This window comes from Bacillus sp. GW823-FHT06A11 (assembly GCF_058795355.1).
Genome location: NZ_JBXAHS010000004.1, coordinates 208,710 through 266,380, shown reverse-complemented (window position 1 = coordinate 266,380; position 57,671 = coordinate 208,710). Strand labels below are relative to the sequence as shown.

The window sequence follows — 57,671 nt, the reverse complement described above, 5'->3', positions numbered from 1 at the left end:
ATATAAGAACCACTCTTTTCCCTCTTCTACTATTTCCCCGTCTTTAAATGCAGGTTTATCTTTTGTTAACTTTTGATCTACTGTCTCTTTTTGTAAATAAGACAACAATTGTTTGTTGTAAGAAGGATTCTCTTTTAAATAACGCATGTACGCTTTAATATCCTCCGTCTTAATCTTTAAGCTTGAATCATTTGCTTTCACAAACTCATCAATTGCGTTAATATCTTTCTTTTGGAATGCTTCAATCATTACATTTACTTGCTTTTCTTTTGAAAACTTATATGCTCCAAATTTATATGCCCCAAATAATAAAATAACAATAATAGCTAAACCAATGATTAAAAATACATTTTTCTTACTTTTCACTGGTTTTGTCTCGCTTTGTAATTCTGTATATGAAGCAGCAGTGTTATCAACGATTACTTCTACTTTACTCCCACACTCAGGACAAAAGTTCAAATGGTCTGCAACGTTCTTTTTACATGTTCCACAAAACTTCAACGTGCTCTCCTCCTATTTTTTAGCTAATTTCATTCCAGCAAATGCTGCTACATATGTCACAATCAAGCTAAACAAAGTTAAATATATAAATGAATTTTGCATAGATAATACCGTTCCACTTGTTCCAAATAAACCTGTTACAGTTCCTGAAACATTAATTTGGAACTTAGAAATCATATTCATTACAATCATCATAATTGTGTAAGAACCACTGCATACCGCTAATGTAATATATATATTGGCAGTCGGTAATTTAGCTAACTTTCTTCCCGCTCTAAACATAAAGAACAATGGAATAATAAGCAGTAATAAACCATAATGGAATACGTTATTCACTTTATCAAATTCTGCAAGGCTTTCCTCATTTGCTCCTTTTGAAATCAATATCTCTCTGAGCTCTACGCCATTTACAGAGACGCCTGATATAAATGAAAACGATAGTGTGCTCTCATATGCTTTTGATTTCTTTCCAATTCCAGTAAATTCCTTACTAAGTGCTGGACTTGATACTTCTAACGGCGCAAAATGAGCCATACTCCATAATTGAGGTGTTAACTCTAATGCTAATAATGTACTTTCAGATTTTAAAGTTGTTATTTCTTTTAATGGTTCAATACCATCTTCCTTACTTACTAACGCCATAATACAAACCGCTACTGCTGTTACTAAAAGTCCTTTTATCATAGCTGAAACACCGTAATAAACAGACGCTCCATATGGCATTAACTCTTGAAATGCTGCTGCCATATTGTTTTTGCTTGTATGAGCAATAAATCCTAATAAGGTAAATAATGTCCCACATACAAAACCACTCAATAAACTCTTAATCGCTGAATAGCCAACCGTAATCTTACCTGCTTCTGAGAATGGAATTGCAAAAGATTGTGATGCTATAAAACTTATAATGAATAAAAAGACGCCATAAATAATACCAACTGTTGATGCCATAAAAATTTGATCTTTAATCGTTTTCGCAACATGCTGCTTCCCTAACCAAATTCCTGTACCAGCGAAAATAATAAATGGAATGATTAATAGTAATGTAAATGGAGTATGCCAAGATAAAGAAAATATCAATCCACTATCGTCATTAGCTGTAAAACCAAGTAACTGATAACTTAACATCGTAGAAGTTGCACTCGAATAAAAGTTCGGCAACATTTCTAATTCTTTCGCAAATTTGCTAAACATCTCACTTAACATAGAAGCAAATAATAAACTACCAATCCAACCAGCAATTAACATGAGAATACTTGCAACAGCCCCACCAATAAAACCTTTTTGTAAAACGGCTTTATCTGCTTTAAATTCAACTTTAGGAGCACCATCCATTGTAGGCAATTTTACAGATTGTTCTTTTTTCTTCGCAACAAATAAAGAATACCCACACTTTTGACAATATAAATTTTTTTGAGCATTTTCATTGCCACAACCTTTGCAGTATTTTGCAGTATCTTTTTCTAATGTTATTCCATCTATAGCTCCTGCAATCTCCATACTACCTTCATTTGGACAATAATTTACTTCTTCACCATGTTGTTTTCCACATGTGCGACAATACATTTAATTCACTCCCCACTTTGCTTAATTCCACAAACTGGACAGTAAGTAGAGTTTTTATCGATATGCTCATTACATGAAATACAATTTACCGTTTCACCTTCATTTTCTACTGCTAACATTGGGTTAGGCTTTCCACACGAACCACAAAACTTATCATTTATTGATAAAGGTCCACCACATTCACATGTAGCTTTTTCACCTTGTTGTTTTTGCAATTCAACAATGCGTTTTCTTGCTTGATAAATAGCTACATCAAATTCTTGAACTGGAGCAATCATTTCTTTTAAGCTCGCTTCATTTACTCCATTTCCTCTTAATTGAACGTACACTTGCTGTCCAACCTCTAATAGAACCTCTGCTTTTTTCTGCATTTGCACTTGCATTCCCTTTTTCAATTGAGCAATTTCTTGTGCAACTTGCAACTTCATTTTCCCTTGTTCTATTCCTTCTTGTAACTTATTCATTCCACTACCTAACTTCGTCTGTAAATCTGACAAATCATTTCTCCTCCTATACGTATATATTCATATACGAAATTAACATTTTATATATTACCATGATTTTCAAGTTATGTAATCCAAATTTCATTTTTTCTGTTTTGAGCATTTTTTGTTTATAATGGTAAAGGAAAGAAATATGTGTACGGAGGAATATTATGCTGCAACACTCAATTACGAAAGATGAAATTATGATGATTGCGAATGAGTTCGTTCAAGGACTAGATCCACAGCAAACAGCTGATCAGGAACATGTCGCTACAGCTCGGCACCTATATCGTAGTGGTGTTGTCTACAATGTTGACTTTGATGGTTATACACTATCAGGAACTGTAGATGCGGAAGGCAACGTATATAGCGTTCATATTCCGATTCGTAACGTCGCTGAAAGTTATTGTGATTGCTTCGCACCAACACAATGTGAGCATATGCTTGCTGTATTACTATCTGCAGCGTCTAGTTTCGGGCAAGTAGGAGATGTATTAACTTTATTTAAAAATAATACGAAACCTTCCCTTCCTCCTATTCGAACTGCAAGACAAGTATTGCAATCATCAGCTTTTGAAGAAACCGATTATAAAAGTTGGCAATCGTATTTTGAAAAAGAATATGAATCATTTAAAAAAGAACAAGCTCGGCTTACTTATAAACAAATGTATTTTCTTATGAGTATCTTTACAGATTTCTATACGAAACTTGAGCGGAAAGCTCCGCGTGTCATTGCGATACATGAATTATTCAGGTTACACGCAGCACTTTACTGCTTTCAAAAGTTATTAGAAGAAATTCAGGCATTCGACGCAAACAAAACGTATTCTTATCACCAACCTGTTAATGTCATTCGCCTATTTGTAGACAAAGTGGAATCCATCGTTCGGGACTTACAATCAGAAGCGATTCCTTCAGAGTCTGAAATAATTTTACAAGAAACAGCTCGTCTCGTTCATGAAGTATTCTTCTCTACCGACACTTATACGCAAGAGCGATTTTTCATTTATCGTCACATATGGAGTGAACTTTTAAACAATAAAGAGAAAATACAAGAAGAAGAAAAACGAATCGATACGAAAATCAATCCACTATCCAAAGCGTTAGCGTCTTCCCATCTTCTCTTTTTGAATGACGAAGATCTACTAGCGATGGACTTACTAAAAAAACAGCCTGCTTCTGTTGTGAGTCTATACTTCTATTGGTTAGAAGAACTATTAAGTGCCATGCAGTGGGATCGTGCGAAAAATTGGCTTTCCTTTACGTATAAACAAGTAAAGAAAACAATCCAAGATCACGAAAATACGATTTTCATAAAAGATGTCGTTCGCCTATTTGTAATCATGTATGAAACATATGCAACACATACAAATGAACAAGCTGGTTTCGAAATGATCTTACAAGAACTATTACCGTATAGTTTCACAAACTATGAACAGTACGTACTTGCGAAAAAACAGTATCGCACATGGGCAGAGCTTCACCTCCTATATGGATTTGAAGCAATTGAACTGTTGAAAGAGCCACTGAAAGATATTGAAAAAGAAGCGCCAGAAGCGGCACTTCCTCTTTACCATCTTGCTGCTGTAGAGGCGATTGAAGAACGAAATCGTAAATCATATAAACGCGCAGTTCGTTACTTAAAGAAATTACGCACATTATATAAACGATTAAAACGCACCGATGAATGGGATGCTTTCATTATTCACATCGCCAATCTCCATTCACGTCTGCGTGCACTACAAGAGGAATTACGGAAAGGAAAATTAATCGATGATCAATCAAACTGAAGTAACAATTAGGCTCCAGCATGTTAGTCAAGGTTGGTTCCTTTGGGGAGAAGATGACAGCGGTACTCCATTATCCGTAACAAGTTGGAAACGAAATGCATTCACATGGCACTCCACTTCTTTCTACGGTACTTCTCTAAAAGAAGCAACCTTCGAAGGAAAACAAGGTGTGCTGCTAACAAATGCACAAGCCTTTGAATACATTGCAAACAAACCGATGAATTCATTTGCACATATGCAAATAAACGGACCTATTACAGCCCTTACGAAAGATGCAAATGAATTATGGGATGCCTTTACGAGTGGTAGCTTCGTACCAGCTATGAATCATTGGTCCAAACAACCATCTTGGAAAGTTCAAAATACACCAATTGAAGATGACACATTAGCATCTCTTTTCTCAGCAGCAGTTAATGAAAGCATATTACAAGATAATCGCTCAAATGACGGCTGGGAAGATGCCAAAAGACTATATGAACATTACGACTTTACGAAAAGACAATTGGAAACAGCACTACATGAAGAAGATTGGCTTCGAAAAATTGGTTATATTGAAGATGATCTTCCGTTTACAATCGGACTAAGATTGCAAGAACCACAAGAAGAATTTGAAATGTGGAAGCTTGAAACAATTGTGACACCAAAGCGCGGGGCGCATCGCATATATGTATATGAAAACATCGATTCCTTACCGAAAAGATGGCACGATTACGAAGAACGGATTACAGAGACACAAGAAGGTTTTAGTAAGCTCATACCGTGGTTAAAAGAAGGAGATACGTTCCGAAATGAGCTCTTTGAAACCGAAGCGTGGAACTTCTTAACAGAAGCAAGCAATGAATTACTTGCAGCCGGCATTACAATTTTACTACCATCATGGTGGCAAAATTTAAAAGCAACAAAACCGAAATTACGTGTTCAGTTGAAGCAAAATACAGCACAAACACAATCGTTCTTCGGTATGAATACGCTCGTTAATTTTGACTGGCGCATTTCGACGAACGGCATTGATTTATCGGAAAGCGAATTTTTCGAACTCGTTGAACAAAACAAACGTCTATTTAATATAAACGGTCAATGGATGCGACTAGATCCAGCCTTTATCGAAGAAGTAAGAAAACTCATGAACCGTGCCGATAAATACGGACTAGAGATGAAAGATGTCCTGCAGCAACATTTATCGAATACGGCTGAAACAGAAATTGTAGAAGATAATAGCCCGTTTACTGATATCGAAATCGAACTAGATGGATATTATGAAGAACTCTTCCAGAAGCTGCTTCATATTGGAGATATTCCCAAAGTAGATGTCCCTACTTCACTAAACGCAACACTTCGTCCGTATCAACAACACGGTATTGAATGGTTATTATATTTACGAAAGCTTGGATTTGGAGCATTGCTAGCTGACGATATGGGACTCGGGAAAAGTATTCAAACAATCTCTTACTTACTATATATAAAAGAAAACAATCTCAAAACAGGCCCTGCATTAATCGTAGCACCGACATCTGTTCTTGGAAATTGGCAAAAAGAATTTGAGCGTTTCGCACCGAATTTACGTGTTCAATTACATTACGGAAGTAATAGAAATAAGGGGAATTTATTTGAAGATTTCCTTCAATCGGCAGATGTTGTATTAACATCTTATGCATTGGCTCAGCTCGATGAGGAAGAACTGACTTCATTATGCTGGGATGCTGTTATTTTGGATGAAGCACAAAATATTAAGAACCCACATACGAAACAGTCGAAAGCAGTACGAAACTTGCAAGCAAATCACAAAATCGCTTTAACTGGTACACCGATGGAAAATCGCCTCGCTGAACTTTGGTCCATTTTCGACTTTATTAATCATGGATATCTCGGAAGCTTAGGGCAATTCCAGCGCCGCTTCGTCACACCGATTGAAAAAGATCGTGATGAAGGAAAAATCCAGCAAGTTCAACGGTTTATCTCACCATTTTTACTGCGCCGAACGAAGAAAGATCAAACAGTCGCATTAAATTTACCAGATAAACAAGAACAAAAAGCTTACTGTCCTCTTACTGGTGAACAAGCTTCCTTATATGAACAACTTGTTCAAGATACACTGCAAAATGTCGAAGGATTAAGCGGAATTGAAAGACGCGGCTTTATATTGCTTATGCTGAACAAGCTAAAACAAATTTGTAATCATCCTGCTCTTTATTTAAAAGAAGAAGAGCCACAAAATGTCGTTGAACGCTCCATGAAAACAAAAACGTTAATGGAGCTCATCGAAAATATAAAGGATCAAGATGAAAGTTGCCTCATCTTCACTCAATACATCGGCATGGGGAACATGCTAAAACGTGTGCTAGAAGAAAAATTCGGCCAGCGTGTCCTCTTCTTAAACGGTAGTGTACCGAAAAAAGATCGTGACAAGATGATTGAGGAATTTCAAAATGGAACGTATGACATTTTCATCTTGTCCTTAAAAGCTGGCGGAACAGGACTAAACTTAACCGCTGCCAACCATGTCATTCACTACGATCGTTGGTGGAATCCAGCTGTGGAAAATCAAGCAACAGACCGCGCATATCGCATTGGTCAAAAACGGTTTGTTCATGTTCACAAACTCATTACAACAGGAACATTAGAAGAAAAAATTGATGAAATGCTAGAAAGAAAACAATCTCTAAACAATGCGGTCATCACAAGCGATAGTTGGATGACTGAACTATCAACAGACGAACTAAAAGAATTACTTGGTGTATAAAGTGAAACTTTAATCAGGCCAGTTACGGGAAATTTTACTACCCGCAAAAAAGCGCTAATCTCAAAATGAGATTAGCGCTTTTTTCTATTCCAAAACCAATTACTTATTATAATTCCCGTTAATCCGCCACACGTATCAAGCAATGAATCTTGCCACATTGGTGTACGGTCCCCCGTATACCATTGATGGATTTCATCAAATGTTGCATAACCTGCAACGAAAAGAAGGGCATATATAAAACATCTTTTCCTCGAATGACCTAATCGATGAAAAGCGTAATAAATCAATGAACCTAGCATAAAGAACACCATAAAATGAGCACCTTTACGAAGGAAAAACTCAATAAATCCGCCTACACCTTTATTCGCAATACTAACAGGGGTTCCTCCACCATAATCGATAGATACCCATGAAAAATGCTCTTTCACAAATTCAACATTTACATATTGTTCAATATCTGAACGCATATCCTGCTTTTTATATGGTTGTGCCGAAGAATAGAAAATCAGCCCCATCCATAGTAATACAGGAATCCAAAATAACCATTTACGATTCATTATCCAGAATTCTCCTCTCTTAATCTTTTAAGGGTACCAAAAAAAAGAAAAAATTTCACGCCAAAACATGACATTTGTACCCTATTTATAAAGTGAAAGGAGGTGATACACATGGCAATTGAAACAATCGTAATGGATTTAACTTTACGTCTTGTCTTAAACAACGGATTAGATAAGAACGGCAAAACAGTTTTCAAGAGCAAACAATTTAAACGTGTTAAAACAAATGCGAGCTTAGATCAAGTACACAACGTAGCTCATGCTCTCGCTTCCTTACAAGCATCACCACTTCACGCTGTACAACTTGTAAGCACATCAGATCTTTCTAAACTATAAAGTAAAACTCGGATCAGTGGGGATTTTATTCATCCCCGCTGATTATTAGCCGCAATTTAACCAGCAGACCCGAGTCCCGTAAATAGCGGGATAAATACAAAGGAGGGAATAACACATGCAAGTACTAGAGTTAATTTTCGCGAAAGAAGATGGAAAAACAGTCGTTTTTTCTATCGATACGCCCATCACACCAATCGATGCACAAGTCGTAAATCAAGTAATGGATACAATCCTTGCCTCATCTGTATTTTCATCCATTGATGAAAATACAAGAAAAAAGGGAGCTCGCCTTGTAGAAAAAAATGTATCTGAAGTTCCAATTACTCTATAAAATAAAAAAGACGAATCTGCATCATTTTGCAGATTCGTCTTTTTTCTTCGGCATTTCAATCGGAATAAAAATCTTTGAAAAACCGACGCATACGTACTTATAATGTTCTTCACCTATATCAAACTCAGTCGTATATGTTGAGAAGAATATATAATCATTTCGCTTCGTATAATGATCAATTAATAACCCAACTTGTGGCTCAACATACTTTTTCGCTAACTTTTTACCGGCCGATGCCAAGTCGCCAAGGAGACCCTCTTCATTCTCTTTTTGAACTTCATCTAGCTTCTTACTCACATCATTTCGCTTCATAAACTGCTTCGCTGCCCATTCTGTATATTCTCCTTTACTCGGATTGCTGTTTGCTAAATATACTAGGAGAATGACAACTAAAGCCATAATAATATACTTTTTCTTCATACTATATCACCGCCTACTCTTTTCTATTTTCATATATATGTACAAGCGATGCAAATTAGAAAGACTATCACCTATTGATTGTAAACGAATAGCCAAAATTTACAATATGAAATAGAATATTAACAATTAATTTACTTAATTTATATATAATTATATTCAGAATGAAAATTATAAGGGAGGATATAGAATTATGGATAATGAAAACAACATTTTTATTTCTAGTTCTACAATGATGCTTGAACCATGTAAACACCCTTATTACCGTACAAAAATTATCGACAGTAGCGGGAACCATCTTTACTCCTGTCAAACTGCTCTCCAACTTATACAGAAATCTTGTCTAACAAATATTCATTCTACTTATCAAGGGAGACGTAATGCCGTAAAAACAAAATTTAAATTTAAACAAAACGTTCCAATTCCGATCAATCATAGAGAATATATTTGTGCTTTCCCAACAGAATCTCCTGCTTCTCCAAATTGTATTTGGCTTTTCTTTAAACATGTTCATACAATAGAGTTTTTCCAAAAAGCTAAACGAGCTAAAATTCATTTTTCAAACGGAGCTACCGTAACGATACAAATTAGTTCCCATAAGCTAAGTCAGCAATTATGGAAAGCTGGATATGTATTATCCCAAATGAACATGCAAGATTCATCACCTTAATAACAAATAGAATGGAAGGTAGTATTTCCTTACCTTCCATTCTATTTGCTATTTTTATCCTCTTACACTATCTCGCATTTTCTCGAGTGCTTGCCGATACATCCATCTTACTTGATAATATGTCATTTCCGTCTCTAAAGCGATTTCTCCCATCGTCTTCCCTACAAAAAAACGTTCAAAAATAATATACTTCTCCTTCTCGTCTAACACACTCATAAAATCCTTCACTCTCATTTCAACATCTTCAAAATGAAAGATGTCCTCATACTCTCCTACACATACACATCTTTCTTGTACAGTAGATTCTTTCTTCAATCTTTCTAATATATAACCACGCACTGTTACAAGTGCATATGCAGGGAAATACCCCTTCTTTGCATCAAATCTTTCATACGCATGCCAAAGACCAATTAAACCACATTGATAATACTCTTCATAATCTTGGCGAATACCTAATTTCTTTATTTGATTTACAATCATTCCTTCATACAAAACAACTGCCTCTGTAAAAGTCGCTGGCTTCACACAGTACCCGTTTCTAAAAGGTATACCTTTCTAGTATTCCGCGGTACCTTCACAATATAAAAATAAAGAATAGATTTCACTGTGAGTAATTTCAAATACTACCGATGGAATTTGAAATTACACTAGATAGTATTTGAAATTTTGTTGGCGGTATTTGAAGTAAGGGTAAAAATAAAAAAGGTGACTCTCTTGAAGAGTCACCTTTTTCTAAAAGAATAAATTATGCACCAAATTTTGGAGCTAGACCACTTAAACTACTAAATCCAACTGAAAGAATAAAGAAAATAACAATTAAAATCGTTGCTTGTTTTTTACTTAATCCAGCCGTAATATGTAATCCTAATCCCATTACAACTAATGCCCAAATATTGAAAACTTCGAATGATGAAGCAGCACCATGAGCAACTGTACCTGGCTCAAATAAAGTTGCTAAACTTGTATAAGAAGTTTCAATATCTCCACCAATAATCATTCTAATAATAAAGTTCACAATTGCACCTAAAATTGAAATCGTATATGTGTAGACATAAATAGATAATAATTTCATGTATGAAGTATCATTACTCATAAACATCATAATCACTTTATAAATAGCTGCCGCAATGAAGAACCAAATCGCAGTACCAAATAGCCCACCAACAATACCTGCTCCTATTCCGAAGTAACCAACAACTTTAGCCGCTTCGGCATCAGGCACCTCACCCATTACATCAGGATGATTTACTACTTGATACATGCCAATCCCTGCAATTACAGCTGTTAATATAATGAAAAGGAAAAATGCCCCCCATACCGGACTTTTCGTCTTCATTCTCTCAAACTGCTCACCTGGAGAAGTAATCATTCCTAATAATGATGGCTTCTTTGCACCTACATCTTGCGTATTAATATTTGCTTCCATTATAACGCCTCCTTCTATTTATATAACCCGTTCTAGTGGGCGGTTCACTTCCTCATGCAAGAGGCTACGAACCGCCCACTAGAACGGTAATGTGTAGTTCTACTACCCTATTAATTACTCATAACGCAATGCTTCAATTGGATCTAATTTCGCAGCTTTGTTTGCTGGAATTAATCCGAAAATGATACCGAGTGTCATCGAGAACAGTACGCCTCCAACGACAACTTCCCATGAAACGAGTGGTGGCCATTTTGCGAATGTAGAAACGATATATGCTCCGCCATACCCAAGACCAATTCCGATCAAACCACCTAGAAGTGTTAACATAACTGCTTCAATTAAAAACTGTAATAAAATTTTACTACGCGTTGCTCCAAGTGCTTTACGTACACCAATTTCACGCGTACGCTCCGTTACAGATACAAGCATGATGTTCATAACACCAATTCCACCAACGACTAATGAAATACCAGCGATACCACCGATGATCATTGTCATAATGTTAGTAACTTTAGAAACATTTTCTTGGAATTCTTTTAAATTAACCAGTTCATATTTACCCGGAATTTCACTTGGCTTACGACTATTTAATACATCAACAGCTTGTTTCCCTGCTGCTTCTAAATCGTCTACATTTTTAGCTTGAATTGCGATACTTTGAATTTCATCTGTTCCGTATAAAACAGGCCATAACGTAAGAGGGATTAACGCTTCTTCCATTTCAAATCCCATAAATTCATTATCAGATGTATACACACCGACAATTTGCATCGGTTGTCCTTTCATCTCAATAATTTGTCCTACTGGATTTACGCCCTTAAATAACGTCTCTTCTGTTTTTGTACTAATCATCACAACGTTATTTGCATGAGAAATATCTGATTCATTTAAAGTACGTCCCTTTACGACCTTTACTTTATTAACCGCAAAATATTCATTATCAAGACCAATAACATTCAAATTTGCTTTTTTATCATTTACATCAAGCACCTCTGAATTCTGGTTTGTCGTAATAACATGTGAAACATCTTTCACTTGTTTTACTTCCAAAATATCCTCTTCCGTTAGCTTCGGCATTTCAAAACCACCTATAGCAAACTCATCATTAATATCTGGTTTAAATTGAATTGGCATAAGGTTATTACCACCAGAACCTGCGAATTTTGACTTCAGCATCGCTTCTCCGCCTTGCCCAATTGCAACGACCGTAATAATCGAACCTACCCCGATAATAATACCAAGCATCGTAAGAGCTGAACGTAGTTTATGAGCTAAAATAGAAGATAGGGCAATTTTTATACTATCTAGTAAACTCATACCGCACACCTTCTATCTTCTGTAACTTTCCCGTCTCGTAGTACAATGCGGCGGGAAGAATACGCTGCTACTTCCTCTTCATGCGTAACCATAACAATTGTTGTACCTTCTGCATTAAGCTTCGTGAAAATATCCATAACTTGCTCACCAGACTTCGTATCAAGTGCACCAGTCGGTTCATCGGCCATAATGAACGTTGGGTTATTCGCAATCGCTCTTGCAATCGCTACACGCTGCTTCTGTCCACCTGATAACTCATTTGGTAAATGATGCACGCGATCCGCCAATCCAACTTTACCTAACGCCTCCAAAGCACGCTTGCGACGCTCCGCTTTCTTCACGCCACCATATACGAGCGGAAGCTCAACATTTTCCACTGCGGAAAGACGAGGCAGTAAATTAAAATGCTGGAATACAAAGCCAATATATTCATTACGAATTAAAGCAAGCTTTGACTCGTCTGCTGTTAAGATATTCACGTCATTCAGCATATATTCGCCTTCTGTTGGACGATCTAAGCAACCAATAATATTCATAAGCGTCGACTTACCAGAACCAGACGGTCCCATAATCGAAACGAACTCACCACTCTGAATCGTTAAACTAATACCATGCAAAATCGGCACCGCCAATTTTCCTTGATAATACGTTTTAGCAATATTATTTAACGTAATCATTTCTCTTTCACTTCCATTCCGTCATACACATCGTCGGAAGGATTTTTAACCACCTTTTGCCCCACTGTTACGCCTTCTACAACCTCTGTCCAGTCTCCATCAGTAGAACCTTTTTTCACATTTTGTTTACGAAGCTTCCCTTTATCCTCAACATAAACAAATGCATCATCGCCTTTTTCTACAATGCTTTTACTTGGAACAGCAATCATCGTCTTATTCTCTAAGTTTACTTGCAGGGAAACGTGATAACCTGGAGATAAACCATCTTGACTATCAAGGCTAGCTTTATATGTATATTGGGACATATTTTGAGTTGCTTCACCCATGCCGCCAGCTTGCGCCATCTCTGCACTTGTTGGGAACTCACTTACCTCTGTAATCTTACCTGTCCACTTCTTCTTATTATTTGCTTTTGCCGTTACAGTGAATGTTTGATCCTTTTGAATTTGTGACTTCTGAAGCTCAGTTAACGTACCTTGAACTTGGAATGGTTCTTTAGAAGCTACTTGTAAAAACGATTTTCCTTGACCACCTAACGCTTGAGATGAACTTTGTGCCGCATCTTTATCTAACTTTTGAACAACACCAGCGAAATTACTATAAATCGTAAGCTCTTTCTGCTTCTTACTTAACTCTTCTTTCTGCAACTTTCCTTTTTCTTTCTCAAGATCAGTTGTCTTTTGAGCTATCTCTAACTCGTTTACTTGCTCGTCCATCGGATCCGTTACTTCTTTCCCAGCTCCGCTATCTTTTGCCTTCTTAATTTCTTTCTTGAGCGAATCAATCTTCTTCTTTCCTTGATCATAACGCATATCCGCCATCTTCTGATCAAGCTCAGCTTGCTTCATTTGAAGGTTAATCTCTTCATTGTCATAAGAGAATAACTTCGTACCTTTTTCTACCTCTTGCCCTTCTTTTACCTCAATATCTTTCACTTTTCCTTTGGCCGGATCTGCATAAAAACTTTCAATATTACCAGGCTTTACCTGACCAGAAATTAACTTCGTATTATTCAGCTTACGCTCTGTCACTTTCTCAAAACTTACAGCATCAGCATTTGTTGATGCACCCTTCTTCTTACCTTGCATAACAAAAATATTAATTGCCGCTACAATAACAATTAGTGCAATAACCCCAATAATGATCCATTTCTTCTTCTTGTTTGGAGTACGAACCGTATTTGGTAACATATTCTCTCTCCCTTTATAAATTAATAGTTTAATAAATACCATAATTGTATAAAACTTTCTGAAAATAAATTGTATATTATTACAATCTTTTTACAAAGTTTTACACATCCATTTATATTGTAACAAAAATTCCAATGATTAGAAATATGACATTATATCTTTTAAGATAGATTTAAGGAAAGGAAAAAGAGCAATTTTAATTGAATGGAAGCCATTCTTTATTAACATATTTCTTACCAAAATGAATCATTAAAATCATTTTCCTAATTGCACCATCGCTATTTTGTCATATATATTTGACATTTTATCTATTCAATTATAAAATGTCACATATAAATGACATTTCGGTACACGAGGTCTACAACCATCAATGGGAGGGTTATATTTGAATAACGTTAAACAATATCGAAAATCTGAAGGGCTATCGCAACTAGAGTTAGCTAAAAAAGTTAACGTGGCGAGACAGACAATAAATTTAATTGAAAACAATAAATATAATCCCTCTTTAGCCTTATGTATCGAATTAGCAAAAGCACTAAAAACAGATTTAAATAGTCTATTTTGGGAGGGAGATTAAATGATGAAAATTGAATGGAAAGAAAGAGTTTATAATAGTTTTGTTGGAACACTAAGTGAGAGAGATGAATACCAAAAACAAGAAATCAATAAAGAGTTATCTGTAGCTGGAATTGGTTTATGGTGGTTAAATATGTTGGTAATGCTTATTATGTTACTTGTTGATACTATGAATCACACAATATCTATAGGGACAATATTCATTTTTCTATCTAATATGATTTACGCTAATTACTTAGCCTTTAAATTCAAGAAAAAAGGTTTAAGTGATACTGAATGTGTAACAAAAGAAGAATATTTACAACACAAGAAAAAATTAAGAAAAGCTGGCTTAAAAGCAGGTCTGCTTTGGGGCTTTCAAATGTTTGTTTTTATGAATTATATCCTTCCCTATGTAGGCTCAGAAGAAATCTCTATTTCTTTATTTAAGGTTGTAATTTTCATCTGTGGCGGCGGATTTTTCGGTCTAACTATGTACGTAATTGGTTTATTAAATCTAAAAAAATTATATTAATTAACAAAAATCATTTACATATTAAACTGCAATTTTACATACTGTTTGTTTTTTCTAATATAAAAGCTATCCAATCACACACAATTGGATAGCTTTTCAAACAAAATATTACGCTACTTTAGGATCTTTTCTCTCATGTCCACGTTGAACAATAAATAAGAAGATTGTTGATAAAACCGCTCCTGTTAATAGTAAGATGAAACAACCATCCCAGCCAGAACGATCAACAATAACACCAATTGCTGCGTTTGCTACAAGACTTCCGCCTACATAACCGAACAAACCACACATACCAACTGTCGTACCTACTGCAAATTTCGGTACTAATTCCATTGCACTTAAACCGATTAAGAACTGTGGTACATAAATTAAACAACCGATAATAGAAACTGCAATACTTACAACAAGTACGCTAGTTGCTTGCCAATATATAAACGTACCAATAACAACTCCAACCATACTAATAATACATAATGGCATACGTTTTCCTTTAAATAATTTATCACTTAAAAAACCAACGATTAATGAACTTGGAATTGCCATACCTTCAAAGATTGCATATGCCGCATGCGCTTCTGCTTTTGAAAATCCTTTAACTGTCGTTAAATAAAGTGGAACCCAGTTGATAACACCGAAACGAATTAAGTAAACAAATGCATTTGCAATACATAAGAACCATACAAATTTATTTTTCACTACATACTTCATTAAAATTTCTTTTGGTGACATCTTGTTAGCATTATCTGCTTTTTCAAGATTTTCATAGTCATTACGATACTCATCAATTGGAGGAAGACCTTCAGATTCTGGTGTATCCTTCGCATTAATCCAAACAAGAACTGAAATTACCATTGCGATAATTGCAGGGAAAATAAACACGCCGCCTTGCCAATGGTTTTCACCAAAAATACCTACACCAATTCCGACAAGTGGTGGCACAAGCATTCCACCAACGTTATGTGAAATATTCCAAAGACCTGTTTTCGTACCGCGTTCTTTCTTCGAGAACCATTTTGTCATAACAATACTACAAGGTGGTGCTCCCATACCTTGTACAATACCGTTAACAACAAGTAATGTAACAATCATCCCAAATGATGATGCAAAGCCGAAACAAATATTTACAAGCCCTGATAAGAATAAACCGACTGCGATAAAGCGCTGGGCGAAAGCTTTATCTGATAAATTACCCATAAAGAACTTACTAAATCCATAAACAATTGCCATTACTGAACCTAGTAGACCAATTTCAGCTGTACTAAAACCATATTCTTGTACTAAATACGTACTTGATAACGTAAAGTTACTACGAACTAAATAATAAGCAGCATATCCAACTGAAATCCCGATTAACACACGAATACGTAGTAATCGATATACACGGTCGATCATATCCGCTGGCAATCTTTCAATTGCAGGTGCTGGCTTGAGCCATTTAAACATATATTTTCGTCTCCTTTTCTCACTTCAGAGAGAGACGCTGTCTATTCCATATCTCGATTATTCCGCTATTTGATATATTTTGGTTCGTCCTTCTAACCGGCTGTCCTTCTATTTCTTTCTCATTCTTCGCAAACATCGTTGGTACGCCAAACGACACTTTTTCTAAAATGTGACCCGCTTCTTCTGATAAACAATAATCAATAAATAAATCCGCAATAATACCACTCGGTGCACGTTTTAGTTTAGAAATCGCATTAACGGATAACCCTGTTTGCTCAGGTTCGTTACTTAAAATCGGAAAGCCTTGTTTTTGAAGCATTCTCTGATCTCCCATAAAGTTGATGCCTATCATATATTCACCACTCGCAACAAGTTCTGCTGGGATGTAACCATTCACTGTTACTTCTCCAACTTGTTCTGCCAGATTCTTCACATATTCCTTCGCTTCCTCTTCACCTAACGTATCAATAAGTGACTGGAAAAACGTATATGCTGTACCTGAAACATTTGGATCGGGCATGACAATCTTTCCCTTATATACTGGATTTAATAAATCTTTCCATCTTAACGGATACGAGAGACCGAGCGGCGCTATTTCCTCGTTCCACCGCTCTTTATTAATCGCAATTGCCAGCTTCTCCACTTCATAACCGTACCAATAACCATCTTTATCTTTAACAGTTTTTGAAATACGATTTGCATGTTGGCTTATCACAGGAATAGAAAGATTTTTTTGCTTCATCATTTGATGCGCATCTACTGTACCGCCAATAATAATATCCGCCTTCGGATTTCCAGCTTCTTCTTCCACTCTACGAAGAAGTTCTTCTGTTGAAAGACGAATAAATTCATACGTACATCCGCGCGGTTTACAAAATGATGAAAGTAACGCTTCACCAACTTCCTCACGAGCCGCTACATACGCAACAATATGACGATCATCCAAAATAGGGAGACCATTTTTACTATATTTAATAGAGGTTGTATCTCGAGAGCAACTAGACATCGCTCCTCCAATTACTAGCAAAAAGAAGAAAAAGGCTATCTTTCTCATGACGCATTCTCCTTTACGAATAACTCTGCTAGAGAGCCTTTCATATACATGACATTTCCGTTATTATCACCGAGATATTGCACAACAAAGTACGATGGATACACAGAAATCGTAAGAATATCTTCACGATCATTCTTTACACGCTTACCTGTTTTATAAGCTGTAATATAAGCAATCGGTTCATTCTGCGATTGTAATAACTTCTGAATTTCTCCGTAATCTGTAATTTGCTTTGCGTATCGAATAGAATCAAGTATGTGCGTAAGATTGATAGTACGTACCACATCGCCTTGACGTACTACGACGTCCTTTGCTGAAGCAAAGAAATCACTAATACGCTCTGGCGTGTAATACAGGCTTAATAAATACGTTTGAAGTGCTGAAATCATCGGATCCATGCCGTTCTTTCCGTATACATTTTCCCCATACTGGAACAAGTCACCTACTGCAAAAGTACGCTTATGTCCATTCAAGTACGTTACTTCTCCAGTAAATACTTGTTCTTGGCTCTTAACGCCCTCAGGCTCTATTCGAATTCGGTCAAAGAATGAAACAATCGTATGCAAACGAACTTCATCCGTTACAACAATTTCTCCCCACTTTTCATGTCTTACTTTCACTTCAATTGGAAGAGATTCATTCACCCTTTGTAAAACGGCTTGTTTATCATTTACAATGTTAATTCGATTATAGATTTGCTTCTCCATAACATAAAACAAAACAAGAGAAACAATCATACAAATGACAAACATAAGAATTTGAAATGATAGCCTTTTCATTTCTGCCTACCTCCAAGATAAAAAAACGTTGTTTCGAAAATACCGCATAATTGTTTCATAAATGTATCATTTAACCGCTTTCAAGTTTTTTATGTCTTCCATCCTTCTCGGAAGCAAAAATGTAATGAATATTGTAGTACCTATTTCTTCACTACTCTCAATCCGCATGCTTCCGCCCTGCTTATTCATAATCTCCTGACAAATATACAAACCATAGCCATTCCCGTAACTAGACGGAAGTGCCTTTCCTTTCGGAGACTCATTCCACTCTGCAAGCACCACTTCATCTATACCGATCCCATCATCATGAACAAAAACCTTCGCCTCCTGCTCATTTACAATTACATTCATACGAATGTGCGAAGCATCACTATACTTAATTGCATTATCAAGCACATTTAAGAAAATTTGCTTCGTCTTATCAAAATCTGCAACAACATGTACATCTGTTAACTCATTTATCACTTCAATTTCGAACTGATTTAGACGAGGTTTCACAATTGAAACTGCTTCTTCTGCCAATTCCTTTATATTCACAACTGTAGGAGACACCTCAAACGTACTCGTCCCATATTTCGAAGACTTAAGCAGTTCCTCTACAAGTGATAATAAACGCTCACTTTCCACCGCCACATAACGAAGACTTTCCTGTACATCTTCTTTCGATTGTAACTTCGGAATTAAATCAACATAACCGATAATTGCCGTTAGCGGTGTTTTTAGCTCATGCGTAATGCGGTCTAGGAAATCTTTCTGCTTCTCTTTCTCCTCCTGCAATTGCTTAATATGCAGTTCAATTCCATCGGCCATCGCGTTAAAAGATGCGGAAAGCTGAGCGATTTCCACGTACTCATTTAACTCAATCTTACTCTTATAATCACCATTCGCGAGCCTCTGTGCCATTTGTCTCAACTGATCAATTGGTTTATGAAGAGACTTCGCCAAACGAATCGCAAAGAAAATACCGGTAGCTACTAGGCAAAGAGATGTCATTAAGAAAGTCCAGCTCACATTTGTTAAAACTTCCTTCTCACCCGTTAACTCATTTATAAAACGAACACTTCCAATGACATCGTTTCCATAATAAACCGGGCTTGAAAACAAAAGAATGGGAGCGGGATCCGCCTCCTCAAAAACATAAGACTTCTTCCCCTTCAAAGAACTCTCAATGTCGATGTTACGGTGAAGCAACGCTCCTTTTTGTGTATCTGCAACAACATCGCCATTCTTTCCAATCATCTGTACACGGACATCCATACGCTTCGCTAAATACGACGCAATTAAAAGTGAATTCGGACCAAGCGTATCCACTTCTGCTTCCTTCTCTAAATAATTCATCGTATAAATTTGTGCTTCTACACTTAACTTTTCTAAAGAATCTGCTGCGTTATGATACATATTCTTTTCTAACGTAATATAAACAACTGCATATAAAAGAACAAAAATCGGAATTAACAGCCCAACTATTCCAAACACCATATTTCGCTTTAAAGACATACCATCACCACTTAACAATCCAGTTTATAGCCAACGCCATAAATTGTCTTAATATATTCTCCGCTCGTCCCAAGCTTCTTTCGAAGTCTCTGCACCATAATATCAACTGCTCTCGTATTTCCGATATACTCAAACCCCCATACTTTCTCAAGCAACTCATCCCTCATAAACACACGCTGCGGATTTGAAACAAACAACTGACATAAATTAAACTCTCGGTACGTTAACTGAATCTCTTGTCCACTCACATGTACCTTTCTTTCCTTAGGACAAATCACTATCTCTCCAGCCTCAATTACTTCATGACTTACAGCGACCTCCGTCTTCTTTACACGCCGCGCCATATTCTTAACCCGAAGAATAAGCTCCGCATAATTAAATGGCTTCGTCACATAATCATCGGCACCAAGCTGCAATCCAATCAACTTATCATTCATCTGACTTTTTGCCGTTAACATAAGCACCGGAATATCCCTATCCCTCTCGCGGAACAAACGAAGCAACTCATACCCATCCGTATCCGGAAGCATAACGTCCAAAATCAATACATCCGGCCCTTCATTCCATCGCTCTAAAGCTTCTCTCCCATCAGCCGCTGCCAATACTTCATAACCTTCCATCTCCAACTGCATCCGAATCAAATTACGAATACTCGATTCATCATCAACCACAAGTATTTTCATTATTTTCCTCCTTCCATCATGTATTATAGTACAGTTTAGTATAGCAAAAATCGTACAAAAAAAGAGAGGGTATTGTCGAACATATTTTGTCGACGATACCCTCTCTTTCACTTATTATATTTATTTAGCATATCCATTCGGTTGCTTTTGATGCCAATTCCAAGCATGTTCAATGATTGTCTTAACATTTACATACTTAGGATCCCATCCTAGCTTCTCTTTCGCTTTCTTAGAAGAAGCAACTAAACGTGCTGGATCGCCCGCACGGCGCGGTGCTACCTCAGCAGGAATTTCATGATTTGTAACCTCACGAACTGCATCAACGATTTCTTTTACACTGAAACCATTACCATTTCCTAAGTTATAGAAATCACTCTCTCCGCCGTTCTGCAAGTCTTTAAGCCCTAAGAAATGAGCCGCTACTAAATCTTCAACATGAATATAATCACGGATACAAGTACCGTCTGGTGTATTATAATCATCACCAAACATCATAATCTTCTCACGTTGACCTAAAGCCACTTGCAGCACAAGAGGAATTAAATGTGTTTCTGGACGGTGATCTTCCCCAATAATACCATTTGGAGTTGCACCAGCCACGTTAAAGTATCTGAAAATCTTATAACGTAAATTAGAAGCTTGGCTATACCAATGAAGCATCTTCTCGATTGCTAACTTCGTCTCTCCGTACGTATTCGTAGGATTTGTCATCGTTTCCTCAGTAATAAGATCCACATCTACCTCACCATACGTTGCCGCAGTAGAAGAGAAAATGAACTTATCTACCTTAAACTCATCCATTACCTCTAATAAACAAAGTGCACCATACACATTGTTATTATAATATTGAAGGGGCTTTTCCATACTAACTCCAACTAAAGAATCAGCTGCAAAGTGCATAACCGCCTCAATATTTTCTTGTTTAAAAACATCCCTTAAAAATGATTTATCACGAAGGTCGCCATTATAAAACCTCGCGCCTTCCGTAATTGCATCTTCATGACCAGTTTGTAAGTTATCTACTACTACTACAGATAAACCTTCGTCTACTAATTTTTTCACAGCGTGAGAACCGATGTACCCGGCTCCGCCGCAGATTAGGATTGAGTTCATTGTCTTCCTCCTACTATTTTCAAATCTCTTAATTATAAAAGGACAAGGTATACGAGAACTCGTACACCTTTTATCTCTCCTTCATTACTTAGCTACAAAATAATCAGTTACATATTTCGCCCAAACGTCATGTCCTTTTGCACTTGGGAAACCAAATTCTTCTTGTAGGTATGGTAAAATACCTTTCGTTGAAGCATCCGGCCATGCTCCCCAATGATCAATATATGTATAATTATTTTGCGTTGCAAATTGTTTTAACGCTTCAATCGCTTTCGGATAATTCTTCGCACCATACACTGGATTTGATGGTTGAATCATAATCGTAGCACCCTTTGCACTAGTAGAAAGTGCTTGAACGAACTTCTGTGTATTTGCTACAGAGTTTCCATTACCAGTTTTACCGTTATCAGTAATAAATGGTGGCTCAAATAAGATCACATCTGGATTCTCTTTCGCAATCTCTTTATCACGCTTATTCGCAATTAACTCTTCTGTGCTTTCACCCTTATATTCCTTTACAGTCACATTCCATAAACCTTTACCGTAAGCAGTTTCTAAATTAGACGTTAACTTAGCTGCCCAATCACCTTTTTCAGATGAAGAAGCTTCATCACCAACAATAATAAGGTTTACTGCCTTTTTATCCTCAGCAGCTTTCTTTAACTTCTCTTTCACTGCATCTGGCAAGTTCTTCGCATATGCTTCATTAAAAGATGACTTGGTATCTTGCTTTTTCTCTTCTTTTTTCTCTTCTTTTTTCTCTTCTTTCTTTGCTCCGCTATCTTTCACTTCAGCCTTTGTTTTCGATACTTCACTCGTTTGTCCTGTTGCATTCGCAATCTTCTTATTCCAGTATAGTTTACCGCTCACAATCGAAGCTACAAACAATACAAAAATAACAAGGACAAGTACTGCTTTCTTATTCATCGATTCACCTCATCTATTAATCTCACAATATATAATACTAATATAAATCCATGCAAAAATAAACCCAACTCCTTCCAAAGGAGTTGGGTTATTACATACTACTTAGTCACTTCAAGATGCGCTCTTAATTTATTCGTTAAATCTTGTTTTGCAGCATCTGGAACATAGTAGTACCAAATACCATCAGCAGCTTTGTGGCCGTCACCTGGGATTTGGATATCCTCACTATTTTTCAAACAATCTTTATAATTCTTTTGCATATCAAACATTTGATCTTGCGTTAAGTTTGTTTTCACGTTCTTTTGGATTGCCGTTAACACATCACCATAGCTTGATAAAGAAGAGAAACTTGCGCCTTTCTTAATAACAGCTTGCATCACTTGACGTTGACGCATTTGACGACCGAAGTCACCTCGTGGGTCTGCTTTACGCATACGTGTGAATGCTAGAGCTTGGTCACCTGTTAAGTGGATATTTCCCTTTTGGAAGTGCTTTCCTTCTAGAGAAAACTCTAAATCATTATTAACATCTACACCGCCTACTGCATCGACAATATCTTTAAATCCTTCCATGTTCACTTCAATATAATAATTAATAGGAATATTTAAGAACTTTTCTACAGTTGCGACAGACATGTCTACGCCACCGAATGCATACGCATGATTGATTTTATCACTTTTACCCTTTCCAACGATTTCTGTATATGTATCACGAGGAATACTTACTGTTTTCATTGAATTATTTTTAGGATTTAATGTAATGACCATTAAAGAATCTGAACGTCCTTTATCCTCACCACGTTCATCCGCACCTAATAGTAAAATTGAAACGGGTTCAGATTTATTGATTTTTTCTTCTTGTTTATTGTTTTCATCACGTTTTAATGGTTTATGAACTTCATCTAATGTTTTTGACACGGAAGAATATATATTATAAGCATAGACTCCTCCACCTATAATTAGGACTCCTATGATTCCTAATATCCAAAATAAGATTTTCTTTTTCATGCTTTTAACCTTCTTTCTTCAGGTACCGCTATCAATTTATTATGACTACAAAATATAAAATACATTATACATGTAATTCAATTTTTAAGCCAAACTATATTGATAACTTAATGAAAGTTTTAGCACCCTATAACGAATTACCTAATTAACAACTTTTTGATATCCATTCTTATTTTCAGACTGCCATCTCCAAGAATCTGCACACATCTCTTCTAACCCATGTGTTGCTTCCCAGCCTAATTCACGCTTTGCTTTCGATGCATCAGCAAAGCATACTGCCACATCACCTGGGCGACGCTCTGTAATTTTATAAGGAACTTTCTTACCCGAAACCTTTTCAAATGCTTCAACCATCTCTAGCACACTATAACCCGTACCTGTGCCCAGATTATAAGCATCCACTCCTGTTGTACTCAGTACTTTCTCAAGTGCCTTTACGTGACCATTTGCTAAGTCCACAACATGAATGTAATCACGGACTCCCGTTCCATCTTTCGTTGGATAGTCATTTCCGAATACACTTAATTCTTTTAACTTACCTACTGCTACTTGCGTTACATATGGCATTAAGTTATTTGGGATTCCATTTGGATCTTCTCCGATACGCCCACTTTCGTGTGCACCAAATGGATTGAAATAGCGAAGTAATGCGATACTCCATTCTGCATCTGCAAATGCTACATCACGCATAATTTGCTCAATCATTAATTTCGTTTGACCATATGGATTTGTTGCACTTAATGGAAACTCCTCCGTAATTGGTGACGTTTCCGGGATACCATATACAGTTGCAGATGAACTAAAGATTATCTTCTTTATATTATGTTTCTGCATTACTTCACATAGCACTAACGTGCTTGTAATGTTGTTATGATAATATGTTAATGGAATCGCTACTGACTCCCCTACAGCTTTAAATCCTGCAAAGTGAATAACTGCTTCAATTGCATTTTCTTCAAAAATTGCGTCAAGCGCTTCATGATTTAAAACATCTTCTTTATAAAACTTAAATTGTTTTCCTGTTATTTCTTTCACTCGATTTATAGATTCTACCGAGCTATTCGAAAGATTATCCACTACTATAACTTCGTAACCGCGATTTAGTAATTCTACACATGTATGACTACCAATATATCCTGCTCCACCTGTTACAAGTACTGCCATAATTAACAAACCTCCCGATTACTACATATCCTTATAATAAGCATGTAAACATTAATCTAGCTAGAATTTAAAATAGCTAGGTTAATAAAAAATTTCTTTATTTATAAAAATTAGTCTTACAGATTCTCATCCTATAAATTACCCACTAATTATAAATAAACTTTTTCACGAACTACAGCTGGTCTTCCTACGGAATAATAGTCTACATTAAACTTTTTCACATATTCTAAACCATGGCAATTACGACCATCAAAAATAATAGGTTGTTTCATTAATTTGATATACTGCTCAATAGGGAATTCTTTTATATCATCCCATTCAGTTACAATAAGTGTTACATCGGCATTTTTAACTGCTCTTTCAACGGAGGACACATATTGAACCTCATTAGGTAATATTTTCTTTGCATTTTCAGTAGCAATTGGATCATAAGCTACGACCTCTGCACCCATTTTCACTAAATCATTTGCAATAACAATAGATGCCGCTTCTCTCATGTCATCAGTGTTTGGTTTAAAAGCTAAACCAAGCATAGCCACTTGTTTTCCTGCCATATCACCTAATACATTTTTTATTTTTTCAACGAGCGATGCCTGCTGATTATTATTTACCGTAATAACTGATTTTAACAGATCAAAATCATGCTCGACATTACCAGCAATTTGTATTAAAGCATGTGTATCTTTTGGGAAACAAGAGCCCCCATATCCGATACCCGCTTTTAAAAATTGTGTACCAATCCTTTTATCTAATCCCATACCATTAGCTACATGCTCTACATCCGCACCTAACTTTTCGCAAATATTAGCAATTTCATTAATAAAGCTAATTTTTGTAGCTAAGAAAGCATTTGCTGCATATTTAATCATTTCTGAACTTCTAATTGTTGTTTTAAAAACAGGAACATTAAAAGATTTATTCACTTCTTCCATAACATCGGCAGTTTTAGCATCATCAGTCCCAATAACTATACGATCTCCATAGAAACTATCGTGAATTGCAGAACCCTCTCTTAAAAATTCCGGATTCGATACCATGCTAATTTTCACATCTGCTTTCAAATTTTGCTGAATTAAATTTTTAACATGATCATTTGTACCAACTGGGACCGTACTTTTAATTACTACAATCGAATCTTTTTTTAGATTATTAGCAATATCTAAAGCAACTTGCTCAATATATTGTAAATTAGCTGAACCATCTGTTTGCTGCGGTGTACCTACTGCTATATAAATAACATCTGCTTCTTCAATCCCTTGACGACAATCCGTTGTAAATAACAATCTATTTTCTTTAATATTTTTACTCATTAAATCATCTAAACCTGGTTCATATATTGGTGAAATACCTTTTTTCATTCTTGCAACTTTATTTTCATCAATATCAATACAAGTCACGCGATGCCCAATATCCGATAAACAAACCCCCGTTACTAGTCCTACATAACCTGTACCAAAAATAGCAATATTCATCTTATATCCTCCTTAATTATTAACAATAAAAAAAGCCCTTTGAAGAAAAGGGCTTTTAATGCTTATTTAACAAAATGTTTTACTACTCCATTTAGAGCATAATTTATAAAACACCATGCAGATTTCGGGATACTTAACTCCTCAATTTCTCTATATAATTTCCAATTCATTTTAGCCATTTTAAATTTTTTACTAGAAATAGAATTTTCAACTTTTCTATACTTAGATAAAACTTCATCTAATCCATAAGCATAATGACCTTGTCTTAATATTTTCAGCCATGTTGCAGTATCTTGGCGGGTCCTAATGTTAGGCATTTGTACTTTCCCTAACTTCTCAATATCCAACATAACCGTTAAACAACCGATTATTGTATTTTTTAATAATCCATTATAATTAATTTTTTCTGGCACATGTACAATTTTATCAGTAAGGGTACCATCTTGATTCATAATTTGATAACCCGTAAACGAAAAAGCTACATCATTATTCTCCATAAAAGTCAATTGTTTTTCTAATTTTTCGGGTAGCCATAGATCATCGCTATCTAAAAAAGCTGCATACTTCCCTCTTGCATTATTAATGCCTGTATTCCTCGCAATTGCTGCCCCACAATTTTCCTGTAATTCAATTAATCGAATACGATTATCTTTCTTAATCTCTTCTTTTATTAATTCACAAGTATTATCTTTTGAAACATCATCTATAATAATCATTTCCCAATTTGTATAAGTTTGAGATTGGACAGATTGGATTGTTTCTTTAATAAAAGAACTTGCATTATATGATGGGGTAATAATTGACACAAGTGATTGATTCCCTATTTCAATCTCACTTAGATTTATTTCCATTTCAATACTACTCCTTCAGATCTTCTTTGATATTTTCATCAAAATTTTAACAGCTCTTTAAAACTTTTGATGAATGAGCGAATTGGTTTTTCAGTTAAATGAAATTTTTTTACAAAGAAAATTGTTAGCATACATATAGCTGGAATAGTTCCTCTCATCCTTTTAAATAATGGTCCTTTTCCTGTAAAAGTATTCAAATCAATTAGTTTATTTTCTGATGTTTTCTTTTTATGAAAAACAATAATTTGATTAACATAAGCTATACTATATTTCTGTTTCAATAAATCTGCGAGCAAGATATTTTCTTCCCCAGATGGATATTTTGCCCCAAGACCAAATCTCTCATCAAACTTCAAATCTCCAATATCAATTTTATTTAAATTAATAAAGAACTCTATTGATGAAATTTTTAAAACCCCGCGAATACCTAATTTTTCTATAGGAGCTTGTGGATATTCTTTATAATATTGTTGAATTTCGGGGTCAAATATCTGAAAACTTAGCGCGTCAATATCCCTATATTTAAATCCTTCAACAACCGTTTCAAATGCGTTTTTAGGATACCAGCAGTCATCATCAGAGAACGTAACAATACCATTATCCACATATTCTAAACCTTTATTTCTTGCATGAGATAACCCTTTTTTACTTAATATTACATGATGGTAATTAAACTTGTATTTCATTAATAAACTGCTAATTCTATCATGATTTTCTTGAGACACAATAATAACTTTAATATTATTAATAGTTTGCTCTTCTAAACTATTAAATAAGCGTTTAATATACTCAATTCTATTTCCTAATGTGGGTACTATAACATTAACTAGATATTCATTGCCCAATTTTCTCACCATACTTTTATCACTTAATTAATAACGCTCCATAATTCTTTATATTGCTGACGTATATCCTGCCAAGTATTATTTTGAGCTATTTTCTTAGCACTGATACTTAAATCCTCTTTAATATTAGGATTATCTAATATTAAATTAATCCTTTCAGACAGTTCCTCATCATTATTTATAATAAAGTGTTCTAATCTTGTATTTTTAAGCAAATAATTCATCTGAACATCTTTACTTACTATAACTGGTGTACCAACAGCTAATGCCTCTAATGGTGCTAAGCCAAAAGTTTCATATAAGCTATTTTGGATATAAAGATTTGAATAATAATAAGCACTTATCAATTCACTTTGATTTAAATTACCTATATATATAACCTTTTTAGGATCCATCATATTCATTACCTTGTCATGAACATTTCCCTTTGGTCCAGCAATTACTAAGATAAAATCATCCCTTTTTATATCATTCACAACTTTAACTAATTGTTCAATTCCTTTGTACTTAAAAGTTCCGCAAGCAGTAAATATAATCTTTTTTCTTTTTTCTAAAGGAATAAGTTCGTTAAAAATATTTTTGTCTGGCTTTATAGTCAGAAATTTTTCGGAAACGCCATTTGGAATAACTTTCAATTTCTTTTTTGGTATTTTATAATCACTTATAATCATTTCCTTTAACCCTTCTGACACGCATATAATACCATCTGCAAGCTTCAAAGTAATAAATTCCGCCATTTTACAAGAAATTCTCAGATTAGAGAAGTGCAAATTTTCCCGCGATACTAAGCCATTTGCGGTATAAAGAATATTCTTTCCTAATATTTTCCCTATTATAACTAACAATGCATTTGATCGTGTAAAACCAAATATATGCAAATTACTTACATCTCTAGAAAATATCCCTTTTATACATGCTCTTATATCCCTTCCTAAAACAATTATATCCTCATTATCTATATCATTAACAATACTATTGAACACCTTTTGTGGACCAGACATTTCTTTTTCTATGTTCTCTACTTTAACCCCTATTACTAAAGTTTTTTGCAACAGGATCTCCTCCGTTCTCTCTTTTAATTAAATCACTACCTAACTTTATTGTAGTAAATATAAAGAAGAACCATAAAAAGTTCAGATAATTATTTCTTAATAAAGAGAATTCTGTACCCTGATGGAATAAAATAGCCACTATTATTGCAATATTTCCAGAATACATGAGCCACTGATTTTTATACTCTAAGTTGTTCTTGTATTTTTGAAACTGTTGAATTAAAATCCCTAATGTACAACAGACAAAAAATAGAAATAATCCTAAACCGATAACCCCTATCTCAGCTGTAATACCTAAATATAGACTATGTGCATGATTTACTCCAACATTCATTTCTCTTAAAAACTCTTGACTAGAATTGAATCCTATCCCCAAAAAGAAATGGTTTGAAATAACATCGGCTAATAAATCCCATGCTTTTCCTCTTCCTGCCAAATCTAAGCTTAATCGCTGGTTACTTCCCTGTAATAAAAGGGCTATTATTCCTCCTGCAAAAACACTTAGAATCAAAGATATTCTCATGAATTTCCAAATGTTTTTTCTTAAACGGTTCATTCCCCTACTATTATTTAACCAAAAGAACAGAAATAAGAAGATTCCAAATGCCAATATCCCTGTCCTTGAATATGTTAAAAACAAGGCATAACATTGAATTAAAAATGATATTATAAAATAGAAAGTTTTTATTGACTGTCTTAAAAACAAAATCAGAGTGGTCGCTAATGATATTAATAGTATGTATGATAATATGTTAGGATTTCCTGTAATAGATGAAAATCTCAGTGTCGCTCCTGAATAATAAACTGCCTGTTCTATTCTTATAGGACCTAAGGTAATATAATTTAGTGAATATTCGTCATTAAACCACATCATTAATCCAAAAATTTTAATAAATATCATTAAGGTAGCTAAAAATAAACCTACTAACATTTGAATTTTATAACTAGCAATCAATGTTTTTTCAATCATTCGATCTACATTAACAATGTATGCCATTGCGAAAATAGGACCAAAAATTATAAATGTTCTCCATAAAGTTTCAAATTGTATTTCACTCCAAAAACTTGAAATAGCACAGTAAAGACCTAAGACATATAAACAGCCCATTGATTGCAAATATTCTTTAGTAAAATTAGCACTTTTACTATTTAAAAAATTAAATACCCACAGCACAAAAATAATTAAAAAATTAACATAATAACTATATGGTGCTTTTATTAATGGTTGCATGCTATTTACTACCGGCACATATAAAATGAATAGTGAAATTAACATTATGAAAATAGAGTTATAAACATAAGAATTCTTACTATCCATCTTTTGAAGTACAAAACTTTTGTCTTTCATATTTTAACCTCTACTTTTAATAAATTTCCCTAGTCTGTATTTTAAGACCTTTGGTAAACGGCTTATTAATATTAAAATCACCTTAGGATTTAAATATATATTTTTCACTATACCCTTAATATCTTTTTCTTTTATTTTTTCAATGAAGCTATAATATAAATTTAGATTTGAGAGTCTTACCATCCTACCTTGCAATTGATTAATTAATTTTTTATTCCCTTGAAATTTTTCATGCTTTAACAGTTCCCTATTTGCTTGTATTAACTGTTGGATTCTCTTTGTCTTTTGTCTTGTAAGAGAATCTCCCCTCTGCCTATAAAAGTATAACGGTTTATTATAAAAATAACATTTATTAGACTCGCATAGTACCTCAAGATAAAAAACATAATCTTCCCCAAATATCAATTGATCATTAAATCTTATATTTTTTTTCTCCAATAGATTTCTTTTTATTATCGGTTGCATTCCTAAATCTAACTCTACTAATAACTCTGGGGTAATATTAAGGCTAGATTCAAGTTTTTCTTTGTAATTTTGACATTGTGTTGCATACGGACTTACATGCCCATCATATATTAGGAAAATATCATCAAATACCATGTCAGCTTCTTTAATTCTAGCAAAATTAAGCAACTCTTTTATTCTTTCTTGATCCCACCAGTCATCTCCATCTAAAAAGGCTATCCAAGTACCTTTTGCTTTAGAAATCCCAAAGTTTCTCGAATAAGCAGGACCTTGGTTAGACCCATTTTCATATAGCTTTATCCGCTCATCTTGTAAAGATTGAATGATTTCAACTGTTTTATCCCGTGATCCATCATCAATTACTATAACCTCTAATTGCTTAAAACTCTGATTAAGTACTGAATTTAACGCTTCCTCTATATATTCTTCTACATTATAAGTGGGAATTATTATAGATATCTCAGGAACAGACATTTATAGCCTCCTCTACATAATAGATTTCTTTTTTTGAATCATATTTTTTATTAAATCTTTTTCTGATAGAATAACAATTAAAACAATGAGATAACTTATTACTAATGAGATAAATATATTAATATTTCCTAGGAATAATTTATTTATGACATACAAAAAAATTAAACTTAATAAACTTTTAGAACTACCCCTAAACACAGTAAATATTCCCTGCTTATTAAAAATTATTAAACCCAGTAATAGTACCATCTCTATTAAAACAGCTGCGATTGCTGCTCCTAAACTACCGTATAACTTTCCAAAATACGAGTACGCAAAAATACCTGTCCCAAAACTAATTAATAATGCAATAGATCTATATTTTTGCAAACCTTTAGTTGTTAAACTATCCGCTAAAGGAAAGTTAATTGATTGAATAAAAACAATAATAGATAAAATAGAAAGAGTTTTAGCAATTCCTACCCAGTTTTCCCCTAACAGGAAAACTGAAATTTCTTCTGGAAATAGTATTATGGGTAGAACCATAATTAAAGACAATAAAGTCATTAACTTGATTTCGATAACTATTACCTCTCCATGTTTTTTTAGCTCACTTCTATCAATAAGCTTAAACAAAACTGGATAAAAAGCTGCTGCTACAATACCTGGAATTTGATATAGAACAGAGGGGATACGTAATGCAGCGTTAAAATAGCCAACCTGTTCTAAACTAGATACCTTTTCTAAAGCAATAGGTCCCATTAAAGGCATAAGTATTGTTAAAAAAGCAGTTAACGTAAAAGCACTTAACCCATTTAAAATAGAATTATCTAATCCTTTATGCAATTTAATTTTATTAATGACAAAAGAGATACTTATAATACCCCCTAAAATACTACATAGCCCATAAGTTAAGGCTACCATTAAAAGACTATATCCAAAATAAACTCCAATAAGAAGACCTATGACAGAAATTAAGCCTGCCATGATTCGAATAATTGCAGTATATTTCATTTTTTCGATAATTTGATAATATACCGCTCCTACATTTTGTAGTGCTGCACCAAATATTGTAGGGATTACCATCAGGAAAATTACTTGTTTCATTTCTTTCTGACTATACATAAAACTCACTAGAATAAATACAATTACAGAGGAGAATATACAAATGAATAATCTTGTTACCAAATAGCTATTTAAAAGTTTAGATATATCTTTATCAGCTTTGGTACCCTCCCTAATAAATGTATGAGTTAATCCTAGATCTGTCATTGAACTTGCAAAAGTGGAAAATACTAATGCAATACTTAAAATACCATATTGTTCTACCCCAAGATACCTAGCTATAACAATTGCTGAAATGGCGGTTAACATTCGTACCATCACATTTCCTACAAATAAAAATGAAGCATTTTTAAGAATTAATTGTAAGTTCATACTAATACCATCCTGTATTTATAAGATACATTATCTAGCTCCGTCACCTGTGCATACTACCTTAATAGTCTTTAATATAATTTTAAAATCCAACAATAAACTGGAGTTGTTAATGTAATATATATCTAGCCTCAACTTTTCTCTCGGTGTAATTTCATAACCACCATTTACTTGCGCCCATCCTGTCAGTCCTGGTTTTACCTCTAGTCTCTTTTTAAAACCTGGAATTTCACGCTCAAATTTCTCAGTAAACATAGGTCTTTCCGGCCTTGGTCCTACAAGAGACATTTCACCTTTTAAAATATTAAATAATTGCGGTAGCTCATCAATCCTCGTCTTACGAATAAATAATCCTATCTTTGTAATACGTGGGTCATTCTTCTCTGCCCATTTTGCACCATTTTTTTCTGCATCATTTCTCATAGAACGTAATTTAATAACATTAAACTTCCTTCCGTTTATGCCTAATCTTTCCTGTAAATAGAAAGGTGATCCTGGGGATTCTAAAATAATTAGTAAACTAAATATCAACATAACAGGTGCCAATATAATCAAGCCTAGTAAAGCGAATATAACATCTAATATATACTTACTCCCTAAATATAACTTGGATTGTCTATTTTCAACTTGAACGATTTGATCATCTGATGTAACTTGATATTCTCTCGCTATATTTTCACCAGTCTTCATATTCCCTCTCCCTTATAATCTTATTCATTGATTTCTTTATGTACTAAATCATTCATATATTTTATTAATTGCTTTTTTAATTCCTTATGCTGTAATGCCACCTCAATTGTCGTCTTAATAAACCCCAATTTCTCACCAACATCATAACGCTTTCCTTCAAAATCATATGCAAATACCCGTTGAATTTCATTTAATCGTTGAATTGCATCTGTCAACTGAATTTCCCCACCAGCACCTGTTTGTTGATCTTCAAGGAGCATAAAGATTTCTGGTGTTAATACGTAACGTCCCATAATTGCTAAATTTGATGGCGCAGTTCCTTGAGCCGGCTTTTCAACAAATTGGTGTACTTGATAACGGCGATCATTTCGTTCAACTGGATCAATAATACCGTAACGATGTGTTTCATTTTCTGGTACTGTTTGTACACCGATAACGGATGATTGTGTACCTTCATATTGATTCATTAATTGACGTAAACATGGCGTTTCTGCTTGCACAATATCATCACCAAGTAATACTGCAAATGGTTCATTTCCAATAAACTTACGTGCACACCATACTGCGTGTCCTAAACCTTTTGGTTCTTTTTGTCTTATGTAATGAATATTAATTTTCGAAGAAGCTTGTACTTTTTCAAGCATCTCATACTTCCCTTTTTCTAAAAGGCTTTGTTCTAATTCGAAAGAGTGATCAAAATGATCTTCAATAGCACGTTTACCTTTTCCAGTAACAATAATAATATCTTCAATTCCTGATTCTATCGCTTCTTCTACTATGTATTGAATTGTTGGTTTATCAACGATAGGTAACATTTCTTTTGGCATCGCTTTCGTTGCTGGTAAAAACCTTGTCCCCAGTCCCGCAGCTGGAATAATTGCTTTTCTTACTTTTTTCAAATCTAGTACCCCCAAACATATTATTATATCCATATGTAACAATAACAAAAACCCTACTTATAGGGTCGTCTTTACAACTCCATAAGTAGAGTTTCTAACATAAATAAATTATGGGCATCTAACCCATCCTCACGTCATACTCCCGACGACAAGCGTCTAAGGTAGGTTCGAAATAAAAATTTCTACCCACAGCACGACCGAGTGCCCCCATTGATAAAGGTTAGGAGACATCACCAGTTCTTTATTTAAAAAATACCGAACAATTTTTTACGACGAATTTGTTCTGGATCTTCTTTGTAAATTGCCTTCCCGCTAATTAATAAGTACGGATTTTCTTTCAAATCACTCATAACATTCATTCCAAATTCTTTCTCAATTAATTCATAGCTTTCTGCTAAATGAAATCCTCTCGATGTCGTGTTATGCGCATCTGATGCGATCATATGTGTTAAATTATGTTCTACAAGCTGTATTGAGAATTTTTTAATCTTTTTACCAAATTTCCCAAGCAAACTCCCTGCTGTCACTTGTGTTAATGCACCTTTATTTACAAGGTTATATAACTTATCTGGCCGCTCGATTAACTCGGCATTACGTTCTGGATGAACAATAATTGGAATCATTCCCTTTACACGTAATTCGTATAATAATTGTTCGGCATAACGAGGTACGTGATTCGATGGAAATTCAATGAATATATATTTATTTGTTTCATTTAAAGTAACGATTTTACCAGCTTCATAGTCTTCTAATAAATCACCATATAATCTGACCTCTTGCCCAGGTAAAATGGTAAGTGGAATATTATGTTGTTGTAGTTCATCATTTAGTTGTTTTACGTGATGAATAATTGAGGTACGTTCATTTACATATTTTCCATTTTGATGATGCGGCGTTGCGACAATTGTATGTATTCCTTCTGACACTGCTTGCTGTGCCATCGCTAAACTATCGGTCACTGTCTGTGCACCATCATCGATACCAGGTAAAATGTGACAATGTAAATCTATCATTTGTTTCATCCTCCCTCTCTCATATAAAAATCTTTTTTCCCTTGAATATGAGATATTGCTCATATTCAAGGGAAAAAAGGAGATATGTTTTTATCATATCTCACTCTTTTAATTAGTTTGCACCGTAGTAATAATATAAGCCGTTTTCACGTTCACGATCGTTTAGAACAACGCCCAACAATTTACCTTTAGCCGATTCTAACAATCCCTTTGCTTTCACTGCTGTCTCTTTTTCTGTTGATTCACTACGAACAACAAGAATAGAAGCATCACATACATTTGCCATAATTTGCGCATCGGTTACAGCTAAAATTGGTGGCATATCAAAAATAACTAGATCGTACATACTGTATGCTTGCCCAAGAAGCTCTTTCATTGATTTCGAACCTAACAATTCGGCCGGATTTGGCGGGATTGGACCACAAGCTAAAAAGTGCAGATTGTCTACAGATGTCGTTTGTACACATTTTTCTAAATGTTCACTATGTGTTAGTACGTTCGTAAGTCCAAAAATATTGTCTACTTGGAACATTTGATGCATTGCTGGTTTACGCATATCTGCATCAATTAATAATACTTTTTTTCCTTGTTGAGCAAACACAACAGCCATATTCGCTGTCGTTGTCGTTTTCCCTTCACTTGGGTTTGCAGACGTGACCATTAATGAATGTAAATTCGTGTCAACAGCTGCAAATTCAATATTCGTTCGAATATTACGATATTGTTCTGAAATTGGTGATTTCGGTTGTTGATGAGCAATTAATTGACGGCGTTGACGATGATTCTTTTTCTTTTTAAATAAATTAAGAGCCAATTGTTTGTCCCCTCACTTTTCTTGATGATGGAGCGTGTGATTTCACGTTCAATGTTTCTTCATCCATACGAGCTACAATACCTAATACTGGTAAACCAAGTAAGTTCTCTACATCTTCTTCTTTTTTCACTGTGTTATCTAAGTACTCTAGTAAGAATGCAAGACCAACTGAAGCCATTAAACCAACAACGAAAGCAATTGCCACATTTAACATTGGACGTGGTTTAATTGGAGATTGATTTTCTGCAACTTCTGCTTTAGATAATACTGTTACGTTATCAACATTCATAATTTTTGCAACTTCACCTTTAAATACATCTGCAGTTGCATTCGCAATATCGCGAGCTAGTTTTGGATCTTTATCCTCAGCTGTTACAGAGATTACTTGTGAATCCTTTTCATTCGCAACATTAATCTTTCCTGTTAGCGCTTGAGATGTCATATTTAAATTTAATTTTTCATTCACTTGTTCTAAGATTACTGGACTTTTAATGATAACCTTATATGTATTCGTTAATTGAATATTCGTTTGAACTTCACCGGCTTGGAACATTGCCCCTTCTTGCTTCTTCTGATTAACAAGAATTTGCGTCGAAGATTGATAGATTGGTGTCATGAAGAAAAAGCTAATGATAGCACTTACAATAGCTGCACCAAAGGCGATTACGAGGATCATTGCTAAACGTTTTTTTAAGATATGAAATAACTCTTTTAAACTAATTGTTTCTTCCATAGGTTCCTCCAACTTTCTAAAATTTACACATAGGAAAAATTATAACATATAAATCTTACATTTTTTATTTTTAATAATTCAGTTCTATATTTGTTCATAACAAACAAGTTTAATCTTACAAAATAATCTTAAATATGACAACACATTCCAATCATTTCCCAAAAATTTTATCATATCATGCTTTTTACACTGTATAACTTGATAAATAATTTTCAGAAAACAAAAAAGCCAACATTTTTTGTTGGCTCTTTCATATTTTAGTAATAACCATACTTCTCTTTTTCTTCTCTTTTATCGTTCAAAACAACACCTAGTAGTTTTCCTGATGCTTTATCTAATATTTGTTTCGCTTTTACGATTTTATCTTTTTCCGTCTTTTCACTTCGTACAACGAGTACGATTCCATCACATTTATTCGCAAGTATTTGTGCATCTGTAACCGCAAGGACAGGTGGTGTGTCGATTAATATAATATCAAACATGTTATATGCTTCTAGCAACGCCTCGTCCATTGCCCGGCTCCCTAATAGTTCTGCTGGGTTTGGCGGGATTGGACCTGCTGCCATTAAATATACGTTCTCTATATCTGTTTTTTGAATGCATTGCATAAGTTTTGCTTGTCCTGATAATAAGTTCGTTAACCCATTTGAACTATGAACGGCAAATAAGTTTTGTATCGTCGGCTTACGCAAGTCAGCTCCAATTAATAAAACTTTCTTTCCTTGTTGTCCGAAAACAACTGCTAAGTTTGCGATTGTTGTTGTTTTCCCATCACCTGGATCTGCTGAAGTAACAATAATAGAACGAACATGATTATCTACAGATGTAAACTCAATGTTTGTACGAATGTTACGATATTGTTCTGTAATACGCGATTTAGGCTCTTTATGTGTAATTAATTGTCGTAATGGTTTTCTTTTCTTTCTCCCGAACATATTCATAATCTCCTTTTGTGAAATGCGACATTTCCCTTTTCTCTCTCTTATGCTCGATTTCATACGTCTAATTAATATTCTTGCTGATTTCCCCACATTTCATCATAATCAATAACATTCTACTTTGTCTTATTTAAGTACCTTAACAATATGACAATGCCCTTATTTCTTTATTACCTTTATCACTTATCCTGTTTTCTAGATAAACAATAAAGTAAGTATATGGTAATTTCCATCTATTCACAAGTAATTTTCTGATTAGTTTGTATATTATCGTTTCATCGTTATATAGCAGAAATTTAAAAAATCTCCTTGTCTTTTTACAAGGAGATTTTTTAGTACTATCTATTCTTTTTTATCACCAATCGCAAATGTAATTTCTGCCTCACATGCAACTTCACCATCTACTGTTGCGATTGCTTTTCCTTTTCCAATTGGGCCGCGTACGCGTGTCATTTCTACTTCTAGACGAAGCTGATCACCTGGGCGTACTTGTTTTTTGAAACGGCAATTGTCGATACCTGCAAAGAAAGCAAGTCTTCCGCGGTTTTCTTCTTTCTTTAATACTGCAACTGCTCCGACTTGTGCTAATGCTTCTACAATAAGTACACCAGGCATAACTGCATAGTCAGGGAAGTGTCCATTAAAGAATTCTTCGTTTGCGGATACATTTTTAATCCCAACCGCTCTTTTTCCTTCATCTACTTCTAATATTTTATCAACAAGTAAAAATGGATAGCGGTGAGGAATGATTTCTTTAATTTGTTCTATATTTAGCATGTAACAATCGCCCCTTTTGTAATATTGGTCTTACCACTTGGACATATTGCTATTATCCCATTTTGTTTATTGTTTGTCATTACAAAGTAACATTTTATATTTAGTACAACTTCCTAAAAAAAATGCACACACTCTATTCCATTAAAATAGTTGCACATTTTTGCAACTGACACGGAGGTGGAAAAGAGTGTATGCCCAAATTAGGGAAAGGCAATATGTATTGAAACATTATTTGCCTTAATGTCGTATTCGACTCATTATATTATAAACGTTTTCAATTAAGGAAATATTAAATTTAACCATATATATGAATATTTTACCTGTTTCCTTCATATTTCTCTATTTTCCTTCCATTTTCGCAAAAAAACAAAATAAAAAAATATAAAAACGAAAAAAAGAACTAAGGCATCAGCCTTAGTTCTTTCAAATTATCTCAAAGCACGCTTTGGTAATCTGTCGATATTCTCTAACATAATACCTGTACCAACCGCAACGCAGTGCATTGGGTTTTCAGCAATTAATACTGGTACTTTTAGTTCTTCTGCTAGAAGCATGTCGATACCGTGTAGTAAAGCTCCACCGCCTGTTAGAATAACACCGCGATCGATGATATCTGCAGATAATTCTGGTGGTGTGCGCTCTAATACGCCTTTTGCAGCTTGTACAATAACAGCTGCATTTTCTTTTAATGCTTCTGTAATTTCTTCAGAGCATACTGTAATTGTACGTGGTAAGCCTGTTACCATGTCACGTCCGCGAATTTCAAGTTCTTCGCTACGTGCACCTGGGAATACTGTACCAACTTTAATTTTAATATCTTCTGAAGTACGTTCTCCGATTAATAGCTTATACTTACGTTTAATATAGTTTAAGATCTCCATATCAAACTTATCGCCAGCCATTTTGATAGAGGAAGAGGTAACAATATCACCCATAGATAGTACAGCGATATCTGTTGTACCTCCACCAATATCAACAACCATGTTACCGCTTGGTTGGAAGATTTCCATACCAGCACCAACTGCGGCTACTTTTGGTTCTTCTTCTAAAAATACTGTTTTACCACCTGAACGTTCAGCAGCTTCACGAATTGCTTTTTGTTCTACTGATGTAATATTTGTTGGACAACAAATTAAAATACGAGGTTTTGAAAAGAAGCTCTTTACGTCCAATTTGTTAATGAAATACTTTAACATTGCTTCTGTAATTTCGAAATCTGCGATTACACCATCTTTAAGTGGACGAATTGCTACAATATTACCAGGCGTACGTCCCACCATACTTCTCGCTTCTTCACCGACTGCTAATACTTTACCACTATTACGATCAATGGCCACAACAGATGGCTCATTTAATACAATACCCTTACCTTTAACATGAATTAATACGTTAGCCGTACCTAGGTCAATTCCGATATCTCGCGCAAACATTCCCGTTTTTTCCTCCTCGATATTCAAAATCAGGTTACACCCGAATTCTTTTCACCTAATTTCTGATTTTATCATAAATTTAACAGAAACGTAATATTCGCAAAAAGAATTCTTCTGAAAAATATTACCGAATGTGAACGGAATGTTTGCTACTGTAACATTATTGACGTACAGGCTTCTCTACATCTTCTTTTCTATACTTTTGTTTTGTTGCTTCTCCACCTCTTAAATGACGAATAGACTTATGATAATCAAGAATTTCTTTTACTTCATTTGCGAGCTCTGGATTAATCTCTGGTAGACGTTCTGTTAAATCTTTATGGACTGTACTCTTTGATACCCCAAATTCCTTTGCAATGACACGCACTGTCTTTCTTGTCTCCACGATATACTTACCAATCTTGATAGTTCTCTCTTTGATGTAATCGTGCACACCACTCGCCTCCCTAATTTGGATGTGAGAAGGGTGAAATGAGCCTCGCTGCATACGACTAAGAAGTAAGTGTGAGTGCTGTTTGTAAGCGTTAAACATTCTTGGATTTATAATGAAATGATTCACGATTTCTCACCTCAAACACTCTCTTTGCTTTGGTTTATACCATTGTATTGCCCGCACTACTGATATATGCTACATGTTCACTATTTTTGCGGACTAAGTTAAGAAAAATTACGTTTTTTTGTGAGAAATACGTTAAAACTGACTATTATGGCCAAAAAAAATGACACCTTGTATAAAAGGCGTCATTCTTCTCGTTCCAATTCTTCTTCTAACAACTGATGGTGGGGAACCTCTTTCTTACCGGCAATATAATAATATAAAGTGAATAAAACAAACAATAAAATAATAGCAGTCGACAGAACAAACAAAAATGACACAGTATCCCCTCCCTTTTGTAATATATATTCGAGAATCTCGTCATTTTTCCTTGTTTTTACAACTTTTTTCTCGAAATTGATTATTTTTATATAAAAATAAAAAAATCAATTCTCTTGATGAGAACTGATTTTTTCACTTTCTTATTCTTGTGAAGAAGAATCGTTAGATGATTCTGTAGAACCGTTTGTTGATTTTTCTTCTTTCTTCGGTTCTTCTTTTTTGTCACTAGTTGAACCGCTTGTTGATTTCTCTTCTTTTTGAGACTTGTCTTCTGTTTTATTTTCTGGTTTCGTGCTCGTTGACTTCTCTTCTTTTTGAGATTTGTCATCAGCTTTTTTACCAGAAGCATTCGTAGCCTTTGCAGCACCTGCATCAGCTTTAATTTCTGTTACTGATTTATTTAAGTAACGTTCAGGGTTCACAGCCACATTGTCTTTACGTACTTCAAAGTGAACGTGAGAGCCTGCCTCTTTATTCATTGCACTTAGACCGGATGTTCCTAATACTTCACCTTGTGCAACTCTTGCACCTTTTTCTACTTTCACACTGCCTAAGCTTTGATAAGATACCGCTACACCATTTCCACTATCAACTGTTACAACATAACCAAGAAGTGAATCTTTTTCAGCTTTCGTTACTGTACCACTTAAAGCAGCGGCAACATTGAATTCTTTTCCATTCTTCGCAGCAATGTCAATTCCTTTGTTTGGGGAATATGTGTTGTTATAAAAGACAAGTGCTTTTTCTTGTTCCGCCTCAGTTGCTGCATCTTCATAGAATTTCTTTTGTACGACTACTTCCGCATTCGCGGCAGCTGGCATTTTCACTACTTCTGAAGATTTCGTTACTGGTACTGCTGGATCTTCCGATTGTGTATACGGTGTTGCTTGATCGTGGTTTGGAGTCTTCTTCGGATTAGCTCCTTGGAACCATAGCGCAACCATTAAGATTACCGCTGCACAAGCAATGTATAGTGCCGGAAACACCCATCTTTTTTGAAATAAATGTACTACCTTTTGCGACTTTTTATTATTTCTTCCTCGCATTCCATCATCACCTCAGCAATCATTTTGAACAATATTCACGTATCCTATACAACGTATAACTAATTACTTTTCGACAAAATTTGTAAAAATATGTATAAGAACTGTAAAATTTCCGAGGAAATGATAGAAAAAAGAAAAAACTGAGCACTTTTAGCTCAGTTTTTAGTCTAATTGTTTCTTTTTATACACCATAATACAAAGAATGATAAGACATATAGTCCAAATTGTATTGTTTAAAATATGTTCTTGAATCGCAATAAATCCTTCTCCCTTTATAACTTTTTGCAATGCTTCCATAACATGATTTGTCGGAAGAAGATTAACTACTTTTATAATAAATTCATTCTTAACCATTTCCTTTAACATCGGCCCCATTATGAATATTATAAAAATCGGAAGCCCCAATATAGATGTTTGTGCTATATTTTGGGATAGTAAGCCAACTATAGTACCTAAAACGACACATAACAATGTTCCTATTAAAATAATAATAACTAGCATACCAATATTTCCTTTAAAAGTATCTAAAATCACTAAACTAATAAAACTAGATGCTAGTACAAAAAATACAGTTAATACACTTTTCCCTAAAATAACTTCTATTGGACTTGCTGGAGACAACATCAATACTCGTAACGTGTGTTTTTCCTTCTCCTCTGCAATAATAATTGCTTGCACATAACTTCCCACCATGGTAATCGTCATTACAATAATAAAACCTGCAAAGAACTCTTTTATAGAATCCATATTACTATAGAATACAGCAAGTAGAATAGGTAATAGCGCCATTAATATAACTTGTGAGTTTTTACCTGCATCATTTATTTCTTTTCTTACAATAGCCGAAAACCGTTTCATTGAAAATGTCATTATAATCCCCTCCCAGTAACTTCAATAAAGATATCGCCTAGCGTTGGTTCGTGTGAATGAATAGATAACAGTTCGCCCTTCTTCATCCATTCTGAAATACGTTTTGCGCCTAACTCATCTTTTTGCACTACTTCTTTTTGTTTATCTTTTAATACGACCTGTATTTGATCCTTAGCGTATTGTAAGCGTAGGTTCTCTGGCGTATCCAGCGCTACAATTTCTCCGCCACAAAGGAAGGCAATACGGTTACAAAGCGTTTCTGCTTCATCCATGTTGTGCGTCGTTAAGAAAATCGTCGTTCCTTCTTCATTTAAGTCTTTTAAGATTTTATGAATGTTTTGTACGTTTACTGGATCGAGTGCAGATGTTGGTTCGTCTAAGAAGAGGATATCTGGTTTATGAAGGATTGCTCTTGCCAGTGTGACGCGTTGCTTCATTCCCTTTGATAGTTTCTTTACTGGTGTTTTTTTATCATCTAATAAATTTACTTGTGTTAGTACTTCATCGATTCTTTCTTTTTTGCAATCGTATAAGTCACAAAATAATAATAAGTTATCATAAATGCTAAGTCTTTCATATAAGCCGCTGTTATCTGTTAAAATACCAATTCGTTTGTAATCGATGCTACTTGGTCCTGTAATATCTTTCCCTAATACTCTTACCGTTCCAACACTATGAAGCAATTGAGAAGTTAAAATTTTTACTGTTGTCGTCTTACCAGATCCACTCGGTCCGAGGAATCCAAAAATCTCTCCTTGCTTCACCTCAATATTTACATTTCCAAGTGCCGTTTTTCCGTCGAAACTTTTCATTACATCTTTCATTTCAATTGCCAATGTCATTTCTTCATCCCCTTTGTTTTTCTTCTTTATAGATGAAAGTCGCTTTAGCGCTTTTCGTTTGTTTGTTTCGCTTTTCTTGACTCAATCATATGAAAAACAAAGGGTAGGCGCAGTAAAATACCGGTAAAAGGAGTATTTTTACCGGTGAATGAATCGCATGTTGAGCTTATTGGAGCACTTTTTATAGCCCAATCACGCCTTTTAATTCATCCATTCGTCCTTTTGAAAGCGGAATTGAACTTTTTCTTTCGTCATCCAAAATTAAACTGAAACTGTTACGAGTCCATGTAATCACTTCTCGTACTCTTTGTAAATTTACAAGGTACGAGCGATGACATCTAAAGAAACCAAAACCTGTTAATCTCGCTTCTAGTTCACTTAATGTTAAGGCACATACGAAATCGCCTTCACGAACGTGAATATGTGTTACTCCATTTTGCGTTTCAATGAAATGAATTTCCATCGGATCAAGTAAAATGATTTTATCGTTCACTTTCGCTGGTATTCTTTCTAACTTCATTTGCGGAATCATTTGAATGACTTTTTCTTCATCGACTTCTTCCACTTCCTCTTGCTCAATTTCTATCTTTTTCACACCATCGTTGTTTAATATGTATACATCCTCTGTTAACGAAAGGGCATCCGATAGAAATGATGACGTAATAAAGATTGCCTTTCCTTGCTCTTTCATTTTCATGATTGCTTTTCGAATAATAACCGTACTCTCTGTATCTACATTTTGCTCCGGTTCTTCCAAAATGATTAAATCCGGATTATGAATCATAATTCGTCCAATATGAAGACGACGCTTCTCTGAAAATGATAGTTTTTCTATTTTAACGTTTAGTCTATCTAGGAGACCAACAGGCTGCACAACTTCTTCTATACTTATCTTTGATTCATAAAGCCCTATTAAAAACTTAAAGTATTCTTTCACCTTCAAACGATCATATGCTTCATCTTTCAAAAAACAAAAACCGATGCGGGAATAATTTTTCTTTCCAATTGCTTCTCCTTCAAACAGTACATTGCCAGTTGAAGCTTCTTCTTCACCAATAATGATGCGGTGTAACACTTTAGCTGTATGATTATTGCATTGCAAAACAATACATTGTCCTTTTTCAACCTTTAGCTCAATTTCTGGTAACTGGTTCGTCTTCTCTAACTGTTTCAACTCCAGTAGCGCCATTCCGTCTCCTCCAAATACTTTTTATCCTATTATATCAAACAATTAATGGAAAATTATCCTATTTCAAACAAAAAAATAGATGCCAGAGTTCTGACACCTATTTCTTCACCATCAATTTTCCTTCATAATCATTCATCGTCTTTATTTCAACGCCTTTATAGTAATGAGCGACGATATCTGTATATTTCTTTCCTTCCGCTGCCATGCCGTTCGCCCCGTATTGACTCATACCAACGCCGTGACCGAAGCCTTTCGTCGTAACGATGATTTTATCTCCTTGTTGTTTCCACGTGAAATCAGAAGAACGTAAATCTAACTTTTCACGAACTTCTTTTCCTGTTAATGTTTTTCCTTGAAAAGCTACATCCTTTACACGCTTTCCTTCCGTAAGGTCTTTAATGTTTCCAACCTTCCCGTCTGCTAGCACTTTCACACCGAGACGTTTTTGAAAATCAGCTACTGTAAATGTTTGCTCGCTCGTAAACTTTGGTGAGGCTTGATCCCACGGACTATCTACACTTTTCAAGTACGGATAATCATTTCCCCAATAGTCAGCTGCATTTTCTGTTCGACCATTACTCGTTGAAAAGAAGGATGCTGAAATTGGTTTTCCATCATACGTTAAAACTTGTCCTGCTGTTTTCGAAACAGCTTCTTCGATTTTCTTCAAATTATTTTCGTAGTTATTGCCCCATTGCTTCTTCAATTCATCTTTGCTTTTGTACACTTGATCTTTCACCGTATCTGTCACGTCTGCATTATTTTTCTTTCCTCCGCTTAGCATACGTTGCACTACAAATGTTCTTGCTGCTAATGCCTGTGCCTTTAGTGCCTCTATTTCAAAACTGGCATTCATCTCAGAAGCTACTACACCGGTCACATACTCCTCCATAGGTAATGATTCTACCTTCTTTTGTTTCTCACGATATACAGCAACTTGAACAGCTGTATCTACTTTTCCTGGAGCTGGTATACTTTCTATCGCTGGAGGAGTTTTAGAGGCCGTTTCTTCCCCTACTTTTGCTTTCGCAAATGGGATAACAAGGGCTGCAGGTACAATGATAACGAGCGCTATTAAGAGCGCTACTGTAATAAAAAGTGGCTTTGAAAATTTCATCCTATTTTTCCCCCAATATAAAAGCTTTACTCCATTCATTCTTATGGAACAACTCTTTCTTTTAGAACATACTTAAGGGGAAGAGCATAAAACGGAAATTTTCTAAATATTTTTACTGGTACGTGCATAAGTATAGAATTTATTGACTATAACAGTAATAACCCAAAAAAAATAGCCCCTATGTCAAAAGACATAGAGACTATTTCAATTAAGCGTGAAGATCAGAAACTTCTTGTTCTTTCACTTCTTCTACTTTTTCGTTTACACGTTCAATAGTTGCACCTAATGCAGCTAATTTCTTATGGAAATCTACATAACCACGGTCAAGATGTTTTAACTCAGTTACACGAGTATAACCTTCTGATACTAAACCAGCTAAGATTAATGCAGCTGCAGCACGTAAATCAGTTGCGCCTACTTCAGCACCTTGTAAGCTGTTTGGACCGTTCATAATAACAGAACGACCTTCAATTTTAATATCAGCATTCATACGACGGAATTCTTCAACGTGCATAAAGCGGTTTTCGAATACCGTTTCTGTAATCATGCTTGTTCCATCAGCTTGTAGTAATAATGCCATCATTTGTGATTGCATGTCTGTTGGGAAACCTGGGTGAGGCATAGTTTTAATATCAACCGCTTTTAACTTATCTGGGCCGATAACACGTACACCTTCGTTTTCCTCAATAATTTTAACACCCATTTCTTCCATTTTCGCTGTAATTGAGCGTAAATGTTCAGGTACAGCATTTTCAATTAAGATGTCTCCACCAGTAATTGCTGCTGCAACCATGAATGTTCCCGCTTCAATACGGTCAGGAATAATAGAGTGGTTTGCACCATATAATTTATCAACGCCTTCGATACGAATCGTTCCAGTTCCAGCTCCGCGTACTTTCGCTCCCATCGCATTTAAGAAGTTAGCTAAGTCAACGATTTCTGGTTCTTTCGCTGCGTTTTCAAGAATTGTTGTCCCTTTTGCTAATGTAGCTGCAGACATAATGTTTTCTGTCGCGCCTACGCTTGGGAAGTCTAAGTAGATTTTAGCTCCTTTTAGTTCTCCCTCAACATATGCCTCAACAAAACCGTTACCAACCTGTACTTTTGCTCCCATTGCTTCGAAGCCTTTTAAATGTTGGTCAATTGGACGTGAACCGATTGCACATCCACCAGGAAGTGCAATACGAGCACGACCGTTACGTGCTAATAATGGTCCCATTACTTGAACAGATGCACGCATTTTACGTACATATTCAAATGGTGCTTCAATGTTTAGTTCTTTAGAAGAATCGATTGTTACTTGATTATTTTCAAATACGACTTCAGCATTTAAATGACGTAATACCTCATTAATTGTGTATACATCAGACAAAACTGGTACTTCAGATAGTACATTCTTTCCATCACTCGCTAATAGGGCTGCAGCGATTATAGGTAATACAGCATTTTTTGCGCCCTCAACACGCACTGTGCCGTTTAACCGCTTTCCGCCACGGACGATGATCTTTTCCAAATTATTCCCCTCCGTGTCCTTTTTTCAGTATCTATTCACTCAATACTCAGAAGTTATGATCGGTGTGCCAACCACAATTGTATCTTTGTTGTCTGTAGAACGTATTGCTATTTGCACATTTATTTTCTCTCTATTTGTTGAAAGAGCGTCATCCCACTTTTTATTGTATGCGGAGACTGACACAAATGCTCTTTCTTCTACTTGTTCGATCGCTCTTGCTGAAAGATCTTTCAAAACCTGATTGGTTTTATTTTGCAAAACACCTTCAATCTTATCATTCAGTACACCTTGAACACAAGTGTAAATTATAGGTTTTTCACTAAAAATTTTATTCACTTTTTGAACATACTTCGGGTCCCATTTCGCCCCACTTACTTCAAAGATAATGAAAGTGTTTTCTTTAGTATTTTCTTTACTCCAAGTTACTACTACTCGTTCTTCATGAGAAGCAAACTTTTTATAGGATGTAGCTTTATATCCATCTGGAGATTGCTCTACTTCCCACTTTTGAATATTTGCCTTGTCCTTCACATCGTTTAACAACTTTTGAAACGTATGTATATTAGAAATTGTTTTTGTTTCTCTAGCTAACCATGACCATTTTTCTACTTTAGCATCATTTTTCTCTAAAGCCTTGATCATGCTCTCCATTTTCTGTTCATCGCTTATCGGTTTCATCTCTCTATATCCAACCAAAAATAAAACAACACTAAGTGCAACAATAAGAATGGCTTTAAGCTTCAATTTCATCCCCTCCTATCCCCATTGTTAACGGAGATTTGAGGTTCTATACACTTACTTTACTAAATACGTTAAACTCTTCGAATAGCCTAAATAATCAAGGAAAAAGTTACTTACAGATGTCCCAATTGCAATTGTAATTAAGATGAGTAATACTCGCGTCTGCAGCACTTTTCCGGACTTCATTAAACGCTCAATGTGAATGCCTTGCAAAGCCCACCACGTAATGGTAATAAACAATAAATGCGAAACAATGGCAATCAGTGCTTGTTGCCCTAAAAGTTGTGCCAAAAAATCGACCCCTTTTTACTCAGCTACTACTTATGAAAGAATATAAAAACGATACCATAATAAGTAGGAGCCACACTTTTTCAAATGCAAATAGACATCTTACATTTTACATCGTGATTTTCTTTCAAAAAACGTATATCTACATTACAAGTTAACACAAAATAAAAAGCGCAGAGTACTGACTCCACACCTTTTATTTTCACTATTGTACCACGTTCCCTAAGAAGAAGAAATCTTTCATTAATGGAAAATATTCATAAAAGAAATTGTACCCAATCATCGGCATAATCCCTAGTATTACAATCGAAATTGCACAAAGACTCATAACAACCTTTATATTTAACGGTAACCGTATCCTCTCTTCTGTCTCTCCGGTGCGGAAAAACATTTGTTGTAAAATACGGAAATAATATACGAATGAAACAACTGTCGTACCCATCATAATCGAAGCTAGTACGTAATGTGCTGGCTCTACATGAAGCGCGCCTAAAAAGATGTTAATCTTTCCAATGAAGCCAGCCGTCCCTGGTATCCCGGCCAGCGATAAAATAAAAATTGTCATCATGATCGCTGCAAATGGTGATCTCTTATATAATCCGGTGAAAATCGTTATGTTTTCCTTATCGTTTTGTAAGATTAAGCCGTGGATAATGGCAAACGCGCCTATATTCATAAGCATGTATGCCAGCATATAAAACCACATGCTATCCAGCGTAAATGGTGATAATGCCACAAGTGGAACGAGCAAATACCCAGCATGCGCAATGCCTGAATAAGCAAATAAACGTTTTACGTTGTATTGTTTTAACGCGACTACATTCCCAACAATCATCGTAATACTTGCTAGCACCGCAATATATATACTCATATGCCCATATAAAGATTGCATATCTCCTTGTATTAATACACTTGCAAAAACCATAAGGAACAAACGAATAATGAGTAGGAACCCAGCAATTTTAGAAATCGTTCCAAGAAAAGCGGTAACAGGTGTAGTCGCTCCTTCATACACATCAGGTGCCCACATATGAAACGGCACTGTGGCAATTTTAAATGAGAGACCGACTAGCAATAAAAGAAATGCCAGAGCTAGCAATAACTGAATACCACTAGCGAGCTCCCCAGTGAGTACCTTTTGCATATCTACAATGTTAGTTGAACCTGTAATACCGTATAAATAACTCATTCCAAAGAGCGTGATCGCCGTTCCAATTCCTCCGCTAATGACATATTTCATTGCCGCTTCATTTGATGCACGGTTCTTTTTTCGTATTCCGACTAAAATATAAGAAGAAAGTGAAAGTAACTCTAAACCAACGAAAAGGGTGATAAAGTCAACACTAGAAGCCATGAACATCGCACCAAGAAGTGCCATTAAAAATAAGTAATAATATTCGCCCTTATCTTCAATCGGATTCTTCTTATCATCGCTCATTGCGATGCATAAAATGAGCGCTGAGGCGCCTAATAACAACGTTTTAAACCCTTTTGAAAATCCATCTAACACAAACGATCCATTTAAAATATCTCCAGCTGGTTCGCTATATAGCGTAATTAATGAAACAATTGCTAATACGATGGCAGCAATCGCACCAAGAGCTACATATCTATGGTTCAGCTTAAAAAACAAATCACATATGGAAAGAAGGATGGCGGCCCCGAGAATAATAAATTCTGGCACCATTAGATGCCACGATAAGCTAAGTAACGTATTCATATCCATCCTACTTCACCCCCAATGTTTTCAATGTATTTTGAAGCGGATCCCCTAGTATCTCTGGCATAACTCCAATTACAATAATACAAAAGATAAGTAGTAAAACAGGGACGTACTCCCATCCATGTATATCAGATTTTTCTTCCCACTCTTTCTTTCCAAATGTCACTTGAAGTGTCGCTCTTAATACGTATACAGCAGTTAAAATGATGCCAATCACACCGACTGCAGCAATGACGGGCTCTCCTTGAAATAAACCGAGAAAGGCAAGAAATTCGCTAACAAACCCAGACATCCCTGGTAATCCAAGCGATGCCATTCCTCCTGCTAAGAAGAAGCCGCTAAGTACTGGGACACTTTTTGCGAGTCCACCAAGCGCTGTAATTTCTGATGTTCCGAAACGTTGTTCTATAACACCGAGTAAGAAAAACAGCAAGGCTGCAATTAAACCGTGCGATACAACCTGGAATAACGCCCCTTGTGTACCCGGTGCATTAAGTGACGCAAGTCCCATTAACACAATTCCCATATGCGAAATACTAGAGTAAGCCAGTACTTTCCTAAAGTCCGTTTGGATGAGCGCTAAAAAGGAACCGTATAATAAATTAATTACACCTAATATCGCAATTAGCGTTGCAACATCGTGAAAATATTCCGGGAATAGCCCTTTTCCAAAGCGAATAATACCGTATGCTCCAATCTTCAGCAAAACTCCAGCATGAAGCATAACTACAGCTGGATGCGCTTCTATGTGCACATTGACCATCCAACGGTGCAACGGAAAAACAGGTAGTTTAATTGCAAAGGCAATCATTATGGAAATAAATACACCAAGCTGCAAGCTACTTGGGATGATGAGTTCTCCTTCTGCACTTACGCTTCTTAATATCTCTTTCAGCTCCACAATATTTGTTGTACCTGTTTTCGCGAACAAAATTGAGAAAACAATGAGCAAAATAGCTGAGCCAATACCGTTATATATTAAATAACTATACGCAGCCTTTTCGCTCGACAATTTCCCCCACTTCCCAATCAATAAGAACATTGGTGGCAACGTAATTTCAAAGAAGATAAAAAACAACATTAGATTTTGAGCAGCAAAGACGCCGAGCATCCCTATTTCTAGCATGAGTAACAGCATATAAAATGCTTTTAAATTTCTTTTAATAGAAAAGGCTGCAATTGCTGCGAGCATCGCTAGAAGAGCCGTCAGCACCATCATAACAAGCGACAAACCATCAATACCGAGCTCGTAATAAATAGAAAACCACCTTTTATCCACCGCTGTAAAATCTCCGAACTTAATCCATTTCACCTTTTCATCAAATAGTGACAAACTCTTTCCAGAAGCATATGTACAAGCGAGGACGATAGCGATTCCAAATGGAAGTGCCGTCCCAAATAAGCCAAGCGCCCGCACTGTACGCAATTCCTTTTTCGGTGTTAATACAAGCAATAAAATTCCTAAAAGCGGGGAAAAAATGAAGAACGTTAACAACAAATCATTCATCGTAAATCCCCTCCTGTATAGAGCAAAATAATGACGAGTACAGCGAGCGAAACCGCCGTTACAGTACCGTACACTTGTACATTCCCGTTTTGAAGTTTCGATCCAAGATTACTTGTACCTTTAACTACGCTTCCAATTAAAACTGCAATTCCCTCGACTACATACACTTCAAATAAGCGAAGCACATGAGCGATTCCTTTTGTAATAGGGATCACCGTCATGTTGTATAGTTCATCCACATAATATTTTTCCTTCAAAAGATTATAAAGCGAGGTTTCCGTACCCCCAGCCCAATCTCTAGAAATTGATTTCTTGCCATATATGAAATATGCAAGAGCGATTCCCGCAAATGAAACGAGCGTCGCAACAATCATAATCCAAACTGGCCCATGCGCTTCTTCAACCTTGAACCCTACATCTTTTGTCAACCAATCTCCGAGAAACGTACCGAACCATGGTGTATTTATATATCCTGCCACTACTGCGAGAACGCCGAGAACAATCATTGGATACGTCATAACGCGGGGCGACTCATGCACATCTTCCTTCGTCTTCGTTTCTCCGGTAAAGACAAGAAAGTATAGGCGGAACATATAAAACGCTGTCAAAAACGCCGCAATTACTGCTAAAGTAAATAAAACGTAATTGCCATTCATCCAAGTCGCCGCTAAAATTTCATCTTTGCTGAAAAAACCGGAAAGGAGCGGAACACCGCTAATGGCAAGGGTACCTATTAGAAATAGCGTACCAGTTACTTTCATCTTCTTCTGTAAACCGCCCATTTTATTAATGTTTTGCGTATGCACTGCATGAATTACACTTCCTGCTGCCAAAAATAGTAGTGCTTTAAAAAAAGCATGTGTCGTTAAATGGAAGACACCGGCTACATAACCTGCAGAACCTAACGCAAGCATCATATATCCAAGCTGGCTAACTGTAGAATAAGCAAGTACTCTCTTTATATCTGTTTGCACGAGACCGATAGAGGCCGCAAAGATTGCAGTGAAAGCTCCAACGATTGCCACGGTCTGCATCGCCACTGTACTTGCTGAAAATAGAGGGAACATCGTCGCTACTAAATATACGCCTGCTGCAACCATCGTCGCGGCGTGAATAAGTGCCGAAACAGGCGTTGGCCCCTCCATTGCATCTGGCAACCACGTATGAAGCGGGAACTGACCTGATTTCCCCATCGCCCCGATAAAAATTAATATTGCTGTTATCGTAATCATGTAAGGAGGTAAATCCCCTGTATAAATCGCCCTAAATATTGCGTCATATTCAAAACTACCTGCGTACCAAAAAATTAAAATCATCCCGATAAATAAACCAACATCCCCAATACGGGTCATAATAAAAGCCTTTTTTGCAGCAGCCTTCGCTTCTTCTTTAAAGAAATAAAAACCGATAAGTAAAAATGAGCCAAGGCCAACTAATTCCCAAAATATATAAAGCTGTAATAAATTCGTTGATATAACAAGCCCTAACATCGCAAATGTAAAGAGTCCTAAATATGCGTAAAAGGTTGGTAATCGTTCATCACCTTTCATATAACCTTTCGAATACACATGTACAAGCAGACTCACAAGCGTAACGATAAATAACATTAAAGCTCCTAATGCAGTCACCTCAAAGCCGAATGATATATCCACATCTCCAGCTCTAAGCCACACCCACTTATGCTTCACGCTTGCTTCTGAAAACCTTTCTATTAACACAAGTACCGCAAGTATAAAGGAGAGAAAGACGAAAAAAATACTAAGTACGCTGCTTCCTTCTCTAATTTTCTTCCCGAATATAATAAGTAACAAAAACGAAACGAGTGGGAAAAGCGGTATGAGCCATGCATAATCGATCATTGTTTCCTTCCCCCTTTTTCGGTCACAATGCTATCCTTTGAGCGTATCCATTTCATCTACCTGAACTGTCGTACGATTACGATACAAAGCAATTAAAATAGCGAGTCCTACCGCCGCTTCTGCTGCCGCTACAGCCATCGTAAACAGTGAGAAAATTTGACCTGTTAAATTCGGAAATAGGCCTAATTTACTAAACGCCACTAAGTTTAAATTGGCAGCATTCAGCATTAATTCGATACAAACTAATACGATTACTGTATTCCGCTTTGTTAAAGCTCCAAATAGACCGATGCAAAACAAAATAATCGCAAGTGTTAAATATGCAGAAGCCGGAACGCTACTCATTGGAATCCTCCTCTTTCTCGTCCTTTTTCGCAAGTATAATCGCGCCAACGAGTGCTACAAGTAAAATAACTGAAGTTAGTTCAAATGGAATAATATATTTTGAATAGAGAAGCGTACCGATTTGAAGTGTGTTGTTTTCATGGAGAGGTAAACTTCCTTGTGTGCTTTCATTTGCAAAATCAACATTATTAACAGCGAAATACATAACCGCTCCAAATGCTACAACTGCAAAGAAGATAATCCACTTTCGAAGAGTAAGACGCGATTCATTTTCCGCGTTATGTTTCGTTAACATAATGCCGAAAATCATAATAATTGTGATTGCACCAGAGTAAAGTAAAATTTGTGCAACGCCTATAAATTCAGCTGATAAAAGAAAATACAAACCTGCAATGCTGAGAAATGTCAGAACGAGAGCTAGCATCATGTGCATAACTTTCGTTAAGTTCAACATAAGAACACCGCCGATAATTGCAGACAAGGATAGTATAAAGAATGCTACAAACTCGCCATTCATGCCTTATTCTCCTTCCTGACGTTTTCGTCGTTTTCGTCAAGCCACTGCAAATTTTTAAATAAGTCATCACGTGAATATTCCGCGAGTTCAAAGTTATTTGTCATGACAATTGCCTCTGTCGGGCAAACTTCTGTACATAAATCACAAAGAATACAAATTTCAAAATTAATATCATACGTGTCGATAATTTTTCCTTTTTTCGTAGGATCTGGATGTTTCTTTCCTGTTAACTGAATACAGTCTGTCGGACAAATGTTAGAGCATTGATTACAAACAATACATTTCTCCGGATAAAATTTTTGAATCCCCCGAAAACGGTCTGGCAACGGCAACGGCTGATTTGGATAATCATACGTTACCTTCTTCTTGCTCAAATTACTTAATGTATATTTTAATCCTTTAAATAGTCCTTTCATCTCTTACTGGCACCCCCCTCATAGATTAGAAGAATAACTCCTTAATCAATGCCGTTAAGAAAATATTTGCAAGTGCAATCGGCAATAATACTTTCCATCCAAACTCCATTAACTGGTCACCTCTTATACGTGGGAACGTAACGCGGAACCAAATTAATAGAAAGACTACACTGCTAAATTTCAAAGCAAACCATACGGCACCTGGGATAAATCCAAGAAACATGACTGGATTCCAGCCTCCTAAAAAGAGCACTGTAATTAACGATGCCATCCCGAAGAAATATACGTACTCTGAAAGCATGAAAAACGCCCAGCGAAAACCTGAGTATTCCGTATGGTATCCAGAAACAAGTTCTGACTCCGCTTCTGGCAAATCGAATGGCGTCCTATTTAACTCTGCCACTGCTGCGATTAAGAAAACGACGAAGCCAATTGGCTGTACGAAAATGTACCAAACCTTCTCCTGCGCCGCTACAATCTCATTTAAATTCAGGCTACCAGCTAGCAAAACGATACCAATTACACTCATTACGAGCGGAATCTCATAAGAAATCATTTGCGCCGCCGCACGCATCCCTCCTAAAAGGGAATATTTATTATTCGATGCCCATCCCCCAGTTACAACACCTATCGTCGTAATACCGGAAACAGCAATATAATAAAGTAGCCCGACTCCAATATCTGCAAATTGAAATTTATCAGTGAACGGGATAACTGCAAGCACCATAAATGCTGGTGCAAATGCAATAACAGGCGCTAATATAAACAGCGGTTTATCTGCTGCTTTCGGAATACTATCTTCTTTCAATAATAGTTTTAAAACATCAGCTACCGTTTGCAGTAAACCAAATCGGCCTCCAACCTGGTTTGGTCCAATCCGCCCTTGCATAAACCCCATCACTTTCCGTTCTGCCAAAATTCCATATGTAACGAAGCCAAGGACTGCAAATAGTAGAAGCACCGCTAATCCGAAAAAAATGAAGAAATTCGTCCAGCTTGAAGGTGATTGTAAGAGCGTCTCAATCATTAGCCATCAACCTCCCCAAGTACAATATCAACTCCACCTAAAATCGTAATTAAATTAGCGATGTTTTCACCTTTCAATAACTTCGGTAAAATTTGCAAGTTATAAAAAGATGGTCTACGAAACTTCAAACGGTACGGCTCTTTCTTTCCATCACTTGCGATATAACAACCAATCTCTCCGCGCGGCGATTCTATACGTACGAACACTTCTCCCTTAGGTGCCTTAATAATTTTCGGTACTTTTGCCAGCACAGCTCCATCTTTCGGGAACTGCTGAACCGCTTGCTCAACAATCTTTAAAGACTCCTCGATTTCTTGCATTCGGCAAACGTAGCGATCCCAAGCATCTCCCACGCTTCCAACAGGAATATCAAAATCAAAACGATCATAAATCGAATATGGCTCATCTTTGCGAAGATCCCAGTTTACTCCAGTGCACCGCAAATTTGCTCCGCTTAAAGAATACGAAATCGCTTCTTCCGCGCTATATATACCAACGCCTTTCACACGATTTAAGAAAATCTCATTACCGCTAACAAGATCATGATAACCTGCCAATTGCTCTCTCATATACGGAACAAACTCTTCCACCTTTTCAATCCAACCATCTGGCGCATCCCACTTCACACCACCAACTCTCATATAATTAAAAGTAAGCCGTGCACCGCATAATTCATTTAATAAATTTATAATCATCTCTCGTTCACGAAACGCGTACAGAAACGGGCTGACCGCTCCTATATCAAGAAGATTCGTCCCCCACCAAACGAGATGGCTTGCAATTCTTCCAAGCTCCATCGCAAGTACTCGCAAATATTCGGCACGCTCTGGAATTTCAAGCCCCATCATCGTCTCTACAGCATGGCAAATGACGTAATTATTCGTCATGGCTGATAAATAGTCCATTCGATCTGTATAAGGAATAATTTGCGTATACTGTAAGCTCTCAGCAATCTTTTCCGTCCCGCGATGCAAATACCCAATAACCGGTGTAGCTTCTTTAATAATTTCCCCGTCTATCTTAATTACGAGCCTGAACACACCATGTGTACTCGGATGCTGAGGTCCTACATTCAAAAGCATCTCTTCCGTGCGGATCATAGCTACACCTCCACATCATACGGTTCATAGTCTTTTCTAAGCGGATATCCTACCCAATCATCTGGCATTAAAATACGCGTTAAATTCGGATGCCCTTTAAATACAATGCCTAGCAAATCGTACGCTTCTCTCTCCGGCCAGTCAGCCCCTTTCCAAAGCGCTGTCACAGACTCGACTTGCGGCGCTTCCCGGTCTAGTTTTACCTTCACCGCTACCGATTGTTTCTTACCATATGAAAACAAATGAACATACACTTCCATATGTGTCACAAAATCCGTCGCATGTAGCTCTGACATATAATCAAAAGCAAGTCCCTCATGGAATCGCAGTGACTCCATCACTTCATAATATTTTGCGGGATCCACCACAAGAGTTGGCACATCCTTTGACAATTTATTAATATAGGAATCTACTAATACACCCTCTCCTAACTTCTCCCTAATAGCCTCAACATACTGATTTAAATGTGGTTGATTTACGGACGGTTCTTCCTGCTTCGGCTCATCCTCTTTCTTACCTTCAGCTCCCTTTGTCTTCGCTCTTGCAGCCGCTGCCGCTTTTGCCTTGGCCGCCGCCACCGCCTTCGCCTTGGCTTTCGCTTTTTCTTCTTCTGTTACTTCTTCTGTCCCTTCTCTTTTCTGTTTCGCTAACGCCGCCGCTTTTGCTTTTGCAGCTGCTGCTGCCTTCGCCTTGGCTTTCGCTTTTTCTTCTTCCGTTACT

The 57,671-nt window shown here is 35.9% G+C and carries 60 protein-coding genes (1 of these 60 only partly in view); 7 read left to right on the top strand and 53 right to left on the bottom strand.

Annotation, left to right across the window (positions count from 1 at the left end; translation table 11 throughout):
- The 3 genes in view from AC1Q8L_RS20575 to AC1Q8L_RS20565 are tightly spaced (at most 12 nt apart) and all read right to left on the bottom strand, a layout consistent with a single transcriptional unit that may run on beyond the window.
- Window positions 1-501, bottom strand: the beginning of a protein-coding gene (locus AC1Q8L_RS20575) for a zinc ribbon domain-containing protein (RefSeq protein WP_098311966.1). Its footprint begins 879 nt before the window's first position; the window shows 501 of its 1,380 coding nt (coding positions 1-501); it begins with the start codon at window positions 499-501; its stop codon lies off the left edge, out of view.
- 12 nt (window positions 502-513) lie between these two features.
- Window positions 514-2,064 carry a zinc ribbon domain-containing protein gene (locus AC1Q8L_RS20570; protein ID WP_000271655.1) on the bottom strand — a complete coding sequence of 517 codons (1,551 nt, stop codon included), beginning with the start codon at window positions 2,062-2,064 and terminating at the stop codon, window positions 514-516.
- Between the two features lie 5 nt (window positions 2,065-2,069).
- On the bottom strand, window positions 2,070-2,561 hold the full coding sequence (locus AC1Q8L_RS20565; RefSeq protein ID WP_001281749.1) for a zinc ribbon domain-containing protein: 492 nt from the start codon (window positions 2,559-2,561) through the stop codon (window positions 2,070-2,072).
- Between the two features lie 158 nt (window positions 2,562-2,719).
- Here AC1Q8L_RS20565 and AC1Q8L_RS20560 point away from each other — a divergent pair, with 158 nt between their 5' ends.
- On the top strand, window positions 2,720-4,339 hold the full coding sequence (locus AC1Q8L_RS20560; RefSeq protein WP_000939149.1) for an SWIM zinc finger family protein: 1,620 nt from the start codon (window positions 2,720-2,722) through the stop codon (window positions 4,337-4,339).
- Window positions 4,323-7,079 carry a DEAD/DEAH box helicase gene (locus tag AC1Q8L_RS20555; RefSeq protein WP_098311967.1) on the top strand — a complete coding sequence of 919 codons (2,757 nt, stop codon included), beginning with the start codon at window positions 4,323-4,325 and terminating at the stop codon, window positions 7,077-7,079. Before AC1Q8L_RS20560 ends, AC1Q8L_RS20555 begins: the two co-directional genes overlap by 17 nt.
- Before the next feature lie 71 nt (window positions 7,080-7,150).
- Here the strand turns inward: AC1Q8L_RS20555 and AC1Q8L_RS20550 are convergent, their stop codons facing one another.
- Complete coding sequence (locus AC1Q8L_RS20550) at window positions 7,151-7,636, bottom strand: VanZ family protein (protein ID WP_001080703.1); 486 nt, start codon at window positions 7,634-7,636, stop codon at window positions 7,151-7,153.
- 111 nt (window positions 7,637-7,747) lie between these two features.
- Here AC1Q8L_RS20550 and AC1Q8L_RS20545 point away from each other — a divergent pair, with 111 nt between their 5' ends.
- Window positions 7,748-7,972: a DUF1659 domain-containing protein gene (locus AC1Q8L_RS20545; RefSeq protein WP_000963861.1), complete on the top strand. Its 225-nt coding sequence runs from the start codon at window positions 7,748-7,750 to the stop codon at window positions 7,970-7,972.
- Between the two features lie 115 nt (window positions 7,973-8,087).
- Window positions 8,088-8,303, top strand: a complete 216-nt coding sequence (locus AC1Q8L_RS20540; protein WP_001197593.1) for a DUF2922 domain-containing protein — start codon at window positions 8,088-8,090, stop codon at window positions 8,301-8,303.
- A 21-nt stretch (window positions 8,304-8,324) separates the two neighbouring features.
- Here the strand turns inward: AC1Q8L_RS20540 and AC1Q8L_RS20535 are convergent, their stop codons facing one another.
- Window positions 8,325-8,723, bottom strand: coding sequence for a DUF4359 domain-containing protein (locus AC1Q8L_RS20535; RefSeq protein ID WP_000731400.1), 399 nt, complete (start codon window positions 8,721-8,723; stop codon window positions 8,325-8,327).
- 190 nt (window positions 8,724-8,913) lie between these two features.
- Between AC1Q8L_RS20535 and AC1Q8L_RS20530 the strand changes: the two genes are divergently transcribed.
- The gene (locus AC1Q8L_RS20530) at window positions 8,914-9,390 is read left to right on the top strand and encodes a competence protein ComK (protein WP_000368314.1); all 477 of its coding nucleotides are present in this window, start codon (window positions 8,914-8,916) and stop codon (window positions 9,388-9,390) included.
- 54 nt (window positions 9,391-9,444) lie between these two features.
- Here AC1Q8L_RS20530 and AC1Q8L_RS20525 read toward each other — a convergent pair whose 3' ends face one another.
- From AC1Q8L_RS20525 to AC1Q8L_RS20505, 5 genes are all read right to left on the bottom strand, one after another.
- Window positions 9,445-9,915: a sigma-70 family RNA polymerase sigma factor gene (locus AC1Q8L_RS20525; protein WP_000801297.1), complete on the bottom strand. Its 471-nt coding sequence runs from the start codon at window positions 9,913-9,915 to the stop codon at window positions 9,445-9,447.
- A 220-nt stretch (window positions 9,916-10,135) separates the two neighbouring features.
- On the bottom strand, window positions 10,136-10,816 hold the full coding sequence (yknW, locus tag AC1Q8L_RS20520; RefSeq protein ID WP_000387917.1) for a YknW family membrane protein: 681 nt from the start codon (window positions 10,814-10,816) through the stop codon (window positions 10,136-10,138).
- 114 nt (window positions 10,817-10,930) lie between these two features.
- A complete protein-coding gene (locus AC1Q8L_RS20515) occupies window positions 10,931-12,133 on the bottom strand; it encodes an ABC transporter permease (protein WP_000054363.1) in 1,203 nt (400 codons plus the stop codon).
- Window positions 12,130-12,810 carry an ABC transporter ATP-binding protein gene (locus tag AC1Q8L_RS20510; protein WP_000631624.1) on the bottom strand — a complete coding sequence of 227 codons (681 nt, stop codon included), beginning with the start codon at window positions 12,808-12,810 and terminating at the stop codon, window positions 12,130-12,132. Before AC1Q8L_RS20510 ends, AC1Q8L_RS20515 begins: the two co-directional genes overlap by 4 nt.
- The gene (locus tag AC1Q8L_RS20505) at window positions 12,807-14,000 is read right to left on the bottom strand and encodes an efflux RND transporter periplasmic adaptor subunit (protein ID WP_000937313.1); all 1,194 of its coding nucleotides are present in this window, start codon (window positions 13,998-14,000) and stop codon (window positions 12,807-12,809) included. Before AC1Q8L_RS20505 ends, AC1Q8L_RS20510 begins: the two co-directional genes overlap by 4 nt.
- Before the next feature lie 385 nt (window positions 14,001-14,385).
- On the opposite strand from AC1Q8L_RS20505, the gene AC1Q8L_RS20500 reads away from it, so the two are divergent.
- Both AC1Q8L_RS20500 and AC1Q8L_RS20495 read left to right on the top strand, forming a co-directional pair.
- Complete coding sequence (locus AC1Q8L_RS20500) at window positions 14,386-14,577, top strand: helix-turn-helix transcriptional regulator (RefSeq protein ID WP_001067016.1); 192 nt, start codon at window positions 14,386-14,388, stop codon at window positions 14,575-14,577.
- A complete protein-coding gene (locus AC1Q8L_RS20495) occupies window positions 14,578-15,090 on the top strand; it encodes a DUF3278 domain-containing protein (protein ID WP_000975595.1) in 513 nt (170 codons plus the stop codon).
- Window positions 15,091-15,198: 108 nt separating this feature from the next.
- On the opposite strand, the gene AC1Q8L_RS20490 is transcribed toward AC1Q8L_RS20495, so the two are convergent.
- From AC1Q8L_RS20490 to AC1Q8L_RS20280, 43 genes are all read right to left on the bottom strand, one after another.
- Entirely contained in the window at window positions 15,199-16,533 is a 1,335-nt protein-coding gene (locus tag AC1Q8L_RS20490; RefSeq protein ID WP_000477603.1) for an MFS transporter, read from the bottom strand.
- 19 nt (window positions 16,534-16,552) lie between these two features.
- Window positions 16,553-17,587, bottom strand: a complete 1,035-nt coding sequence (locus AC1Q8L_RS20485) for an ABC transporter substrate-binding protein (RefSeq protein WP_001225641.1) — start codon at window positions 17,585-17,587, stop codon at window positions 16,553-16,555.
- Window positions 17,584-18,366 carry a DUF3919 family protein gene (locus AC1Q8L_RS20480; RefSeq protein ID WP_000826618.1) on the bottom strand — a complete coding sequence of 261 codons (783 nt, stop codon included), beginning with the start codon at window positions 18,364-18,366 and terminating at the stop codon, window positions 17,584-17,586. The genes AC1Q8L_RS20485 and AC1Q8L_RS20480 overlap by 4 nt, the downstream gene beginning before the upstream one ends.
- A 66-nt stretch (window positions 18,367-18,432) precedes the next feature.
- Window positions 18,433-19,863 carry a HAMP domain-containing sensor histidine kinase gene (locus AC1Q8L_RS20475; protein WP_000054030.1) on the bottom strand — a complete coding sequence of 477 codons (1,431 nt, stop codon included), beginning with the start codon at window positions 19,861-19,863 and terminating at the stop codon, window positions 18,433-18,435.
- 11 nt (window positions 19,864-19,874) lie between these two features.
- Complete coding sequence (locus AC1Q8L_RS20470; RefSeq protein ID WP_000699549.1) at window positions 19,875-20,546, bottom strand: response regulator transcription factor; 672 nt, start codon at window positions 20,544-20,546, stop codon at window positions 19,875-19,877.
- A 120-nt stretch (window positions 20,547-20,666) separates the two neighbouring features.
- On the bottom strand, window positions 20,667-21,659 hold the full coding sequence (galE, locus tag AC1Q8L_RS20465) for a UDP-glucose 4-epimerase GalE (RefSeq protein WP_098311968.1): 993 nt from the start codon (window positions 21,657-21,659) through the stop codon (window positions 20,667-20,669).
- Window positions 21,660-21,743: 84 nt separating this feature from the next.
- The gene (locus AC1Q8L_RS20460) at window positions 21,744-22,586 is read right to left on the bottom strand and encodes an SGNH/GDSL hydrolase family protein (protein ID WP_001034162.1); all 843 of its coding nucleotides are present in this window, start codon (window positions 22,584-22,586) and stop codon (window positions 21,744-21,746) included.
- 98 nt (window positions 22,587-22,684) lie between these two features.
- Window positions 22,685-23,593 (bottom strand): polyisoprenyl-teichoic acid--peptidoglycan teichoic acid transferase TagU, encoded by a 909-nt coding sequence (tagU, locus tag AC1Q8L_RS20455; RefSeq protein ID WP_000727058.1) that lies wholly within the window; start codon window positions 23,591-23,593, stop codon window positions 22,685-22,687.
- Between the two features lie 141 nt (window positions 23,594-23,734).
- The gene (gene galE / locus AC1Q8L_RS20450; RefSeq protein WP_492339485.1) at window positions 23,735-24,757 is read right to left on the bottom strand and encodes a UDP-glucose 4-epimerase GalE; all 1,023 of its coding nucleotides are present in this window, start codon (window positions 24,755-24,757) and stop codon (window positions 23,735-23,737) included.
- 149 nt (window positions 24,758-24,906) lie between these two features.
- The gene (locus AC1Q8L_RS20445) at window positions 24,907-26,229 is read right to left on the bottom strand and encodes a UDP-glucose dehydrogenase family protein (protein ID WP_001017338.1); all 1,323 of its coding nucleotides are present in this window, start codon (window positions 26,227-26,229) and stop codon (window positions 24,907-24,909) included.
- Between the two features lie 62 nt (window positions 26,230-26,291).
- Entirely contained in the window at window positions 26,292-27,080 is a 789-nt protein-coding gene (locus AC1Q8L_RS20440) for a glycosyltransferase family 2 protein (protein WP_000405134.1), read from the bottom strand.
- A 38-nt stretch (window positions 27,081-27,118) separates the two neighbouring features.
- Window positions 27,119-27,937, bottom strand: a complete 819-nt coding sequence (locus tag AC1Q8L_RS20435) for a glycosyltransferase family A protein (RefSeq protein WP_000251818.1) — start codon at window positions 27,935-27,937, stop codon at window positions 27,119-27,121.
- 11 nt (window positions 27,938-27,948) lie between these two features.
- A complete protein-coding gene (locus AC1Q8L_RS20430) occupies window positions 27,949-28,977 on the bottom strand; it encodes a glycosyltransferase family 4 protein (protein WP_001173035.1) in 1,029 nt (342 codons plus the stop codon).
- Entirely contained in the window at window positions 28,949-30,325 is a 1,377-nt protein-coding gene (locus tag AC1Q8L_RS20425; RefSeq protein ID WP_000653504.1) for an O-antigen ligase family protein, read from the bottom strand. Before AC1Q8L_RS20425 ends, AC1Q8L_RS20430 begins: the two co-directional genes overlap by 29 nt.
- 3 nt (window positions 30,326-30,328) lie before the next feature.
- A complete protein-coding gene (locus AC1Q8L_RS20420) occupies window positions 30,329-31,264 on the bottom strand; it encodes a glycosyltransferase family 2 protein (RefSeq protein ID WP_000115838.1) in 936 nt (311 codons plus the stop codon).
- Between the two features lie 12 nt (window positions 31,265-31,276).
- On the bottom strand, window positions 31,277-32,680 hold the full coding sequence (locus tag AC1Q8L_RS20415; RefSeq protein WP_001053221.1) for an oligosaccharide flippase family protein: 1,404 nt from the start codon (window positions 32,678-32,680) through the stop codon (window positions 31,277-31,279).
- 30 nt (window positions 32,681-32,710) lie between these two features.
- Window positions 32,711-33,370, bottom strand: a complete 660-nt coding sequence (locus AC1Q8L_RS20410) for a sugar transferase (protein WP_000847750.1) — start codon at window positions 33,368-33,370, stop codon at window positions 32,711-32,713.
- Between the two features lie 20 nt (window positions 33,371-33,390).
- Entirely contained in the window at window positions 33,391-34,269 is an 879-nt protein-coding gene (gene galU, locus AC1Q8L_RS20405) for a UTP--glucose-1-phosphate uridylyltransferase GalU (RefSeq protein ID WP_000757810.1), read from the bottom strand.
- A gap of 245 nt (window positions 34,270-34,514) precedes the next feature.
- Window positions 34,515-35,282, bottom strand: coding sequence for a tyrosine-protein phosphatase (locus tag AC1Q8L_RS20400; protein ID WP_000566202.1), 768 nt, complete (start codon window positions 35,280-35,282; stop codon window positions 34,515-34,517).
- 112 nt (window positions 35,283-35,394) lie between these two features.
- Window positions 35,395-36,096, bottom strand: a complete 702-nt coding sequence (locus tag AC1Q8L_RS20395) for a CpsD/CapB family tyrosine-protein kinase (protein WP_001207160.1) — start codon at window positions 36,094-36,096, stop codon at window positions 35,395-35,397.
- Window positions 36,086-36,829, bottom strand: coding sequence for a YveK family protein (locus tag AC1Q8L_RS20390; protein WP_000393141.1), 744 nt, complete (start codon window positions 36,827-36,829; stop codon window positions 36,086-36,088). Before AC1Q8L_RS20390 ends, AC1Q8L_RS20395 begins: the two co-directional genes overlap by 11 nt.
- Window positions 36,830-37,086: 257 nt before the next feature.
- On the bottom strand, window positions 37,087-37,764 hold the full coding sequence (locus AC1Q8L_RS20385; protein WP_142317960.1) for a CpsD/CapB family tyrosine-protein kinase: 678 nt from the start codon (window positions 37,762-37,764) through the stop codon (window positions 37,087-37,089).
- Between the two features lie 345 nt (window positions 37,765-38,109).
- Window positions 38,110-38,544, bottom strand: coding sequence for a 3-hydroxyacyl-ACP dehydratase FabZ (gene fabZ, locus AC1Q8L_RS20380; RefSeq protein WP_000931959.1), 435 nt, complete (start codon window positions 38,542-38,544; stop codon window positions 38,110-38,112).
- A 428-nt stretch (window positions 38,545-38,972) separates the two neighbouring features.
- Complete coding sequence (locus tag AC1Q8L_RS20375; protein WP_000457978.1) at window positions 38,973-39,974, bottom strand: rod shape-determining protein; 1,002 nt, start codon at window positions 39,972-39,974, stop codon at window positions 38,973-38,975.
- A 160-nt stretch (window positions 39,975-40,134) separates the two neighbouring features.
- Window positions 40,135-40,407, bottom strand: a complete 273-nt coding sequence (spoIIID, locus tag AC1Q8L_RS20370; protein ID WP_000544012.1) for a sporulation transcriptional regulator SpoIIID — start codon at window positions 40,405-40,407, stop codon at window positions 40,135-40,137.
- Between the two features lie 308 nt (window positions 40,408-40,715).
- A complete protein-coding gene (locus AC1Q8L_RS20365; RefSeq protein WP_000008903.1) occupies window positions 40,716-40,850 on the bottom strand; it encodes a hypothetical protein in 135 nt (44 codons plus the stop codon).
- A 141-nt stretch (window positions 40,851-40,991) separates the two neighbouring features.
- Window positions 40,992-41,897, bottom strand: coding sequence for a stage II sporulation protein SpoIIQ (gene spoIIQ / locus AC1Q8L_RS20360; protein WP_001214922.1), 906 nt, complete (start codon window positions 41,895-41,897; stop codon window positions 40,992-40,994).
- A gap of 162 nt (window positions 41,898-42,059) precedes the next feature.
- The gene (locus tag AC1Q8L_RS20355) at window positions 42,060-42,767 is read right to left on the bottom strand and encodes an ABC transporter permease (RefSeq protein WP_000144418.1); all 708 of its coding nucleotides are present in this window, start codon (window positions 42,765-42,767) and stop codon (window positions 42,060-42,062) included.
- A complete protein-coding gene (locus tag AC1Q8L_RS20350) occupies window positions 42,767-43,609 on the bottom strand; it encodes an ABC transporter ATP-binding protein (protein ID WP_000170823.1) in 843 nt (280 codons plus the stop codon). The genes AC1Q8L_RS20355 and AC1Q8L_RS20350 overlap by 1 nt, the downstream gene beginning before the upstream one ends.
- Before the next feature lie 181 nt (window positions 43,610-43,790).
- Entirely contained in the window at window positions 43,791-44,798 is a 1,008-nt protein-coding gene (locus AC1Q8L_RS20345) for a LytTR family transcriptional regulator DNA-binding domain-containing protein (protein ID WP_001185909.1), read from the bottom strand.
- A gap of 97 nt (window positions 44,799-44,895) precedes the next feature.
- Window positions 44,896-45,915: a stage II sporulation protein D gene (gene spoIID / locus AC1Q8L_RS20340; protein WP_000672651.1), complete on the bottom strand. Its 1,020-nt coding sequence runs from the start codon at window positions 45,913-45,915 to the stop codon at window positions 44,896-44,898.
- Window positions 45,916-46,123: 208 nt separating this feature from the next.
- Complete coding sequence (gene murA / locus AC1Q8L_RS20335) at window positions 46,124-47,428, bottom strand: UDP-N-acetylglucosamine 1-carboxyvinyltransferase (RefSeq protein ID WP_000411275.1); 1,305 nt, start codon at window positions 47,426-47,428, stop codon at window positions 46,124-46,126.
- A gap of 39 nt (window positions 47,429-47,467) precedes the next feature.
- A complete protein-coding gene (locus tag AC1Q8L_RS20330; RefSeq protein WP_000767913.1) occupies window positions 47,468-48,172 on the bottom strand; it encodes a YwmB family TATA-box binding protein in 705 nt (234 codons plus the stop codon).
- Between the two features lie 51 nt (window positions 48,173-48,223).
- The gene (locus AC1Q8L_RS20325) at window positions 48,224-48,460 is read right to left on the bottom strand and encodes a DUF1146 family protein (protein ID WP_000057889.1); all 237 of its coding nucleotides are present in this window, start codon (window positions 48,458-48,460) and stop codon (window positions 48,224-48,226) included.
- Between the two features lie 202 nt (window positions 48,461-48,662).
- Window positions 48,663-50,177, bottom strand: a complete 1,515-nt coding sequence (nuoN, locus tag AC1Q8L_RS20320) for an NADH-quinone oxidoreductase subunit NuoN (RefSeq protein WP_061661121.1) — start codon at window positions 50,175-50,177, stop codon at window positions 48,663-48,665.
- Between the two features lie 7 nt (window positions 50,178-50,184).
- The gene (locus AC1Q8L_RS20315) at window positions 50,185-51,687 is read right to left on the bottom strand and encodes an NADH-quinone oxidoreductase subunit M (RefSeq protein ID WP_000998941.1); all 1,503 of its coding nucleotides are present in this window, start codon (window positions 51,685-51,687) and stop codon (window positions 50,185-50,187) included.
- Entirely contained in the window at window positions 51,684-53,546 is a 1,863-nt protein-coding gene (gene nuoL / locus AC1Q8L_RS20310) for an NADH-quinone oxidoreductase subunit L (protein ID WP_000568236.1), read from the bottom strand. The genes AC1Q8L_RS20315 and nuoL overlap by 4 nt, the downstream gene beginning before the upstream one ends.
- Before the next feature lie 30 nt (window positions 53,547-53,576).
- Window positions 53,577-53,891, bottom strand: coding sequence for an NADH-quinone oxidoreductase subunit NuoK (gene nuoK / locus AC1Q8L_RS20305; RefSeq protein WP_000100079.1), 315 nt, complete (start codon window positions 53,889-53,891; stop codon window positions 53,577-53,579).
- Window positions 53,884-54,408, bottom strand: a complete 525-nt coding sequence (locus AC1Q8L_RS20300) for an NADH-quinone oxidoreductase subunit J (protein ID WP_001012812.1) — start codon at window positions 54,406-54,408, stop codon at window positions 53,884-53,886. The genes nuoK and AC1Q8L_RS20300 overlap by 8 nt, the downstream gene beginning before the upstream one ends.
- A complete protein-coding gene (nuoI, locus tag AC1Q8L_RS20295) occupies window positions 54,405-54,824 on the bottom strand; it encodes an NADH-quinone oxidoreductase subunit NuoI (RefSeq protein WP_000677191.1) in 420 nt (139 codons plus the stop codon). Before nuoI ends, AC1Q8L_RS20300 begins: the two co-directional genes overlap by 4 nt.
- A 25-nt stretch (window positions 54,825-54,849) precedes the next feature.
- On the bottom strand, window positions 54,850-55,851 hold the full coding sequence (gene nuoH, locus AC1Q8L_RS20290; protein ID WP_000573426.1) for an NADH-quinone oxidoreductase subunit NuoH: 1,002 nt from the start codon (window positions 55,849-55,851) through the stop codon (window positions 54,850-54,852).
- Window positions 55,851-56,951: an NADH-quinone oxidoreductase subunit NuoD gene (nuoD, locus tag AC1Q8L_RS20285; protein WP_086387501.1), complete on the bottom strand. Its 1,101-nt coding sequence runs from the start codon at window positions 56,949-56,951 to the stop codon at window positions 55,851-55,853. Before nuoD ends, nuoH begins: the two co-directional genes overlap by 1 nt.
- 2 nt (window positions 56,952-56,953) lie before the next feature.
- A partial coding sequence (locus tag AC1Q8L_RS20280; protein WP_492339484.1) for an NADH-quinone oxidoreductase subunit C occupies window positions 56,954-57,671 on the bottom strand: 718 nt, incomplete at its 5' end.

What these genes read in the sequence shown, in the direction of transcription:
- AC1Q8L_RS20570 (WP_000271655.1), bottom strand. Translation starts at nt 2,064, where the DNA reads ATGTATTGTCGCACATGTGGAAAACAACATGGTGAAGAAGTAAATTAT.
- AC1Q8L_RS20560 (WP_000939149.1), top strand. Translation starts at nt 2,720, where the DNA reads ATGCTGCAACACTCAATTACGAAAGATGAAATTATGATGATTGCGAAT.
- AC1Q8L_RS20555 (WP_098311967.1), top strand. Translation starts at nt 4,323, where the DNA reads ATGATCAATCAAACTGAAGTAACAATTAGGCTCCAGCATGTTAGTCAA.
- AC1Q8L_RS20550 (WP_001080703.1), bottom strand. Translation starts at nt 7,636, where the DNA reads ATGAATCGTAAATGGTTATTTTGGATTCCTGTATTACTATGGATGGGG.
- AC1Q8L_RS20545 (WP_000963861.1), top strand. Translation starts at nt 7,748, where the DNA reads ATGGCAATTGAAACAATCGTAATGGATTTAACTTTACGTCTTGTCTTA.
- AC1Q8L_RS20540 (WP_001197593.1), top strand. Translation starts at nt 8,088, where the DNA reads ATGCAAGTACTAGAGTTAATTTTCGCGAAAGAAGATGGAAAAACAGTC.
- AC1Q8L_RS20535 (WP_000731400.1), bottom strand. Translation starts at nt 8,723, where the DNA reads ATGAAGAAAAAGTATATTATTATGGCTTTAGTTGTCATTCTCCTAGTA.
- AC1Q8L_RS20530 (WP_000368314.1), top strand. Translation starts at nt 8,914, where the DNA reads ATGGATAATGAAAACAACATTTTTATTTCTAGTTCTACAATGATGCTT.
- yknW (WP_000387917.1), bottom strand. Translation starts at nt 10,816, where the DNA reads ATGGAAGCAAATATTAATACGCAAGATGTAGGTGCAAAGAAGCCATCA.
- AC1Q8L_RS20515 (WP_000054363.1), bottom strand. Translation starts at nt 12,133, where the DNA reads ATGAGTTTACTAGATAGTATAAAAATTGCCCTATCTTCTATTTTAGCT.
- AC1Q8L_RS20510 (WP_000631624.1), bottom strand. Translation starts at nt 12,810, where the DNA reads ATGATTACGTTAAATAATATTGCTAAAACGTATTATCAAGGAAAATTG.
- AC1Q8L_RS20505 (WP_000937313.1), bottom strand. Translation starts at nt 14,000, where the DNA reads ATGTTACCAAATACGGTTCGTACTCCAAACAAGAAGAAGAAATGGATC.
- AC1Q8L_RS20495 (WP_000975595.1), top strand. Translation starts at nt 14,578, where the DNA reads ATGATGAAAATTGAATGGAAAGAAAGAGTTTATAATAGTTTTGTTGGA.
- AC1Q8L_RS20490 (WP_000477603.1), bottom strand. Translation starts at nt 16,533, where the DNA reads ATGTTTAAATGGCTCAAGCCAGCACCTGCAATTGAAAGATTGCCAGCG.
- AC1Q8L_RS20485 (WP_001225641.1), bottom strand. Translation starts at nt 17,587, where the DNA reads ATGAGAAAGATAGCCTTTTTCTTCTTTTTGCTAGTAATTGGAGGAGCG.
- AC1Q8L_RS20480 (WP_000826618.1), bottom strand. Translation starts at nt 18,366, where the DNA reads ATGAAAAGGCTATCATTTCAAATTCTTATGTTTGTCATTTGTATGATT.
- AC1Q8L_RS20475 (WP_000054030.1), bottom strand. Translation starts at nt 19,863, where the DNA reads ATGTCTTTAAAGCGAAATATGGTGTTTGGAATAGTTGGGCTGTTAATT.
- AC1Q8L_RS20470 (WP_000699549.1), bottom strand. Translation starts at nt 20,546, where the DNA reads ATGAAAATACTTGTGGTTGATGATGAATCGAGTATTCGTAATTTGATT.
- galE (WP_098311968.1), bottom strand. Translation starts at nt 21,659, where the DNA reads ATGAACTCAATCCTAATCTGCGGCGGAGCCGGGTACATCGGTTCTCAC.
- AC1Q8L_RS20460 (WP_001034162.1), bottom strand. Translation starts at nt 22,586, where the DNA reads ATGAATAAGAAAGCAGTACTTGTCCTTGTTATTTTTGTATTGTTTGTA.
- tagU (WP_000727058.1), bottom strand. Translation starts at nt 23,593, where the DNA reads ATGAAAAAGAAAATCTTATTTTGGATATTAGGAATCATAGGAGTCCTA.
- galE (WP_492339485.1), bottom strand. Translation starts at nt 24,757, where the DNA reads ATGGCAGTACTTGTAACAGGTGGAGCAGGATATATTGGTAGTCATACA.
- AC1Q8L_RS20445 (WP_001017338.1), bottom strand. Translation starts at nt 26,229, where the DNA reads ATGAATATTGCTATTTTTGGTACAGGTTATGTAGGACTAGTAACGGGG.
- AC1Q8L_RS20440 (WP_000405134.1), bottom strand. Translation starts at nt 27,080, where the DNA reads ATGGAAATAAATCTAAGTGAGATTGAAATAGGGAATCAATCACTTGTG.
- AC1Q8L_RS20435 (WP_000251818.1), bottom strand. Translation starts at nt 27,937, where the DNA reads ATGGTGAGAAAATTGGGCAATGAATATCTAGTTAATGTTATAGTACCC.
- AC1Q8L_RS20425 (WP_000653504.1), bottom strand. Translation starts at nt 30,325, where the DNA reads ATGAAAGACAAAAGTTTTGTACTTCAAAAGATGGATAGTAAGAATTCT.
- AC1Q8L_RS20420 (WP_000115838.1), bottom strand. Translation starts at nt 31,264, where the DNA reads ATGTCTGTTCCTGAGATATCTATAATAATTCCCACTTATAATGTAGAA.
- AC1Q8L_RS20415 (WP_001053221.1), bottom strand. Translation starts at nt 32,680, where the DNA reads ATGAACTTACAATTAATTCTTAAAAATGCTTCATTTTTATTTGTAGGA.
- AC1Q8L_RS20410 (WP_000847750.1), bottom strand. Translation starts at nt 33,370, where the DNA reads ATGAAGACTGGTGAAAATATAGCGAGAGAATATCAAGTTACATCAGAT.
- AC1Q8L_RS20400 (WP_000566202.1), bottom strand. Translation starts at nt 35,282, where the DNA reads ATGATAGATTTACATTGTCACATTTTACCTGGTATCGATGATGGTGCA.
- AC1Q8L_RS20390 (WP_000393141.1), bottom strand. Translation starts at nt 36,829, where the DNA reads ATGGAAGAAACAATTAGTTTAAAAGAGTTATTTCATATCTTAAAAAAA.
- AC1Q8L_RS20385 (WP_142317960.1), bottom strand. Translation starts at nt 37,764, where the DNA reads ATGTTCGGGAGAAAGAAAAGAAAACCATTACGACAATTAATTACACAT.
- fabZ (WP_000931959.1), bottom strand. Translation starts at nt 38,544, where the DNA reads ATGCTAAATATAGAACAAATTAAAGAAATCATTCCTCACCGCTATCCA.
- AC1Q8L_RS20375 (WP_000457978.1), bottom strand. Translation starts at nt 39,974, where the DNA reads ATGTTTGCGCGAGATATCGGAATTGACCTAGGTACGGCTAACGTATTA.
- spoIIQ (WP_001214922.1), bottom strand. Translation starts at nt 41,897, where the DNA reads ATGCGAGGAAGAAATAATAAAAAGTCGCAAAAGGTAGTACATTTATTT.
- AC1Q8L_RS20355 (WP_000144418.1), bottom strand. Translation starts at nt 42,767, where the DNA reads ATGACATTTTCAATGAAACGGTTTTCGGCTATTGTAAGAAAAGAAATA.
- AC1Q8L_RS20350 (WP_000170823.1), bottom strand. Translation starts at nt 43,609, where the DNA reads ATGACATTGGCAATTGAAATGAAAGATGTAATGAAAAGTTTCGACGGA.
- AC1Q8L_RS20345 (WP_001185909.1), bottom strand. Translation starts at nt 44,798, where the DNA reads ATGGCGCTACTGGAGTTGAAACAGTTAGAGAAGACGAACCAGTTACCA.
- spoIID (WP_000672651.1), bottom strand. Translation starts at nt 45,915, where the DNA reads ATGAAATTTTCAAAGCCACTTTTTATTACAGTAGCGCTCTTAATAGCG.
- nuoN (WP_061661121.1), bottom strand. Translation starts at nt 50,177, where the DNA reads ATGAATACGTTACTTAGCTTATCGTGGCATCTAATGGTGCCAGAATTT.
- AC1Q8L_RS20315 (WP_000998941.1), bottom strand. Translation starts at nt 51,687, where the DNA reads ATGAATGATTTGTTGTTAACGTTCTTCATTTTTTCCCCGCTTTTAGGA.
- nuoL (WP_000568236.1), bottom strand. Translation starts at nt 53,546, where the DNA reads ATGATCGATTATGCATGGCTCATACCGCTTTTCCCACTCGTTTCGTTT.
- nuoK (WP_000100079.1), bottom strand. Translation starts at nt 53,891, where the DNA reads ATGAGTAGCGTTCCGGCTTCTGCATATTTAACACTTGCGATTATTTTG.
- AC1Q8L_RS20300 (WP_001012812.1), bottom strand. Translation starts at nt 54,408, where the DNA reads ATGAATGGCGAGTTTGTAGCATTCTTTATACTATCCTTGTCTGCAATT.
- nuoI (WP_000677191.1), bottom strand. Translation starts at nt 54,824, where the DNA reads ATGAAAGGACTATTTAAAGGATTAAAATATACATTAAGTAATTTGAGC.
- nuoH (WP_000573426.1), bottom strand. Translation starts at nt 55,851, where the DNA reads ATGATTGAGACGCTCTTACAATCACCTTCAAGCTGGACGAATTTCTTC.
- nuoD (WP_086387501.1), bottom strand. Translation starts at nt 56,951, where the DNA reads ATGATCCGCACGGAAGAGATGCTTTTGAATGTAGGACCTCAGCATCCG.